Source organism: Shewanella profunda, from assembly GCF_023283765.1.
Taxonomy (GTDB): Bacteria; Pseudomonadota; Gammaproteobacteria; order Enterobacterales; family Shewanellaceae; genus Shewanella; species Shewanella profunda.
Map to the genome: position 1 here is coordinate 1 of NZ_JAKILG010000034.1, position 51,828 is coordinate 51,828.

45 protein-coding genes and 1 pseudogene are annotated in these 51,828 nt (G+C 45.6%); 22 read left to right on the forward strand and 24 right to left on the reverse strand.

From position 1 onward, the window contains the following. The 5 genes and pseudogenes from L2744_RS15015 to L2744_RS15035 all read right to left on the reverse strand — a co-directional run. The coding region (locus tag L2744_RS15015) for a hypothetical protein (RefSeq protein ID WP_248992680.1) at window positions 1-368 on the reverse strand (368 nt) is incomplete at its 3' end. Window positions 369-779: 411 nt separating this feature from the next. Next, a pseudogene (locus L2744_RS15020) lies at window positions 780-994 on the reverse strand (IS91 family transposase); the annotation flags it as partial. Window positions 995-1,330: 336 nt separating this feature from the next. Further along, window positions 1,331-1,618, reverse strand: a complete 288-nt coding sequence (locus L2744_RS15025) for a hypothetical protein (protein ID WP_248992681.1) — start codon at window positions 1,616-1,618, stop codon at window positions 1,331-1,333. Between the two features lie 69 nt (window positions 1,619-1,687). Then, window positions 1,688-2,161, reverse strand: coding sequence for a low molecular weight protein-tyrosine-phosphatase (locus tag L2744_RS15030; RefSeq protein ID WP_248992721.1), 474 nt, complete (start codon window positions 2,159-2,161; stop codon window positions 1,688-1,690). A 62-nt stretch (window positions 2,162-2,223) separates the two neighbouring features. Next, entirely contained in the window at window positions 2,224-3,153 is a 930-nt protein-coding gene (locus L2744_RS15035; protein ID WP_248992682.1) for a DNA ligase, read from the reverse strand. A 257-nt stretch (window positions 3,154-3,410) separates the two neighbouring features. Between L2744_RS15035 and L2744_RS15040 the strand changes: the two genes are divergently transcribed. Next, on the forward strand, window positions 3,411-3,782 hold the full coding sequence (locus L2744_RS15040; protein ID WP_248992683.1) for a diacylglycerol kinase: 372 nt from the start codon (window positions 3,411-3,413) through the stop codon (window positions 3,780-3,782). An 81-nt stretch (window positions 3,783-3,863) separates the two neighbouring features. On the opposite strand, the gene hdfR is transcribed toward L2744_RS15040, so the two are convergent. After that, entirely contained in the window at window positions 3,864-4,712 is an 849-nt protein-coding gene (gene hdfR / locus L2744_RS15045; protein WP_248992684.1) for an HTH-type transcriptional regulator HdfR, read from the reverse strand. Window positions 4,713-4,820: 108 nt separating this feature from the next. Between hdfR and L2744_RS15050 the strand changes: the two genes are divergently transcribed. The 3 genes from L2744_RS15050 to L2744_RS15060 all read left to right on the forward strand — a co-directional run bounded on the left by L2744_RS15050 (window position 4,821) and on the right by L2744_RS15060 (window position 7,480). Continuing rightward, window positions 4,821-5,267: a MaoP family protein gene (locus L2744_RS15050; RefSeq protein WP_248992685.1), complete on the forward strand. Its 447-nt coding sequence runs from the start codon at window positions 4,821-4,823 to the stop codon at window positions 5,265-5,267. 20 nt (window positions 5,268-5,287) lie between these two features. After that, window positions 5,288-6,283, forward strand: a complete 996-nt coding sequence (locus tag L2744_RS15055; RefSeq protein WP_248992686.1) for an ATP-grasp domain-containing protein — start codon at window positions 5,288-5,290, stop codon at window positions 6,281-6,283. Window positions 6,284-6,616: 333 nt separating this feature from the next. Next, window positions 6,617-7,480, forward strand: coding sequence for a hypothetical protein (locus tag L2744_RS15060; RefSeq protein WP_248992722.1), 864 nt, complete (start codon window positions 6,617-6,619; stop codon window positions 7,478-7,480). A gap of 144 nt (window positions 7,481-7,624) precedes the next feature. Here L2744_RS15060 and L2744_RS15065 read toward each other — a convergent pair whose 3' ends face one another. After that, complete coding sequence (locus L2744_RS15065) at window positions 7,625-9,247, reverse strand: M28 family metallopeptidase (protein ID WP_248992687.1); 1,623 nt, start codon at window positions 9,245-9,247, stop codon at window positions 7,625-7,627. Window positions 9,248-9,411: 164 nt separating this feature from the next. Here L2744_RS15065 and L2744_RS15070 point away from each other — a divergent pair, with 164 nt between their 5' ends. After that, window positions 9,412-10,437 (forward strand): GGDEF domain-containing protein, encoded by a 1,026-nt coding sequence (locus tag L2744_RS15070; protein ID WP_248992688.1) that lies wholly within the window; start codon window positions 9,412-9,414, stop codon window positions 10,435-10,437. 88 nt (window positions 10,438-10,525) lie between these two features. On the opposite strand, the gene L2744_RS15075 is transcribed toward L2744_RS15070, so the two are convergent. Continuing rightward, window positions 10,526-11,140 carry a class GN sortase gene (locus L2744_RS15075; RefSeq protein ID WP_248992689.1) on the reverse strand — a complete coding sequence of 205 codons (615 nt, stop codon included), beginning with the start codon at window positions 11,138-11,140 and terminating at the stop codon, window positions 10,526-10,528. A 12-nt stretch (window positions 11,141-11,152) separates the two neighbouring features. Beyond that, window positions 11,153-13,426: a marine proteobacterial sortase target protein gene (locus tag L2744_RS15080; RefSeq protein ID WP_248992690.1), complete on the reverse strand. Its 2,274-nt coding sequence runs from the start codon at window positions 13,424-13,426 to the stop codon at window positions 11,153-11,155. 274 nt (window positions 13,427-13,700) lie between these two features. On the opposite strand from L2744_RS15080, the gene pdsR reads away from it, so the two are divergent. From pdsR to L2744_RS15095, 3 genes are all read left to right on the forward strand, one after another. Further along, window positions 13,701-14,393 carry a proteobacterial dedicated sortase system response regulator gene (gene pdsR, locus L2744_RS15085; protein WP_248992691.1) on the forward strand — a complete coding sequence of 231 codons (693 nt, stop codon included), beginning with the start codon at window positions 13,701-13,703 and terminating at the stop codon, window positions 14,391-14,393. A gap of 32 nt (window positions 14,394-14,425) precedes the next feature. Further along, a complete protein-coding gene (gene pdsS, locus L2744_RS15090; RefSeq protein WP_248992692.1) occupies window positions 14,426-16,585 on the forward strand; it encodes a proteobacterial dedicated sortase system histidine kinase in 2,160 nt (719 codons plus the stop codon). 221 nt (window positions 16,586-16,806) lie between these two features. Then, the gene (locus tag L2744_RS15095; RefSeq protein WP_248992693.1) at window positions 16,807-18,006 is read left to right on the forward strand and encodes a cystathionine beta-lyase; all 1,200 of its coding nucleotides are present in this window, start codon (window positions 16,807-16,809) and stop codon (window positions 18,004-18,006) included. 114 nt (window positions 18,007-18,120) lie between these two features. Here the strand turns inward: L2744_RS15095 and L2744_RS15100 are convergent, their stop codons facing one another. After that, complete coding sequence (locus tag L2744_RS15100) at window positions 18,121-18,606, reverse strand: CreA family protein (protein WP_248992694.1); 486 nt, start codon at window positions 18,604-18,606, stop codon at window positions 18,121-18,123. 17 nt (window positions 18,607-18,623) lie between these two features. Beyond that, window positions 18,624-20,129 (reverse strand): molecular chaperone, encoded by a 1,506-nt coding sequence (yegD, locus tag L2744_RS15105; protein WP_248992695.1) that lies wholly within the window; start codon window positions 20,127-20,129, stop codon window positions 18,624-18,626. A 395-nt stretch (window positions 20,130-20,524) separates the two neighbouring features. Here yegD and ppk1 point away from each other — a divergent pair, with 395 nt between their 5' ends. Together ppk1 and ppx are read left to right on the forward strand one after the other, a co-directional pair. Next, window positions 20,525-22,687, forward strand: coding sequence for a polyphosphate kinase 1 (gene ppk1, locus L2744_RS15110; protein ID WP_248992696.1), 2,163 nt, complete (start codon window positions 20,525-20,527; stop codon window positions 22,685-22,687). A 43-nt stretch (window positions 22,688-22,730) separates the two neighbouring features. Further along, entirely contained in the window at window positions 22,731-24,287 is a 1,557-nt protein-coding gene (gene ppx, locus L2744_RS15115) for an exopolyphosphatase (RefSeq protein WP_248992697.1), read from the forward strand. A gap of 115 nt (window positions 24,288-24,402) precedes the next feature. Here the strand turns inward: ppx and L2744_RS15120 are convergent, their stop codons facing one another. Further along, window positions 24,403-25,653, reverse strand: a complete 1,251-nt coding sequence (locus L2744_RS15120) for an MFS transporter (protein ID WP_248992723.1) — start codon at window positions 25,651-25,653, stop codon at window positions 24,403-24,405. Window positions 25,654-25,794: 141 nt separating this feature from the next. Here L2744_RS15120 and L2744_RS15125 point away from each other — a divergent pair, with 141 nt between their 5' ends. Next, window positions 25,795-26,676 (forward strand): LysR family transcriptional regulator, encoded by an 882-nt coding sequence (locus L2744_RS15125; protein ID WP_248992698.1) that lies wholly within the window; start codon window positions 25,795-25,797, stop codon window positions 26,674-26,676. Window positions 26,677-26,730: 54 nt separating this feature from the next. Here the strand turns inward: L2744_RS15125 and L2744_RS15130 are convergent, their stop codons facing one another. The 3 genes from L2744_RS15130 to L2744_RS15140 form a co-directional block, all read right to left on the reverse strand. Continuing rightward, a complete protein-coding gene (locus tag L2744_RS15130; protein ID WP_248992699.1) occupies window positions 26,731-27,132 on the reverse strand; it encodes a YbaY family lipoprotein in 402 nt (133 codons plus the stop codon). 1 nt (window position 27,133) lies between these two features. After that, window positions 27,134-28,000 (reverse strand): acyl-CoA thioesterase II, encoded by an 867-nt coding sequence (gene tesB / locus L2744_RS15135; RefSeq protein WP_248992700.1) that lies wholly within the window; start codon window positions 27,998-28,000, stop codon window positions 27,134-27,136. Between the two features lie 126 nt (window positions 28,001-28,126). After that, on the reverse strand, window positions 28,127-29,068 hold the full coding sequence (locus L2744_RS15140; RefSeq protein ID WP_248992701.1) for an SDR family NAD(P)-dependent oxidoreductase: 942 nt from the start codon (window positions 29,066-29,068) through the stop codon (window positions 28,127-28,129). A gap of 365 nt (window positions 29,069-29,433) precedes the next feature. Between L2744_RS15140 and L2744_RS15145 the strand changes: the two genes are divergently transcribed. Next, window positions 29,434-30,309, forward strand: coding sequence for a 1,4-dihydroxy-2-naphthoate polyprenyltransferase (locus tag L2744_RS15145; RefSeq protein ID WP_248992702.1), 876 nt, complete (start codon window positions 29,434-29,436; stop codon window positions 30,307-30,309). A gap of 141 nt (window positions 30,310-30,450) precedes the next feature. On the opposite strand, the gene L2744_RS15150 is transcribed toward L2744_RS15145, so the two are convergent. The 3 genes from L2744_RS15150 to L2744_RS15160 all read right to left on the reverse strand — a co-directional run bounded on the left by L2744_RS15150 (window position 30,451) and on the right by L2744_RS15160 (window position 31,862). Then, window positions 30,451-31,266, reverse strand: a complete 816-nt coding sequence (locus tag L2744_RS15150; RefSeq protein ID WP_248992703.1) for a DODA-type extradiol aromatic ring-opening family dioxygenase — start codon at window positions 31,264-31,266, stop codon at window positions 30,451-30,453. 90 nt (window positions 31,267-31,356) lie between these two features. Beyond that, the gene (locus L2744_RS15155) at window positions 31,357-31,521 is read right to left on the reverse strand and encodes a hypothetical protein (RefSeq protein ID WP_248992704.1); all 165 of its coding nucleotides are present in this window, start codon (window positions 31,519-31,521) and stop codon (window positions 31,357-31,359) included. Between the two features lie 5 nt (window positions 31,522-31,526). Beyond that, a complete protein-coding gene (locus L2744_RS15160) occupies window positions 31,527-31,862 on the reverse strand; it encodes a DoxX family protein (RefSeq protein ID WP_248992705.1) in 336 nt (111 codons plus the stop codon). Window positions 31,863-32,024: 162 nt separating this feature from the next. On the opposite strand from L2744_RS15160, the gene L2744_RS15165 reads away from it, so the two are divergent. After that, window positions 32,025-32,939 carry a LysR family transcriptional regulator gene (locus L2744_RS15165; RefSeq protein ID WP_248992706.1) on the forward strand — a complete coding sequence of 305 codons (915 nt, stop codon included), beginning with the start codon at window positions 32,025-32,027 and terminating at the stop codon, window positions 32,937-32,939. Between the two features lie 44 nt (window positions 32,940-32,983). Here the strand turns inward: L2744_RS15165 and L2744_RS15170 are convergent, their stop codons facing one another. The 5 genes from L2744_RS15170 to L2744_RS15190 all read right to left on the reverse strand — a co-directional run bounded on the left by L2744_RS15170 (window position 32,984) and on the right by L2744_RS15190 (window position 40,606). Further along, window positions 32,984-33,448 (reverse strand): serine protease external chaperone, encoded by a 465-nt coding sequence (locus L2744_RS15170; RefSeq protein ID WP_248992707.1) that lies wholly within the window; start codon window positions 33,446-33,448, stop codon window positions 32,984-32,986. A 10-nt stretch (window positions 33,449-33,458) separates the two neighbouring features. Next, window positions 33,459-35,564 carry a S8 family serine peptidase gene (locus L2744_RS15175; RefSeq protein ID WP_248992708.1) on the reverse strand — a complete coding sequence of 702 codons (2,106 nt, stop codon included), beginning with the start codon at window positions 35,562-35,564 and terminating at the stop codon, window positions 33,459-33,461. 792 nt (window positions 35,565-36,356) lie between these two features. Continuing rightward, window positions 36,357-37,883 (reverse strand): NADP-dependent phosphogluconate dehydrogenase, encoded by a 1,527-nt coding sequence (gnd, locus tag L2744_RS15180; protein WP_248992709.1) that lies wholly within the window; start codon window positions 37,881-37,883, stop codon window positions 36,357-36,359. Between the two features lie 173 nt (window positions 37,884-38,056). Further along, a complete protein-coding gene (gene sugE, locus L2744_RS15185; RefSeq protein WP_248992710.1) occupies window positions 38,057-38,371 on the reverse strand; it encodes a quaternary ammonium compound efflux SMR transporter SugE in 315 nt (104 codons plus the stop codon). A gap of 282 nt (window positions 38,372-38,653) precedes the next feature. After that, entirely contained in the window at window positions 38,654-40,606 is a 1,953-nt protein-coding gene (locus L2744_RS15190; protein ID WP_248992711.1) for a propionyl-CoA synthetase, read from the reverse strand. 295 nt (window positions 40,607-40,901) lie between these two features. Here L2744_RS15190 and L2744_RS15195 point away from each other — a divergent pair, with 295 nt between their 5' ends. From L2744_RS15195 to L2744_RS15230, 8 genes are all read left to right on the forward strand, one after another. Further along, entirely contained in the window at window positions 40,902-41,306 is a 405-nt protein-coding gene (locus L2744_RS15195; RefSeq protein WP_248992712.1) for a MerR family transcriptional regulator, read from the forward strand. 72 nt (window positions 41,307-41,378) lie between these two features. Beyond that, window positions 41,379-42,548: an isovaleryl-CoA dehydrogenase gene (locus L2744_RS15200; RefSeq protein ID WP_248992713.1), complete on the forward strand. Its 1,170-nt coding sequence runs from the start codon at window positions 41,379-41,381 to the stop codon at window positions 42,546-42,548. A gap of 113 nt (window positions 42,549-42,661) precedes the next feature. Continuing rightward, window positions 42,662-44,269 carry a carboxyl transferase domain-containing protein gene (locus tag L2744_RS15205; RefSeq protein ID WP_248992714.1) on the forward strand — a complete coding sequence of 536 codons (1,608 nt, stop codon included), beginning with the start codon at window positions 42,662-42,664 and terminating at the stop codon, window positions 44,267-44,269. A 49-nt stretch (window positions 44,270-44,318) separates the two neighbouring features. Continuing rightward, window positions 44,319-45,200: an enoyl-CoA hydratase-related protein gene (locus L2744_RS15210; RefSeq protein ID WP_248992715.1), complete on the forward strand. Its 882-nt coding sequence runs from the start codon at window positions 44,319-44,321 to the stop codon at window positions 45,198-45,200. Further along, the gene (locus tag L2744_RS15215) at window positions 45,200-47,287 is read left to right on the forward strand and encodes an acetyl/propionyl/methylcrotonyl-CoA carboxylase subunit alpha (protein WP_248992716.1); all 2,088 of its coding nucleotides are present in this window, start codon (window positions 45,200-45,202) and stop codon (window positions 47,285-47,287) included. The genes L2744_RS15210 and L2744_RS15215 overlap by 1 nt, the downstream gene beginning before the upstream one ends. 1 nt (window position 47,288) lies before the next feature. Continuing rightward, window positions 47,289-48,212, forward strand: a complete 924-nt coding sequence (locus L2744_RS15220) for a hydroxymethylglutaryl-CoA lyase (protein WP_248992717.1) — start codon at window positions 47,289-47,291, stop codon at window positions 48,210-48,212. Between the two features lie 87 nt (window positions 48,213-48,299). Next, a complete protein-coding gene (locus L2744_RS15225) occupies window positions 48,300-49,004 on the forward strand; it encodes a CoA transferase subunit A (RefSeq protein ID WP_248992718.1) in 705 nt (234 codons plus the stop codon). 114 nt (window positions 49,005-49,118) lie between these two features. Next, window positions 49,119-49,775: a 3-oxoacid CoA-transferase subunit B gene (locus L2744_RS15230; protein ID WP_006082325.1), complete on the forward strand. Its 657-nt coding sequence runs from the start codon at window positions 49,119-49,121 to the stop codon at window positions 49,773-49,775. 660 nt (window positions 49,776-50,435) lie between these two features. Here L2744_RS15230 and cas6f read toward each other — a convergent pair. After that, complete coding sequence (gene cas6f, locus L2744_RS15235; protein WP_248992719.1) at window positions 50,436-50,852, reverse strand: type I-F CRISPR-associated endoribonuclease Cas6/Csy4; 417 nt, start codon at window positions 50,850-50,852, stop codon at window positions 50,436-50,438. A 264-nt stretch (window positions 50,853-51,116) separates the two neighbouring features. Between cas6f and L2744_RS15240 the strand changes: the two genes are divergently transcribed. Then, entirely contained in the window at window positions 51,117-51,446 is a 330-nt protein-coding gene (locus L2744_RS15240) for a cytoplasmic protein (RefSeq protein ID WP_248992720.1), read from the forward strand. Window positions 51,447-51,828 lie beyond the last annotated feature (382 nt).

Sequence of the window (51,828 nt, forward strand, 5' to 3'; positions counted from 1 at the left end):
CATCCAAAATTGGAATTTGACGCTATCACAGCTCTCAATCCATTTTGAGGGGCGCTTAGAAAACCATATCGATCTGTGAAATTAACCTGACACAGAATTATGAACAGCCTCATTTTTATTCCTAATATTTTAGATATTTCAACTTTTGACTCTTCGAATGAATTTTTATGAATGGAAGACAGTAAGGTTTCTTTGTTGGTACAGATAATCCCTTTCAAGCCTTGAATCTTGAAAAATAATGATGACCAGCCTTTTGCACCGAGCTTGTTATCAACTTTTTCTTCAAGGAATCTTTTTATTTCAAGGTATGAGCCAAGCCCTTTTAAGTCATCTATGCTTGACACTTTCAATATTTCGCTAGTTTTCATATGAGTTAGCATCTACATTAAAAACATTTTGCCTATTCTACATCTTTTTGGTCTTTGACGCAGGAGGCTAAAGTACGCATAACGTCTTAGTATTTATGCGCTGCGCTGTTTGCAGGGCATAAATCGCTTGTTGGACTTGGCCGCTGCCACATCCGTGTAAATGGGTATGAATAATGCTATAGGAATTTGCTTTTTTGCGGTAGCGGTTTTTTATACAGTTTGATGGGTAATCACTTGATATCGTTTTATCTTTCTCATTCTTTTACGCTCACTTTTGACTAACTAAGGCGCGTGGTCCACTGCATTCCAGCCCAGACTCAGGCTCACTCTCGCACCACATCCCCTCATCGGCTTGCGCCCATAAGGCTGGCTGCTTTTCGCTGCATTACGCTACGTCTTTAGGGCGTGGGGTTATCCTGACATGCGTACAGGCTGACCTTGGTTGTTTATCATCACTACCGACTGCGGCCTTATCAGCCCAATAAACTGTAAATGACCAAGCTGGCATTGCGGGCATGACCACCAACAGTCCCCTTAACCAAAGGACTCGCAAATGCCGCCTGCGGTTGGCGCAATTATTGCTGGATAAGCGCTAACTTTTTGCGGCGGCAAGCATTGGCGAGAAAGATCGGACAGGCATAACTTCTAGATTGAAAGTAGTCCACCACATTAGCTTTTCTATAGCTAAAGCTTTATTCGGACTGTTTGCTTTTTGAACTTCGAAACTGATTTTGGGGCAATAGCTTTTTAGCTGAACGAACAGCTAGAGGGTTAGTGAGGATTGGCATTGGTGTACCAGTGACCGTTGGCGACATGGATGTCGCCGTCGAGCCTATAGGGATGCTTATTTTGAAAGAAATAGACGGCGTGTCACTGGGGAAACAGTGGCAATGCATATAACACAATATACGATTCAGCTGTCTTGCTTTGGGGCATTTTAGAGTTAACCGATTTTAAACACGTCACGCTTTAATCGCTTCTGTTGCTAAACCAGCTAGCTGTTTTGAGACTTCACGACCTTTGTAAATTGACGATGTGTCTTTTGCAATTGGAACAGAATAGTGAATATCGTGAGCAAGATTATTTAAATACTCGCGGCCACCACCTTCATAATTTTGCAGTTCCTGATCATTGAGCTGGATCATATAGCTATAGCCAAATGCACTCATGTTGCAATTTGCATTCAAGTACAAGCGACCTTCATGCTCCAAAAGGAACCATACTCGGTTTTCTGAATCCATTACTTTCATCGTCATCTCGCATAAGGGGATTTACCCGAACTTATCATAAAACCCAAACCGTAAATGGCAATACGCATCTCAACGGAACTTTTCGGCCAATTGATCTAATAAAGCTTCCATACTCTGCTCGAGGAGATCGAGCACTAGTTCAAACCCCTGTGCGCCGCCATAGTAGGGATCGGGTACCTCTTTCACGCTGCTATCACCATATGACAACATCAACTTAAGTTTTTGCTGATGCTGGGCGGGACAACGCCGATGTAAATCCGCTAAGTTGCTGTTATCTGCTGCCAAAATAAGGTCGAAATGCTCAAAATCAGCATCGACGACTTCCCTTGCGCGCATACCATCGAAACTGAGCCGACGTTTTTTACCTGCCGCCATCGCACGGGCATCGGGTTTATCCCCTTGGTGATAACCAATAGTTCCCGCCGAGTCGACTTCGATATCAAGGCGACGCTCACGAATTTTAGCGCGGCAGACGGCCTCTGCTGTGGGCGAACGGCAAATATTGCCCATACATACCATCAAGATACGATAATTATGTTGCATTTTTAACACTCGTTTTCCTTTAAGACTCGCAGCCTAGTTCGTATGGGCAAGAGTATATAGGCTTATTGCCCAGAACGGTCAACACCGCCGTCCAATGGGGACTCGACTATATCGGTTCTTACCCGTAAAAAGCTAGCAAACCGCGGTAAACCGTTAACGGTAAGCCCAAGGTATTTATAGCTGATGATAGCGCCCACTGCGGGGGGATGTTGACGCTCCGCGAGACTAAAACCAGTACCGATACTGAAAATACGTCCATCGGGCGTTTGTACTTTTAAAGATCCCATCTGCCCCTCAAATTGACCTTTACCCGCAATATGTGCAATGACTTTAGCTTCTGCATCAAAGTAGGGTTTTAACTTCATCAAGTTTGGATTTCGGCCTGCTATATAGTATGCGCTGCGGCGATGGAGCATTAATCCTTCAGCACCTAAAGCAACTAGGCTATCGAGTTTTTGATATAAAGCCTCAATACTATCGAGCTGAAACTGCTCAATTACCTCAAGATAAGCTGATTTACCTGCAAACATCTTTATCGCCAATCGATAGCGCTGCTCAAAATTCCCCTCCGCTTTGGGTAAGTCAAATACCATAAAGCGTACATTACGCCATGCGTCCTCTTTGGGAGATGATTGGCGGATTAGACTTGAGATTGCTTCAAACTGCCCTCGCCCAAGCCATAACTCACCGTCAATGGGTATTGCCGGAAAATCAGCAATAAACCACGCTGGTGCATTAATGGGATATCCTTGACGGGTGACTAACCTATGCCCAGTCCAGTATCCACGAACACCATCTAACTTTTCACTGATTAAAAACTCGCGAATATCATGACTCGTCCTGTCGGTAGTCAATTCTGTGGCGAGTTGGATCTTAGGCGCACTGGGGTTGGCATTAAGTGATAAGCATACCAGCAGCAAGGAAACTGATAATAACCGCAACAGAATGAAAGGATTAGAGATTAAAAGAAATAATTGGCTTGTATGAGTCATTCCCATGTCCTTATGGTGAATTATGTTCCAATACCAAGCTTAGATTGAAGTCTCCAAGATGGCTAGCGGACGAGACCTAACACCTAAATGTATCAAGATAATTTGCGTAGTTAGCTATTTATGCGTTTTTCAACTCGGGCTATACTGCGGCCACTTTTACGCATTCGTTTGAATATAACCAAAGGCATAGGCCTATTTTCACTACCTTATTTGAACGGGCCCCTTAGCAACATATAGCTAAAGTTAATGGAAACACAATGAAACCTGCCAATAATCATGGTATTAAACGTATTTTTAGAGCGACCGGATTTTCGATGAAGGGTTTAAAGGCAGCTTGGGTTCACGAAGCCGCTTTTAGACAAGAATTAATATTGTGCGTAGTGATGTTACCTGTCGCATTGCTGGTCGATGTCGGTACCATTGAGCGTTTAATGCTGGTTTTCACCCTGTTTATAGTCCTCATTGTCGAGCTACTTAACTCAGCCATTGAGGCCGTGGTCGATCGTGTTGGCAGTGAAATTCATCCCTTAAGTGGTCAAGCTAAAGATATTGCATCGGCCGCGGTATTTATGAGCCTTGCTCTATGTGGCATCACTTGGTTGATTATTTTAGCGCCCTTATTTATCTAAAATATTGACCTGTTGCTCTGCTAATAAAAATGCCTTTAGCTGAAAAACTAAAGGCATTTTTATTTATAATCATTTTTTAATTTATAGCCCATCATCAATAAGAAACGTGATGGCCTGTTTTATCTGCTCTAACCTGTCATTTTCAGCCCAATAGGCTACATACACGCTACGGGAAATGGCATTGGCTCCATGCACAAGGTGTAGCTCCCCTTTATGCAGTAACTGCTGCACTAAATGTTCGGGTAAAAATGCGCAGCCACCATTATTTAAAATAAAATCTAAGGCTATGCGTGCAGAACTGGTATGCAATGTTGGTACGGGCAGCGCGGCATATTCCTGAGCATGGATAATATTAAAAGCCGTGCCCCAATCCACCTTTACATATTGCCCTGACGATACCCCATCGACAGCCATATCGGCTAAACTCGACACCAACAATAAATTAATCTGCCCTAATTGCACTAGCTCAAATTGATCAAGCTTGGGTGGGTCGAAGGAAATTGCAATATCTAGCGTTCTATCCATCAATTGCCGTGTCATTACCGTAGGGGGTAATACTTCCGTGCGCAGAGCCACACCGGGTAACCCGATATGCAAATGCTGTAAAGGTCCTTGAAGATACGCATCCCAAATATTAGGGCCTGCTCCAATCGCCAATTGGGTGGATTGTAACTGACTCAAGGAGACATCTTGTTTGGCACGCTCCCACGCAGTTAACACGGCCTCTGCATGGCCCAACATTCGCTCGCCCGCGGGCGTTGGCTGAATATTATTGCGTTGCCGTTCAAACAGCGCAACGCCGAGTATGCCTTCGAGCTGCTTAACGCGAAAACTCACCGCACTGCGGGTAAGATACAGATTTTCAGCCGCCTTGCCGAAATGGCGAGTGCGGGAAACTTCGAGAAATGTTTTGAGTAAATCGGTATCCATAAAAATTCTTGACCAACATTGGCAAATTTTTTTGATTTATAAATCAATAATACTAGCCAATACTCCAGTTGCAAATCTTTGTTTATCAAAAACTAGAAGGTAACTGCCATGTCTGAACAGTCTATTTCAAACGCTAACAGGGGTTCTGAGACGGTTAACGGCTCAGCTGCCAGTTTTGCATCGCACAAACGATTCTACGACGATGCAAACTTTCCCAAGGGCTTTAAACGCAGTGGTGACTTTACCAGTAAAGAAGCCGAACTCCTTGAATTGCATGGTCATGCAATGAAAAACCTCGCCGAAGGAAAGGCACTTCCTTGTACCGCCGACGAAGCACAATTTGTTGAAGTGGTTAAAGGAAATATCGCTCCCAGTAGCTTGTTGGAGCAGATCTGGTTAAAGTACCGCAAACTCGCCCAAGGTAAGCCTTTTTACGCTGTAGTTGGTACGGTGCATTTGCCAGCAACTAAGCCTGAAATCGAGCCCGAAGTGGTATTTGATGTCGATATTGAAGATGACGTTCAGGATGAGCCTGAACCCGAGGATAAAGCATGAAAATTAAGGTTTGCTACTAAATGCGTGGGTGGATTTTATACAAAGAAACCGCGACTCAGCTAAAACCTGAATGGTATGAAATTGAGCGTTTACTGGCTGCGGCTAAGGCTGACAACATAGAGCTAACCGTTTACGCCCCAGATGAATTTGATCTTACGGTCACAAGAGAAGATAACAAGAGTATTTTATTAAACGGGCAAGCGGTTGAGCTGCCTGATTTTATCATTCCGAGAATGGGTTCAGGGACGACCTATTTTGCCCTAGCCATTATTCGCCATTTAGAGCGTTTAGGGGTGTATTGCCTTAACCCCTCTAAGGCCATTGAAATTGTAAAGGACAAACTATTCTCCCAGCAGTTGCTGGCCGAGAAAAACTTGCCAACACCCAAAACCATGTTGGTTAAGTTTCCGGTCGATATCGATCTCGTGGAACGCCATTTGGGCTTTCCAGTGGTGATCAAAACACTGTCAGGCTCACAGGGCAGCGGCGTGTTTTTATCCCATAAGGCACGCGAATTTGACGATTTGATGCAATTGATTGAAGCGACAAATAAAAACGCTAACATCATTTTGCAAGAGTTTATTGCCAATAGCCATGGCCGCGATTTACGGGTCTTTACTATCGGTGGCAGAGTGGCAGGTTGTTATGAAAGGCGTGGTCAGGAAGATAGCTTTAAAGCCAATGTTAGTGCTGGTGGCTCGGCGCGCCCCTTTCAGATAACCCCTGAAATTGAATGGCTCGCCACGCAAACGGCGAATATTCTCGACCTTGATGTTGCTGGTATCGATCTCTTGTTTGATAACGGCCATTATAAGATTTGTGAGGCAAACTCATCTCCTGGATTTGAAGGGTTAGAATCCTGCTTGAATGTCGATATTGCCGCGCAGATTTTACACTTTATTCGCATCCGTCTAGGAATGTTCAATAAAGATGACTCGAACAGTACCGATGGCTCGATGAGCCAAACAGAATCAACTTCACCACAAGCAAAACTCGTATCACTCAAGACTAAATAGGATTATCTAATTAAGTTTTGTTCCAATAATCTGCGATGATTGACATCGTCATCATCGCAGGTTGCTATCAATACAGTTTAAAACCACCCCTGATTTCTATCCTTTGGCAAACCTAAGCCCCATTCCAATATTTGCTGTGATCTTAAACGCAACTTTACTGTTAACTGTTGCGCAAGCATGCGACCTTTGGCACTTATCACAAAAAACCGCAAACATAAAAACATTTTATTCACATTTGAAAAATTACTGATACACTCCAAATGTCTTTTTTATGGCATTAAAGTCTGATGTTATCGCCAAATATAATAAGAAAATGTTGGAGTAACGCTTGTGATGTTAATCCGCTCGTTTCCACTACTGATAGCTACACTTGTAAGTGCCCATGCACAGGCGAGTGATTTTACTGTCGAGTTAGGTGGTTTTTACTCACAATCTGACACCAGTATGGATGTGACCAATCCCATTTCTGGTAGTAATTACACCTTAGATTATGAGTCTGATCTGCAACTAGCAGAGAATGAGTTTTTACCATTTATCGAATTAAATTATCACTTTAATGAACGTCATAACGTCTACCTAGACTGGAAACAACTTAACCGCAGCGCAGAAACGCAAGCCCTAAGCAAACCCTTTCAGCTTGAAATTAACGATACCATTTACGATATCAAAATGGGCGGCAAGCTCAATTCTACCTTGAATATCGATATCCTACGTGTAGGTTATGGTTATGATATTTTTCAAGGCAGTCACTACGATATTGGCCTTTCTATCGGCCTACACACTATGTTTATCAAAACCGGATTTGAAGGCGTCATTGGTGTTTGCAACGCCTCAGAGCTGTTGAACAATGTCTGTGGGAGCCAAGCAATTCCCCGTATTGTGGACGAAAATGTTACTGCGCCATTACCCGATTTGGGTCTCTATGCAAACTATGAGTTTATCGCTGGTTGGAAATTAGCGAGCCATTTCCAATACTTCTCTATCACTCTGAATGATATAAAAGGAGAATTAATAGATATAAAGGTCGGTGTCGATGCACAAATCACCGCAAATTGGCGTATGAGTGTGGCCTACAACTATTATAAAGTGGATGTCGATATTGCCCAAAAATCGGACGATAAAGATACCCAAATTGCCGATTATAATATTGATTACAGTTTTATAGGTCCGATGCTCTCAGTCAGTTATACCTTTTAAATCGCAATGTAAAAAGAAGAGCGCCTATGGGCGCCCTTCTTTGTCTATCTCAAACCAAAAAATCAACTTTATATTCAATAGATTAAATCATTTAAAGATGATTATAATTGCCCTTATATAAGCCAATCTTTAATACAATAGCCATTACTTACGACCATCCTGCTCGCGTTTGGCTTTAAAATCCGACGACTCTATCCAACGGGGCCAATCGTTACTATTCGCTAAGGTTTTTAACATATTAGCCATTAGATCTAAATCTTGGCTTACGCCAGCTAATGACCAATTCGGATCATAATCGTCAGCACCTTGGTGGTATTTATGGGTAATATAATCGGGATCTGTATCCCCAAGGCTCATAAATAGCAGCCCAGGGATCCCTTGTTGCGCCAATGCAAAATGGTCTGATCTAAACATTAAACCGTTTTGTGGCCTAGGATCTGCTTTGACTGTGCGGCCTTGGGCCTTAGCCGTTTTATCCAAATATTGCTCCAGCTCAGAAACCCCTTCACCATAACGCAGAATATAATCGACGCTCTGACCCATATTCATTCCATCGATATTGAGGAATGCGACAATATTTTTAGCTGGCACACTAGGATGTTGCGCAAAATGCTGTGCACCAATCAAACCGGTTTCTTCCGCGGTAAAGGCACTGAAAATGATCGAGCGTTCTAAGGGGGCTATCTCGGCTTGTTTCTTAAAATATCGAGCAAGGGCCAAAACCCCCGCTACACCACTGGCATTATCGACTGCACCATTTAAGATTTCAGGCTTGCCATCTTCAATCACAGTTCCGAGATGATCCCAGTGTGCATGCATCATCACTACTTCATCGGGCCGAGTTTTTCCGGGCAGTAATGCAGCAACATTATGGGATTCAGCGCGCTCGATTGTATTATTTAAGGTTAATTGCGCCTGCAGTTTAAGTGGCAGCGCTTTAAAATTGGGTTTTGCCGCTTGCTGTTTTAAGTTATCAAAATCCATTCCCGCCTTGGCAAAGATTTTCTGGGCAACATCATGTTGCACCCAACCCATAACACCTACTTGCTCTTGGTTATTATTAGCGTCGACCAAGGTAAACTTAGTGCCCGTATTGGAGTTTTGTACAACACCCCAACCGTAAGCTGCTGGTGCGGTTTCGTGCACAATAAACACGGCCTCGGCCCCTTGGCGCGCCGCTTCTTCGTATTTATATGTCCAGCGACCGTAATAGGTCATTGCATTGCCTTTAAATACGTTTGGATCTTGGGTGGCGAAACCAGGATCATTGACTAATACGATCACTGTTTTGCCTTTTACATCTAGACCTTGATAATCGTTCCAACCGTATTCAGGGGCATTAATGCCATAACCCACAAACACCACATCACTATTCTTTAAGCTGACTTTTTCGGCGATCCTTTGGGTTCTGGCGGTAAATTCACTGCCATTTGTTAATTTAAGCCCACCGATGTCGAGCTGCATATTTTGATCGGCGCTAATTTGAGCTAAAGGCACCGCTTGTAAATAACTGTCACCGAAAGCGGGTTTAAGTCCCATCTCTTTAAAGGCTTTTTCGAGATAATCTAAGGTTAATTGCTCACCTTCAGATAAAGGTGCCCGACCACCAAAGGCATCACTGGCTAAGGTTTTCACATCATTGCGGTACTGGGTAAGATCTAGGCTATCCGTAAAGGATGTGGCTGCGTCAGCGGGTACAGTCAGCAGGGCGCTAAAAGCACTGACTAGGATGAAATTTTTCACGACTTTCTCCCAAGTTATTATCATTATTTAATTTTGAGGATAAACTTTATCATATACATCACAGCTTGTGACGGATCTCTTGGGATATGTTTTACATCGGTGGCATGCTGTTTAGCATCAACGATATAGCGCTAAACGGCCCAGTCCATTTATCTTATTGGTCGTTTTTTATTGATTAAGGTCACTGCATGCCACGAGAATTATTACAAACCGCCGCGTTGAATTTAAAAAAAGCAGTTCCACTAATGCTCAAACATAAAATTCCCACTACGCCAGTGAATTACGCACTCTGGTACACCTATGTCGGGGAACAAAACTCCGCTTTAAATGAGCAGCTTGATACTGTTATCGCTCAATACAATACCTGTCCACCCGTCAGCAGTGAATTGCTCTACCGCCAATACGTTGCCGATCCCGTCGAACTGGACGTACGGGAAATGCGCCAGAATTTAGATGCTATGGTGACTGAACTTTCGCAATCTCTCAAAGATACCAACCTCGACACACATGAGTTTCAATCCCGTATCGATAGCAATTTTGAGAAACTCAATCGTATTGAAGATGAAGGCTTTAGTGTCGAGCAAGTGCTCGATTTAGTGCGGAGTTTAGTAAAAGAATCTGACAATATTCGTTCAAGCACAGAGTTTTTCACCGGACAATTGCAAAAGGCACAAACCGAAATCGATTCCCTTAAAAAGAAACTCGAACAAACGGAAAAGGATGTTCTCTACGACGCTCTCACCGGTTGCCTTAACCGCCGCGCCTTTGATGCAGATTTCAGTGGCATGCTAGCCCAAGCCCCCGAAGGGACCTGCATCATTTTGGTCGATATCGATCACTTTAAAGTGTTTAACGATAGCTATGGCCACCAAATGGGTGATCAGGTATTACGCGCCGTAGCTAAACGCTTACAAGAATCCTGCCGTGATGGAATTAAACTGTACCGCTTTGGCGGTGAAGAATTTGCGATTCTCGTTCCCAAGAGCCAACTGCGCATTGCCCGTCAATTGGCCGAAGCCATGCGCCGAGGGCTTGAAAAACTCAGCTTAAAAGATAGACGCAGAGATGAACGCATCGATAATATCAACGCATCTTTTGGTGTTGCACAGTGGCAAGAGAAGCAGACAGGGCTTCAACTGATTGAAAAAGCAGACAAGTTACTCTATGAAGCAAAACGACTCGGCCGTAATCGTGTCATGCCGATAAGTAACTAGGCCGTGTTGATGCTTCAAGGTGATTCTGGCACTTGAAACGTCAACAGGCTTTGGCTGAGAGAACTTTGGCTGATAGAAATAGGGTGATTTACGATGCTAAAACAGGAACTGCCTGCACCACAAATCTCAGTTCTGCACCACCTTGGATCTCACCAAAAGGGTAACAGGTAATGAGGGTTAATCTTTCATCTTCAGAGGGCGCCATAAACTCAGTTTGCGACTCATGCACAACCTGTGTTGCTACCACTTGATAAAGAATGTCCTTTCCCGATGCAGTTTGCAGGGATATTTTCCGCCCAACGGCCATACCATTTAATATCGCAAAATGTGTGTCCCTATGCCCCGCAATGACCGTATTACCTATCTGGCCCGCTGACGCGCTGGATAACACTAAACTTGGTCCAAATGCGAGGTTACGTCCCGACGCTCCCGCAAGCACATACAAGCTATCGTTTGCGGCAATCTCATCAAAATGCGTAAACTTATTACTCTGATAAATAGACAATTTAGCAACGGGATAGGTATCTGCCCATGACCAAGGTTTGTGGGATTTTCCGTCGGCTAAAGTCTTAGTCCATGCCTGTTCTATCAAATATTGTGCGAAATGTGCTTTAGCTTGCATATAGAGTCCTTTTCCTAGCAATGTACCGCCGAGCAATAACAATCCCACTAGCAAAATTCGCCGTGTCTGCTGTCTACTCATAAGGTTAAATGCTCATAATGTTTGTTTGTAGGGAATAGCGAGAATGACAGCTCTCTCTTTGCGGCGTTGACGCAGCATTGAGCCTGCTAACAGCAATGCTAATATCAAAGTGACAGCACCAAGTAGCATATCGAAACGACTCGATGTGGCCGTTTGTGGTAATACACCAAAGGGTTTCCAACCTAAGGGTAAGTGTTGGCGTACAACGGCATCACGCGTCATGGCGCTGGAATCAATAGGCGTTAAATCTACCGCCACTAAACTGGTGTAAGGGCTGACTAAGTGGTAATTCATTGATAATGCAGTTACCTGCTGCTTTACTTTGTCATCGTTTGCGCCATTTTTACTGAGTTCCAGTGCGGCAATTTGCTTTCTGGCCCAGAGTAAATCTAAACCCGCATCTTGATTGGTGATTAATCCATCGCTGCCGTCCTTGAGGGAAAGCGACTGTTGCCAGTTTTTATGGCCCTGACGACCGGAGATCACTAACTCCTGCGGCTCACGCTCACTGCGTTTTAGGCTGACAACAACAGGCTCACCACGGTACAAATCTGGAATGGGTGATGGCCAGTAATCAGGCACCCCACCATCGTCAAAGCGCACGTTAATATCGGTTAATACTGGATACTGAATTTTATTCAGCAACAGGCTTATCTTCTGCTCAACCTCATCCACATTACCAATATAGGTAAAAGTACCTCGACCTAGTTCTGCAGCTCTCTGCATAAAATGCGAATTAGGTGCCGAGCCAATACCCACAGTAAACAAGCGACTCTCACCTATTTGATAACGGATCAGATCAAATAAGGCTTGCTCATTACCCACCGAACCGTCAGTCATAAAAATCACTTGGCGCAAGGGCTGAGATTGTACCGATAAATGGCCCATATCCTTAGGCAATGCAGCATTAAGTGCCAATGCCATCTCGGTACCACCGTCGGCCTGTAATCGATTGACAAACTGTCTCGCACGGGCAAGATGAGTTTGGCTTGCCCGCAGTGGCGTTGGCGACAGTTGAGTCAATTCAGAATTAAACTCAATAATATTAAAACTGTCCTCAACCTTTAATCCATTAAGAGCATAGTGGAGTGCACTTTTGGCCTGCACTATCGAATCCCCCGCCATAGAGCCAGAGGTGTCGATCACTAGAATTAATTCACGGGGTAATGTTGACAGCGTATGCTCGTCTGCCTTGGGTGGTAACACCATAACAAGACTGTAGTTATCATCTGATTTGCGACTCTCACTGATATTATCTTCAGAAGATCCATCGCCATGGGTTTTCCCCTGCTGATTAAAGACTAAAGCCATTGGGCTCATACCCTGTTTGGCACGCCATTGCAGCACAAAATCGCGATTTGCGACCGCGCTATTGGTAAGTGATACCTTGATTACGCCGTGATGGGGCTCATCCAGCGTGATCTCATGGTAAGGACTTTCAATTGCTGATTTATCCACGCCATCAGTAAAACGCACCTCAATATTGGCTTTAAGCACAGGATCTCGTTCGCTATTGGATCTTCTTAACGGTGCAATAATACGTTCAGCATCAAAAACTTGACTGCTAGTCACACGGGAGTTAACCCCATTTTCATTGGCAGAGGCGTTATCCTTGATGAAACCTGGAATATAGCGCGGCGCCACCACCAAAGGAAAACGCAGACTGAATAGGCCGTCCTCATATTTAATGTTTTCTTGGTAACTAATTTCGACAATTAATTGCTCATTTGGCGCAAGGTTTGCTACTTCGGTTGTAAACATATTGGGGCGCTCTTGGCTCACAAGACTGGCGCGTTTACCCTCGGCTTTTGCCTGTTGAAAGATCTGTTTAGCCTCAGCTTTGGGATGAATTTGCCCTTCTATCACCCGCTGACCTAAGTGCATACGTAGCGAATCGACTGCAGCCTCGTTTGGTAAAGGAAATAAATACTGGCCGTTTAATACAAATTCGGTGTTATTAGTGAAAATCTGCTTCACGCTAACGCGATTATTTAAGCCCGAGACTTGCATCGACACCTGTGTATCAAGCGGTAAAGAGGGCAATAAGGCACCATTTGGCATGAAATACAACAGCATACCCTGAGTAATATCATCATAATCAAGAGTTTGTTGCTGCTGCGAAATGTGTGCTTCCAGTGCAGGAGCTGTATCTTGTTGCCCTGACAAGGTTACTGCAGTATTTGGCGATGCCAATACTGCAAATGGTAACCCCAAAAAAATAGCAACACTAACGACGACCATAACGAATGCTTCAATGACTTCTTTTATCCTTTTCCCTGTGGCCATCACAAAGGCTTCCTTATTGTAAGTATGGATATTAGTTCAATTTAATGTTTAGTTGAGCTTGCACTCGCATCCATAACCACAGCTCAAATGCTGGGTGCAAAACTGAATGGGGCTATTAAACACAGTCGGAATGGCATGAGCAGGGATGGAAAATGGCAATGCTGCTATCAATTGTGGCAACAAAATGGCAATTGCAATTGGGCACTTTTTTCTCAGGTAAAATCCTGTATAGTCACGAAAACTTACTCCCCCAAGTCAATAGGAATATGGCCCAATGAAGCGTATCGCCATAGTGGAAGACGAAGCGGCCATTCGTGAGAATTACAAGGATGTGTTGCAACAACATGGTTATAGCGTACAAACCTACGCAGACAGGCCATCGGCTATGTTAGCCTTTAATACGCGATTACCGGATTTAGCCATTATCGACATTGGCTTAGGCAATGAGATTGATGGTGGCTTTATGTTGTGCCAATCCCTGCGCGCCATGTCGAGTACCTTGCCTATTATCTTTTTAACCGCCCGCGACAGTGATTTTGATACCGTGTGCGGCCTGCGCTTAGGCGCCGATGATTACTTAAGTAAAGAGGTGAGTTTTCCACATTTAACTGCACGCTTGGCGGCATTATTTCGCCGTTCAGAACTCGCAGCCAGTCAAACGCCGAAGGAAAGCCTGCTCGAACGCGGTCCACTGACGATTGATGCCAATCGCATGCAAGTCTATTGGAACCAGCATCCTATCGAACTTACCGTTACCGAGTTCTGGATGGTACATGCTTTAGCGAAACACCCAGGTCATGTCCGCAGCCGCCATGAATTGATGCAAGAGGCAAAAATTTTTGTCGATGACAGCACTATTACTTCCCATGTGAAACGGATCAGAAAGAAATTTATCGCCTCTGCCCCTGAATTTGATTGTATCGATACGGTTTATGGCATGGGCTACCGCTGGGACAGCCTAGCCTAAGTTATGATGGGATCACTTTTGATTTATAACCTATGACACGTTTCCCCTTCGGTTTACGCACTAAAGTGATTGGCCTGAGCCTATTTTTACTCTGCCTACCTTGGCTTGGGTATCAATATGTGTGGGAGATGGAAAAGTACTTACGCCATGGCCAAGAACGCACTTTAGAGGGGACAACTCAGGCTCTTGCGACCGCGCTACACGAACGCCCAAAGCTGTTTGATGGTCAAGCCAGCTTTTTAAAGCAAGTGGAAAAAAGCCGCGACCTCTACGCCTACCCACTTGCGGGGGCAATATTACTCGATGGAAAACTTAACGAGTGGCAGGAATATCAGCACAGATTTATCCAATACGGTGAGGCGAATAAAATCATGCGCGCCGATCCGACCACGCCATTAACCTTAAGTTTTACCCATATGGTCGGCCAATATGATGGTTACCTGTATGCCTTTTTCCAAGTAGTTGACCCTAATGTGGTTTTTCGCGGTAAGAATGCCCTCAGTGTCGATAGAAATGATCATTTATCCATCGCCACACTTTCACCCGACAATAAGTTCAAACGCTATATCGTCGCCACTACTCAGCCCGGTTGGATCAGTGCTTTCGAATTACCCGCTAATCCTAAGCAGACTGTGCCGGTAACACCCGAAGTCCGTATTCAAGGACAATGGGCAACAACCGATGTAGGCTACAATATTGAACTGCGTATTCCTCTTAATATGGTCGGTAGCAAACTCGGCTTTGCCATAGCTGATGTGACTGACAGTAAATACCGCGATATCACGGCAATTGTCGGTACATCCGCCTTGGATACAGTAGATAAACTCGGTACTGTGTTAGTCCCTTCCCCGGAAATTGAAAGTATTATCAAAGGGATGAGTCACTATAGTTCGAGGGTATGGGTGGTAGATAAACATGGGCGAGTGTTAGCTAAATCCGGAGATCTTCGCGCTAATAGCAGCGTCTGGACGCGAACCTTAGAAGATGAAACACCAGGCTCACTGTGGGGAACCTTTAAACGGGATTATCTGCATCCCCTGTATTACAAAATTCTGACCAAGCCACCAAAGGATTTTATTGATTCGTTGCAGGATTCCACCGAGCTTGATGGCAGCCATATCCAAAAAGCGCTATCGGGTCAGCAAAGCTCGACTTGGCGCTTAACCCCTGATAACAAAGCGGTAGTACTCGCAGCCGCAAGCCCTATCTGGATTGATAATAATGTTATGGGTGCCGTCGTTGCCGAAGAAACCACCCACGGTATTCGTTCCCTACGTAACCGTGCCTTGGAAAAACTCTTTAACGTGATCTTGACCATTATGAGCATGGGCACACTGGCGCTGTTCTTCTTTGCTTCGAGTATTTCAAACCGAATTCGCAAACTGCGCGATGAGGCAGAAAATGCCATCGACAGCCAAGGTCGAGTACGCAATAACCTTAAGCCCTCAAAGGCTCGAGATGAAATTGGCGATCTTTCGCGTAGTTTTTCGAGTATCGTCGGACGCCTAGGCCAATACACCCATTATTTGGAAAATATGTCGTCGCGCCTATCCCACGAACTACGCACCCCCGTCGCCGTAGTGCGATCGTCCCTTGAGCATTTAAACCTACAAACCTTAGATCAAGATGCGCAAAAATATGTCGACCGCGCGCAGGAAGGCGTGAGCCGCTTAAGCATGATGCTCAATAATATGAGCGAAGCGACGCGCCTAGAGCAAAGTTTATTGCAGGCTGATATTACTAAGTTTCCCCTGTCTGAAGTAATCAGCGGTTGTATGCAGGGGTATCAAATTACTTATCCTGAACAACGATTTAGCGTAAAAGTGCCAGAACAGCCGCTGATGATGCAAGGCGTACCGGAATATATCGCTCAGTTAATGGATAAGCTTATCGCCAACGCGATTGAGTTTTGTCACAAGGATAGCGCCATCGAAGTGACGCTCACCCAAGTAGGTAAACAAGCCACATTGCTGATCAGTAACTTAGGGCCAGAACTCCCTATTGATATGTCGGAGCAGATTTTCGATTCTATGGTGTCAGTGCGGATAAATCAGGCCCAAGATAAACCGCACCTAGGCTTAGGCTTATATATTGCGCGGCTAGTCGCTGAGTTTCATCAAGGCAAAATTCTCGCCCGTAACCGTAGCGAACACGATGGCGTGGATATCCTAGTCACACTGCCATTAAATTAACAAATTAGGTAGGTCCTTGGTCAAAGTGAGGTTTCCTTATAATGCAGAATCTGTCGACAAATGGCACAGGGGCGAAGAACATGAGCCAAACTCATCACTTCGTCTCTGCCATTTGCCAGAGTAAATGCTAAGATGACCGCCATAACAAGGGATTAGTAAAAATTTGCCCAACCTACTGATTCAGCCTACTGATCCAACCTACATGCCAAGGTAATGCTTCTATGACAGACAAACATCGTCAAGCCACCCAAATCGTCAGCTTAGGTCGAGACAAAAAATGGACCAAAGGTGTGATTAATCCACCCGTATTCCGCGCTTCGACTATCGTCTTCGATACCATGGAAGACATGCGCCACGCCGCAAAAAATAAAACCAATGGCGAGATGTTTTATGGTCGCCGTGGCACCCCAACCCATTTTGCCTTCCAAGCTGCGATTGCCGAATTAGAAGGCGGGGTCGGTACTGCGCTCTACCCTTCAGGTGCGGCGGCGATCAGTGCGGCGCTGCTGTCATTTTTAAAAACTGGCGATCACCTGTTGATGGTCGATAGCGTATATGAGCCAACGCGGGATCTTTGTACTCATATTCTGGCAGGCTTTGGTATCGAAACGACTTATTACGATCCCCTGATTGGCGCAGGCATTGGTGAACTTATTCGCCCCAATACTAAGGTGTTATTTTTAGAGTCTCCGGGCTCTATCACCATGGAAGTGCAGGATGTGCCGACCTTGTGCCGCATCGCCCACGAACATGGGCTGATAACGATACTAGACAACACTTGGGCCTCGCCCATCAACAGTAAACCTTTCGAAATGGGAGTCGATATTTCCATTCAAGCGGCAACTAAATATATTGTCGGTCACTCGGATGTGATGATAGGCACCGCCACCGCTAACGAAAAATACTGGCCGCAACTGCGTGAACACAGCTATTTGATGGGGCAAACCACCTCGCCCGATGATGTATACCTTGCCGCTCGAGGTCTGCGCACCTTAGGTGTGCGTATGGCGCAACATGAAAAAAATGCCCTGCTAGTCGCTAATTGGTTGAAAACTCGTCCAGAAGTGGATCACCTACGCCATCCCGCCTTTGAAACTTGCCCGGGCCACGAATTCTTTAAACGTGACTTTAGTGCTTCAAACGGTTTGTTTTCCTTTGTGCTAAAACAAGGCGATGCCGATGCAGTGACCGCACTGGTTGAAAATATGAATCACTTTAAAATGGGCTTTTCTTGGGGGGGCTACGAGAGTCTAATTTTAGGGATTTTCGGTATTGACAGGATCCGCTCGGCAACGAAATGGGATCCGAGTAAACCCTTAATCCGTTTGCATATTGGTTTAGAAGATCCCGCCGATTTAATCGCAGATCTTAGCGCTGGCTTTGAACGCTTTAACGCAGTTCTGACAGCTAAAGCGAAGTAACTATGTCGCTTAGGCGCTCGATGCTAGCGGAATAAAACAAAAGGGGCAGAATGAAAATTCCGCCCCTTTTTATGCTTATGCAACAGAAGATCTAAGCTATTCACTTTGCTGCAATTAATTAGCTTTAGTGCCTACATTTACAGGGTCAACCCAAGCTTGTGAACCATAAAGCGGAACTGTTGACAGTGCATGTTTATGGCTGCCATTAGTTTCTTTTGTCGAATAGGATAAATACAGCAGTGTCTGGTTTTGTGCATCATAAATTCTGCGCACTTTTAATGACTTAAATAAAATACTGAGGGATTCGGTGAAGATGACTTCCCCGTGTTTTCCCATATCGATTTTAGCCAGATCAGCGGTAGTAATCGGCCCGGTCTGGCGGCAACTAATGCCCATATCAGACGGATCGGCAAAATCTAAATTCGCTTCGATACGGCTAATATGACAGGTCACCCCCTGAATTTTAGGATCCTGCTTAGCATCGATAATCACATCCTTTGTGGTGAAAAGCCCAAGGCTCACCTTACCCACATCGTCACCACAACCTGCGAGCAATAAGCCCATAGTGGCCGAAAATACACATTTATATAGGGTTTTCATTCATACATCCTTTTACGTTATTGCTTAGCAAATAGCTTTTGTGCCCAGCGGGTTAGTCCGGCGGTCACAGAGCCAAAGTGGTCGCCGACCACGACGGGAATATCGGGATAAATCCCAGCGATTTTTGCGTAAATAGCAGGGCTTCTGGCTGTACCACCCGTCACGTAAATCACATCGGGTTTACACTCTGCTTCGGCGGTTTCAACTGGTAAATCTGCTGGAGTTAAGCGGCTCGCCACTATTTTTGTTGTAGCTATGTTTGTTGTCGCTATGTTTGTGACAACTAAGGTTTTTGCCGCTTGGGCAAGCGCTTGGTGCATCAGGGCTTCAACTTTAGTCAGCGATGGCTCGATGGCATTTTCAAACAATTCACGGCTCACGCCAGCATGCAGCGCGGCCTCAATAAAATCGAGATTAATATCAGTATGCTCGGTGTCCGACAGTGCAATTTTAGCGCGCTCTGCCTGACGTACTAACTGATAGCTTAACTGCTGTTGCTGCACTTTTAATAGGCGATGCAGCAATTGGGGCTGCTCGGCTTCCTTAATCAACTCGTCGATCAGTTTGCGACTACTTAAGGTACTAAACTCACGTTGGGCACTGATATCGTTTACCGCTACCGCATTCCAAAATGGGTTACTTGGCATAGGTTTACCGTTGAGCATTAATGAACCCAGTCCAAAATGCGGCATAAAGGCATTCATTGCAAGGGCGATATCAAGATCGTTACCACCGATACGTTGACCACTGTGACCAAGACAATCTGCTGCGCGGTCGCGACTCGCTTTATGGGAAGGTCCCATCTTCACCACAGAACAATCCGTTGTACCGCCGCCCACGTCAACCACCAGCACGGTTTGGTTGTCGATAAGACTCGCCTCATAATCCATGCCTGCAGCCAGCGGTTCAAATAGAAAGGCCACATCGATAAATCCCGCGCGTTTTGCCGCTAAGGTTAGAATCGCCTCCGCCTGTCTATTACTCTCCTCGCCGCCGATACCTTGAAAGTTTACCGGACGCCCAATCACCGCATGGGTAATTATCGACTTGTCGCCCTCTTGGGCTAAACCTTTTTCAACTAAAACAGATTCGGCACGCGTTTTAATATGCTGCATCATCAGGGTGACAATATCTTCAAATAGCGCGACTTGCTCGGGTCTTAGACCCGTTGCACCTAAAAATGATTTTGGCGAACGGACATAAAATCCTTCCTCCGGCATCTCTAAATAGGCACTCACCGCTTGCTCACCAACAAACACGGCTTGGGCATCAGCATCGAGATCTAATTCATGGCGCACTGAATGCGCTCGACTTAACTGGGCCGCACGCTTCTTAGCGTAATCGGCTTTAAATTCAATTGGAAGTCCACGATATACCGCCTCAGCGATAAGCTCTCTATCCATCGCATAGAGCGTGGAAGGTAAATACGCTGACTGTTCTGATAAAGGCAACAACTGTACATTCTCGCCTAGCATAATCCCTACGGCGCAGTTGGCACTACCATAATCAAATCCAACAAACATACCCTCACTCCCGCGATAATAAAAAGCCGAGAAAGGTAACATAGTTTGCCGCAATCCCAAAGAATTAGCGTATTTGATTATTGGTTTTACAGTGTAAAATCCTTAGGTTGCCGCTGGTTTAAACGGCAACCTAGGTTCAACCAACATAACCCAATCGATAAGACTAAAGCATATCAACCGACCTTCATATTAAGGTCATATTTCTGTCACACTCGTCATCAATCTGACACATTTCCCTCGTATCTTTAGCCCAGATAAATCCCAGACTGATTTTGGCGTGAACGCAATGTTTATCATTAAAATTCCTTCACTTGTCGACAGTAAATCTGATTGCACAACGGCGGATGAATGCTATTGTATATTGCGCCATGACGCTTGCTTAAAGGAGCTGTGCAGTGTCCCCGAATACCGATAAACTTTCGATAGATAAAGAACTCTCTTGGTTATCATTTAATGAACGGGTGTTGCAAGAAGCCTGCGATCCTAATGTGCCCCTTGTTGAGCGAGTACGTTTTCTGGGTATTTTTTCCAATAATATGGATGAGTTTTTCCGCGTGCGCGTTGCTGCTGTTAGGCGGTCTATTTTACTTTCCACATTGCAGGAAGGTCGTAGTAATAGTCGCCATTTAATGGCCAAGATCCAATCCAAGGTCATGGCACTGCAGGAACGATTCGATGGCATTTATACGGATTTAATGCGTGAACTCGTTCGCCGTAATATTCTGTTAATCAATGAGAAGCAACTAAGCGAGTTTCACAGTAACTGGCTTAAAAAACATTTTAGGGATCATTTTAAGCGCCATATTGCCCCGCTAATCGTCAGCAATAGCCGCGATCTGGTAAAACTAATCAACGATGATGCCACCTATTTATGTGTGTGCTTAGACACCAAAGCCCGTCGCCAATATGCCTTGGTAGAAGTGCCGACAAAGAATGTGCCACGGTTTCTTGAGCTTCCAGCGGAAAAAAGCAAAGCGAAAAAGCACCTCATTTTGCTCGATAACATTATCCGTCACTGCGTGGATGAACTCTTTGGTCCCTTCTTCCAATACGATGCCATCGAAGTATATTCAATGAAACTCACCCGTGACGCCGATTTCGATATCACCGATGAGTTAGAGCAAACTCAGCTTGAAAAAATGACTAAGGGCCTGAAACAACGTCTCACTGCCGAGCCCGTGCGCTTAGTGTATGACAAGGAAATGCCCGAACATATGCTGGTGATGCTCAAAGAACAATTAAATATCAGCTCGACTGAATGTTTGATCCCCGGTGGACGTTACCACAGCTTTAAAGACTTTATAGACTTCCCTAATCCCAGCCGTGATTACCTCGAAAACGAAAAACTGCCCGCGCTCAATAGTGCAGGATTTGGCCGCAGCGCCAACAGTTTCGATGCGATCAAAATGGGCGATATTATGCTCAACTATCCGTACCATAAATTTTCCCACTTTACCGAAATGGTGCGCCAAGCGGCTTACGACCCTGCGGTACGCTTTATTAGGATAAATTTATACCGCGTAGCCAAAAAATCCCATGTAATGCAATCACTGATTGACGCTGTCAAAAATGGTAAACAAGTCACTGCGGTCATAGAACTAAGGGCAAGGTTCGATGAGCAGTCCAATATTCAGTGGACTCGTATCTTGGCAGAGGCTGGCGTAAAAGTTCACCACGGCATCACCAGTTTAAAAGTACACTCTAAATTGTGCCTAATTGGCCGTGAAGAACAGGGTGAAATGAAGCTATACTGCCACGTGGGCTCGGGGAACTTTAACGAAGGCACAGCGCGGGTGTATACCGACTTATCTCTGTTTACCGCAAACCAAGAAATTGCCCGTGAAGTTGAGCAAGTATTTGACTTGATTGAGCATCCGTATCGCCGAGATAACTTCCAACATTTGATCGTTTCACCCTACGATTCCAGACAGAAGCTCAACTACTTAATCGATAAAGAAATCGTCAATGCACAGAGTCATATTAAGGCCGCCATTACCTTAAAATTAAATAACTTGCTCGACGACGCTTTAGTGCAAAAGCTTTATGAAGCCTCGGCTGCAGGCGTAAAAATTAAGTTACTGATCCGCGGTATGTGCTCACTGATCCCACAAGTTCCAGGCATTAGTGACAATATCGAGGTTTACAGTATTGTGGATAGATTCCTCGAGCATTCCCGCGTGATGCTGTTCCATGCGGGTGGCGAAAATAAACTTTTTATCTGCTCCGCCGATTGGATGAGCCGCAATATTGATAACCGTGTTGAAGTCAGTGTACCGATTTATGATCTACGCCTAAAACAGATGGTGATGGATATTTTATCTTTACAGTTTAATGACAACACTAAGGCTCGTATCATCAATAAGGAACAAAGTAATCCTTATCGAAATCGGGGTAATAAGCGTAAAGTGCGTTCTCAAATTGCCATTTATCAATATCTGATTAATTATGAGAAGCGACAACAACAGGAATTCAACGCCCTGATGGAAGCGTCACAAGCGGCTTCATCGGATGAGCTTGCCCTAGAGCAAAACCCAGAATTACAGGCCAAGGCCAGCTAGTCGCTGGCTTTATTATCGTCTCGACTGCCTAAGGATAATCCGATTGGTTGCCACACATTCACAACCGCGACACTTTGTCGCCATCGACATGGGTTCAAATAGCTTTCACCTTGTTATCGCCCGTGAGCAAGATGGCAGTTTGCAAATATTACACAAAGAAAAACAACAGGTTCAGCTAGCGACTGGATTAGATGCACAAAACGTGTTAAGTCAAGAAGCGATGGAACGAGGCCTAAATTGCCTTCGCGATTTTAATCAACGATTCTCCAACCTTGACCAAGCACAAGTGCGTTTAGTGGCAACACACACCCTTAGAGTTGCTAAAAATCGTGAACAATTTATCGAAGCGGCACTTGCCATTATGCCCTATCCCGTCGAAGTGATTTCTGGTCACGAGGAAGCCCGCTTGATTTATAACGGTATTGCCCAAAGCCAAGTATTGGGCAAACACAATCTTGTTATCGATATTGGTGGTGGTTCTACCGAGGTAGTGCTGGGGCAAAAAAATACTCCAACCCATTTATCCAGTCTGCGCTGCGGTTGCGTCAGCTTTAACGAACGCTTCTTCCCTGATGGGCAAATCACTCCGGCTTCCTTTCGTGAAGCACAAAGCGCTGCCGATAAACAGTTTGCCTCTTTATCAAAGGAATATTTCAGCGGTAATTGGGACTTAGTGCTCGGCAGTTCGGGGACAGTAAAAGCGATATGCGATGCCATTCAAGAAGATCACGGCGATGAAGTCATCACCTTAACACGGCTAAAACAACTCAAGCTAAAATTGATCAGATACGGGCATATTGACCATATCCAATTCGCCCACATGGATAATAAACGAACGCCCTTGGTGCCTGCAGGGCTTGCTATTTTAATTAGCTTTTTTAGGCGTTTACCTATTGAGCAGTTGGAGTTTAGCCCAGGCGCGCTGCGCGAAGGTGTGTTATATGAGCTGGCCAAAATTGGTCAATATCAAGATATACGCCACCGCACTGTAGACAGCATTGCCCAGCTTTACCACATCGATATGCCCCACGCTACCAAGGTACGTGATACCGCCATGGCATTGTTTGAACAGGTTGCCGATGAATGGCATTTAAGGCCCCACGCACGATTACTCGCCTATGCAGCGACCTTGCATGAGATAGGTTTACACATTAATTCAAGGGCATTGCATAAACACGGCGCCTATATCATCAGTAATAGCGATATGCCCGGATTTAGTGAAGCATTACAGCAAGATCTAACACGACTGATTGCCAACCACTGTAAAAAACCCTATGAGTTGATGCTTGCTGAATTAGAACCAAATCATAAACTGACGCTCATTCGCCTACTTTGCCTATTGCGTCTTGCGGTGCTACTCAATCTTGGTCGTATCGCCAAAGCACCGACCTTGGACCAAATTCAAGTTATTCCCGACGGTGTCATGTTAGTACTACCGAGCCATAAACGAAAAATAAGCCTTTTTATGAAAGACTTACAGCGAGAGCAAAAACAAATGGCCACCCTTGGGATGAACCTACGTTTAGTGTCGAGTCTTACCTCCCACAGCGATAAACCCCCACTCGAGCAAGAGGACACACAAGGAACGATTACAAGCTAGATGCTAGCCATCTCCAACCTATCTAGGCTTAACTAGGGCGTGTTGAGGTTTCGAGATTAAATTTTGTTCGCTCTGGCAAATCGCTGCAAAAATAACCCTGAAACATCAACATGTTCTAGACTAACACCCTGTTGATTTGTGTTTGGTGATAATGTAATCGAGTGATCGCTAAGGCAATCAAGGCGAGTAGTGTTAACGACCCCATCACGACCCCACGCCACAGTGCCTCATGCCAAAACATCATCAAATAAGGCCCACCGAGCGCAGCACCAAGATAATAACAACATAAATAGAGTGAAGTCGCCTTAGCACGATCGCGACTTGCACGCATCGCCACAAAGGAATTACAACAACTGTGAGTCAGAAAGAAGCCACAGGCTGTCATTAAAAAACCCGCACAAATAGTCAAAGTGGTATCGAACAACGTGAGCAAACTACCCAATAACATCAAACACCAAGACCACTGATACAGCTTGTGCTGACCAAATTTTGCCAGCCATTTTGCGGTAAAATATGACGCTATGGTACCACTGGAATAACACAGGAAAATCAGAGTCGCTTGGAAGCGACTCCATTCATAGGGCTGTGCCATTAAATGTAATTGAATAAAGCTAAACTGATTCACCATCATCATAAAAGTTAAACCACCAATAGCGTAGACTAAACGCATTTGTGGATCCGTTAAATGATGGCTAAAACCATAAAAGTCTTGAATTAAGCGAGCACGTTTCGAGAGGAGTTTAGGTTCAGACTGAGCTTGTGACATCGCCTGCGCATCGGCACCTGAGGGTAATAAATAACTTGTCAGCGCAACGCCTACTAAGGTCACTAAAAACAATAACCACATAGAGGCTTGCCAAGATAAAAACTGCGACATCATCCCGCCAAGTAAACGCCCCGCAATACCACCAATACTGTTAGCCATAATGTAAATACCCGCGGCTTTAAGCATAGTGTTGGGGGATAATTGCTCTTTAAAATAAGCCATTGCAATAGCAGGTACCGCCGCCAGTACTACGCCCTGCAGCAATCGCACCAGAAGCAAGCCATTAAAATCCGGCGTCCAAATTAGCAATATATTTGACAGGGCTAATAGCCATAAACTCACAACAATAGGGGTATGCCGACCAATACGGTCAGAAATAACCGCATAGATAAGTAACGAAAACGCTAAAGAAAAGCTAGTAACAGAGAGGATCAAGGTTGCCTTAGAACCTGATACAGCAAAGTGCTCAGCAATTAAGGGCAACATGCCTTGCATTAAATACAAATTGATATACACCACAACGGAGGCCACACACAGGGCCCACATCAATCGGGTATCACGCTGTTTACTGTCAATCATAGTGTCCAACACGGCTTGCACTCTGGCCTCGATAACGCAAAAATCACAGGATAGACAAAGGGTAGCACTGGGCATAACATAACAATAATAGATAATTTATATCGCAATTATTGATTTTTGTTATAGACAAGCATTATCAGTAACCGAGTATGAGCCCAATAAATGGATATCCGTCAACTTAAACATTTAGATGCCCTTGCTAATACAGGTAGCTTTACTGCCGCGGCTAAAAAACTCAATATGGCCCAACCCGCACTCAGTCAGAGTATTAAGCGTCTTGAGCAGTCCCTTGGTGTTACCTTAATTAATCGCACCAGCCATAAAAATGACAAACTGCTGGCCCTCACCGCTGAAGGTTTAGTGCTACATCAACATGCCATGCTGATCCTAAAGCAAGTCAAACAGGCCGAAGCACAAATCCATGCAATGGCGAATCTCACCTCAGGAGAAGTGCGTATCGCAGTACCTGGCATGCTGGGTTCCTTCTATTTACCATCGCGATTAATGGCCTTTCGCCATCAATATCCCGAGCTAAAACTGTCGCTGTTTGAAGGTGGCACCCGCGATGCATTACGCATGTTACAGCAAGAAGAAGTGGATATTGCGATTATTACCGCCCAAGATTTACAGAGTGATTTTGACAGCCAACTGTTGATCCGTGAGCAAATGGTCATCGCAATGGGAACTGAGCATCCATTAGCAGAACATAAAGCTGTTAGCTTGAGTGATTTTTTTGATCATGAATTAGTGATGTTTAAGACAGGTTATTTTCACCGAGAATGGATACTCTCTCAGGCAAAAGTATTAGGGAAAAAACCCAATATTGCCTTTGAGACCAATCTGATTAACTTAATAAAACAGATTGTGTCCCAAGGCTTTGGCATCACCAGTGTGCTTGAAATGGCGATCAGCCCTAAGGATGATATTTTGGCGAAACCCTTCGATCCCCCAGTCTTTTTAAATCTGCATATTGCCTGGAAAAAACAGCGCCCTGTCAGTCAAGCCGACCGGGCTTTTGTCGAATTTTTGATGAAGAATCGCTAATAAAAAAGCCCTTTCAAATCAAATCTGCAAGGGCTTTATCACTTCTGCGTTTAACTACTTAACCATGACGGCTTTCATCAACACTTCAGTGGTGTATTTATCATTGTTGATCACCGGAAAACGGTCATAGGTTTGGAATATGACCTGCTCTTGATATTTAATCATAGCGACCACACCGTACTTAATACGTTTATCAATCGACTTCGCGGGCAATGAAAATTTAAAGGGCACAGGTGCACGGGCGATATTAAATGTCTTTTGGGCGACCACAACCCCAGGCGTATTAAGATCAATAATCGCAATGGTGATTTCACAGCCTTGAGGCAGGAGAATTTTCTCTAAATAACCCGCAGCACCATTGACAATCACTGGGGGCTCAGGCTGCACAGTCACGCAGCCATTGAGTAAAATAGCCATCAGTGAAAATATTAATAACGACTTAATTTTCATAACCATATCAACTTCCCTTAACCGTACGTATAAGCCCTTCTTGAGTAGAAGAAGCCACTAACTCGCCCTGTTGATTGAAAAACTGTCCCCTTACATAACCCCTACCACCACTGGCATTAGGGCTATCGATACTGTAAAGCAACCATTCGCCCATATTGATTTGGCGATGGAACCAGATAGCATGATCTATCGTCGCCATTCGCACTCCTGGACTCAAAAATGAAACGCCATGGGGCTGTGCTGCCGTCACTAAAAAGTTAAAGTCGGAAGCGTAGGCAAGTAAATATTCATGGATATGCGCATCGGTTGGCATAGGGCCATTTGCCCTTAGCCAAACATAACGATAAGGCTCGGTTTCTTTTGGTGCAAATGGATGGAGAGGATTGACGAGCCGCATTTCAATTGGTGCATCGGCCATAAACTTTTCCAGCATTTTAGCGGGAACTTTATCCCGCATCGTCATTGCGAGTTCTTGCTGATTTAACAGACCTTCGGGGCCGGATACCTGCGGCATCACAGCTTGATGACTAAAACCCTCTTCAGGTTCTTGAAAAGAACAGGTCATATGGAAAATGGGCCGTCCCTTTTGGATAGCACTAACGCGCCTTGCACTAAAACTGCCACCATCGCGCATATTCTCCACTTCATAAACAATCGGCAGCTTTTCGTCACCCGCACGTAAAAAATAGGAATGCAAGGAATGCACTTTACGCTCAACGGGAACCGTTTGCTTAGCAGCACTTAAGGCCTGCCCCATCACTTGGCCGCCAAACACATGCCCAAACCCCAGATCTTGGCTTTGACCACGGAACAGTCCAATTTCAATTTGCTCGAGGGAAAGTAATGATAAAAGATCGTCTAATACCTGACTCATGGGATCCTACTGAATAGTTAGCCATTAATGCTAAAGGGTAACTCAGTTCTACTAGGGCTGACCAGCATTGAGTACACAATACCAAAACAGAAACCATGTTGAATCCGACAAAACACAGCCTTGAACTTAATCAATTTTAATATCGTGTTCGAGTGCACTGAGCTTTGACCAAGAAAGAACTTTATCTTCACCACTGGCATGTAGACTCACGGGAAACGCTTGATAAAGTTGGTGCCAACATTGCGCCAATTTATACGGTGTACATAATCCCTCACAAAAGTACGTCGGCAAAAACTCGACAAACATGCCATGACTGACACTCCCCGCTCCCGCCAGAATATGCTGCCCATTGGGTGCATGCTCGCTCACCAAAAAGGCGGTGGTAGCGGTAAGGGTATCAAGGGAAAATAAGGGTTGAATTGCTGGTGCCAAATGTTTCTCTGTCATGGCCGTCACCGCCTGCGGACACAGGCTATTAACCCGAATATTGTGTAGCGCCCCTTCGATGGACAAACTATTGACCATACCGACTAAGGCCATTTTTGCCGCACTAAATCCAACTTGATGTAAATCCCCAAATAGACCTGATGCCCCCGTGGTCATCATAATGCGGCCATAATCTTGCAATTTCATCAATGGCCATACCGCTTGGGTTAAATAAAAACTGCCATTTAAATCCACATCTAACTGTCGCTGCCACTGTTCAGTAGTGATCCTTTCAAAGGCACAAGCACCATAAACACCCGCGTTATTAATTAAAATATCAATTCGTTGCCAGTTTTTTGCAACTTCATCAACCATACGATCTACTGCCGCTTTGTCACTCACATCGAGGACAAAATAAAGGCAATCACCACCTAACTTATGAATACTGTCAAAGGTCTGCATCAAGTTGTCATTGGTGGAATGAGTAGCAGAGTGAGCATCACTGATTAACTCAGCACAGCGAGCGATAGGTTGATCGATAAGTACGACTTTAGCACCCCGCTCTGCCAGCATAATAGCGTAAGCTCGGCCTAGTCCTGAACCCGCTCCTGTGATCAGTGCTACTTTCTTATCGAAACGCATCTGAACGTATCCTTATTGATATAATGCAAACTCGCATTATCTGGAGTGTGTAAGTCACGTAAAATCAACATCAGTATATAAGTGGCATCTTTGATGTTTACAACCTAACGAGTGCGTTGAATAATTTACCTAAATTAATAAAATCTTAGGTAAAGGGTTAAATAACCCTTTACCTATAACAACACAGACTTTTATGATTTTCTTTGAGCTTGACGACAAATATCATTCCATAAGAGTGAACATATGTGCGCCAATTCAAACTCTGTTAAATGCGTTTATTAGATAGTGCTCACTTTCGGCTGAAATATTGTTATGCTACTGCCAATTGAATACCCTTTTCTTTTTCGAGATAACGACTGGACGCCATGAATCCTTGGATTTTAGCCATAAGGCCGCGCACACTTCCTGCAGCAATCGGCCCACTATTGATAGGTAATATTCTTGCCTTACACCTTAACAGTTTTAGTTGGTTAATCGCTGCAACCTCCACGCTCTGTGCCGTGTTGCTACAAGTTGCGGTTAACCTTGCTAACGACTACTTTGATTTTAAAAATGGCATAGATACCGCCGAACGGATCGGCCCCACTCGCGTTAGCCAAAGTGGGATGATCCCTGCAAATAAAGTGCGTAATGCAATGATATTGTGTCTTATCCTTGCCCTCGCCGTCGGTTCCTATTTGATTTGGCATGGCGGCTGGCCTATCGCCATCTTAGCAGCGGCTGCTATTTTAGGCGCTCTTGGTTATAGTGGTGGCCCCTATCCATTGGCCTCCCATGGACTCGGTGAAGTTGCTGCATTTGTCTTTTTTGGATTAGTCGCCGTGGTTGGCAGTTATTATCTGCAAGCGGGTGATACAACAATCAATGCTTGGCTGTTAGGCTGTGCCATTGGCTTATTTAATGCCGCGATTATGTTAGTCAACAATACGCGAGATATTCGTACCGATACTCAAGCAGGCAAGCACACCTTGGCAGTACGTATTGGCGAAGCACAGGCAAAAGTACTCTATCAAGCTTTGATTTATTTGCCCTTTGGCTTAGTGATTGCTGGCTTTTTATTCGGCATTTTACCCGGCTTACCTGTACTGCTTGCGGGATTATCGCTGCTTATCGCCCGTAAACTCAGTAGCGATTTTTATGCCGTATCCGGTGAGGCTTTAAACCCGCTGCTCGGCCGCACTGCTAAGTTAACCATGATTTTCAGTACCTTATTCAGTGTGGGTTTAGTTTTTACGGCGTAACGTAAAAGTGCTAAGTGAGTGCTACAAGGTTAATTCTGAAGATAAAAAAGGTTCGTATCCTTGGTAGATACAAACCTTTTTTATTGGTAAGCGCAACTTCAGTTTCACCTCAACAACCGACAAGGGAAATCCAACATCAGACTATTGCCAGATATAACCCGAGATCAGTGTGTTTAACAAAATACCGTTAAAATTACGTTGGGCTTGGGATGAGTCATTGTGACCTGCGCCAAAACACACATGCAGTGGCAGTAAATGCTCTTCCCGCGGATGACTAAAACGCGCTTCAGGCGCCGCTTGCCAGTGTGTTAACGCTGTTTTTGCCTCGGCAGTGCTCGCACTTGCCGTTAATGTTTGCATGAGCCAATGATCAAATTCTGCACTGCGGCTTTGCACTGTAAGCTCGCTAGAAAAAAACGCCCGCATATTATGAAACGACATGCCAGAGCCCACTATTAATACCCCTTGTTCCCGCAGCGGCGCTAAAGCCTCACCAATTGCAATATGAGTCTTAGAAGCGAGACTGTCGACTAACGACATCTGCACCACGGGAATATTAGCCTCTGGATACATCAGCTTAAGTGGCACAAAGGTGCCGTGATCGAATGCGCGCTCGGCATCTAAGCGGGCAGTGATCCCCTTATCTGCTAACATCTTAGCAATCTGTCCGGCTAATTCTGGCTCACCAGGAGCAGGATACGTCAACTGATAAGCCTCAGGTGGAAATCCATAGTAGTCATACAAAATACTTGGTTTAGGGCTACTCGACAAAGTCACTACCGATTCTTCCCAATGGGCGGTGATCAGTATAATCGCCTTAGGGGTTGGAATTGGTGCCGTAACCGACGATAAAAATGCCGTTAACTCCGAATGATTAGCATCATTGAGCAAAGGCATAGGGCCACCACCGTGGGGGACAAACAGCACAGGCATTCGACTGACTTTAGCTTGTCTCATTATGTTCTCGTGTTGATTAACTTATATCTGAACTAACTATTGTTTACCGTTAACGTACAGCATTTATCGCTAAATGACTTTTCAATAAACTCAAAATGCTGAACGACTCTGCGATAGCTGTCTCTGAAGGTGCACTAAACGCTCCACAATTTCATCGAGCTTGATAATAAGAAATAGCCCTATCGATAAACTCAATGCTGGCAGCGCATTCATTGCCGCTTCATAGTTAAAGTGGAAATAAATCGCCCCCATCATAATGGCTAGTAGACCACTCGCATAATGGCTAGTAGACCACTCGCCGAGAGCACTCGGTAGTCACGCAAAAACAATCCAAGGGCGCCAATGACTTCCATTAACCCAACCAAATAGCCAAAACCAGTGGGGAGATTCATCAAGGTGAAGGGGACATGGAACATAGGCACCCCAAACAATTTGGCAAATCCAGAGATAAAAAATACTATGCTCATCGCCAATGTTACGGTTGCGGCGGCGCGATTGAGTGTATTAGCACAAAGGTATAATTTCTGTGTATCTGCCTCAGCAACTAAGTCAGTAGTAACAGAGCCCTTATCGCCACATAAGTTTGAAAGTCCCATAGAACACCCCATTTAACTGAATATTGGCCGTCAGTCTTGGGCATCAATGTGCAGACGACGAGCGAGATATGGCGTAGATTATGAGCCGATAAAAGATAAATAAATATGGAATAAAATCTAACATCTCTTAAACTAATAATTTAGATCTTGCGAGTAACGCCAATGACCTTAGATCAACTGTTGATGTTTAAAACCGTAGCTGAGGCGGGCTCGCTTAAAGCCGCTAGCGACAAGCTGCATAAAACCCAACCCGCCATTAGTCAAAGTATTAAACAGTTAGAATCCCAACTCGATCTTATCCTGTTTAATCGCGAAGGTTATCGACTCGCCCTGACAGAGCAAGGTCGAAAACTGCTGCAACATACTCAGCGAGTGCTGAATGAAGCGCAGGAAATGAAACAAGTCGCGAAGCATTTGGCAAAAGGCAACGAAGCGAGCATCACCTTAGCCTTCGAGGCCTCGTTCAATCTCGCTCAGATCCTACCCATTCTAGAGCGGACTCAAAATGAATTTCCCTATACTCAAATCATCCTCAAGCAAGAGTTTTTAACTGGCGCGCTTGAAGCGCTAAATCAAGATAAAGCCGAAATTGCTATTTCAGCTGGCGGGATTGAGCCGCTGCATTCAACTCATTTACAGGTAGCCTATTTATTTTCCGGTAACCTTCTCGATGTAGCTTCCCCACGTTTACTAGAACGTCATCCGACCCTCACCTGCGCGAAGGAACTCGTCAATGAATATCAAATAGTGATCCAAGATACGGGCTCAGGCACTGCGAATATTGAATTTGGGGTACAAGCGGGTCAACGACGTTGGTATGTTAATGATTTTTATACTAAGAAAATGCTAATTCAAAGCGGTATGGGTTGGGGAAAACTGCCCTACTATATGATTGAACAAGCACTAAAACAAAAGGAACTGGTTCCACTCAATCTACGCGAAAGGCAAAACAGCATTCAGCTCGACTACTATGTCATGCGCAAACCTCACTCACCACTAGGACCTGTTGCCCAAACCCTTTGGCAAAATCTAGTGATCTTTGCGACATCCCCAGAGGATAGGCTTAACGGCCAGTGAAAAAAATAAAGGGCCAAAAGGCCCTTTTAGTCAAGCTTTTGATCCTACTGTATTTCTTGTTTTGCAACCGCCCGATCTAACTTAGCGCGCTCAACTTCGGGTGAGGCTTTAATCGCATTAACTAAGGCGATTAAATCCGCACCATCTTGAGCGGCTAATAGCACTAAGTTACTGTTATTTTTCCAATCCACTCTCAACCCATAAAGTTTAGCGAAATCCTCGGCTGAGGTTTCTGGTTTAAGCTTAACCACCAGTTTGCCCGTCATTTCAGCAAATGGCTTACCCGACTGAGTCACCACTTGTTGCCCTTTCATCAACTGCTTAGCTTGCTTAACACCGGAGTCGGTCTTGATATAGTATTGTGTATCCGCTCCCAAAAACTCAGCACGGCTTAGAGTTACCCCTTTTGTTTCACCCTGAGGTGGAACCAAATCAACTTTGTCATGTGCCATAGCTTGTGCAGACAGTGATAGAGCGACTGCGACTAATGATAAATTTAATATTTTCATTTGGTACTCCTTAAGATGCAGACTTGGCAGCATGGCCGTGGAAACGAATTGACCAACCTTTCAATTTACCGTCAGCCTCGTTAGGAATTGAGATATAGCCTTGGTCATACTTAATAAATCTGTAACTACCGCTATTCACATCGATAAGCTTGATAGTCCATTCCCCCTTTGATGACTCACCGTAAAACGCATTTGACAGCATAGGTGTCGCATCATAGCCCGTGACAATATCATTAGGATTGGTTTTATCCATCACGCCTTGATAAACCTGACCGTTATAAGGTGTCATCAGCACGCTTTTAGTGCCAGCAGGAGAAATAAGCTCTACAGCCAGATCCGGCAGGCGCAGGTGATCTGCCGTTAGCTCAATCTGTACCGCTTCGATAACTAAATCCTCAGTAACGACTTGAGTGTCACTGACACCATTTACATTGGCATCGGGGATAGATTTAGCTAACACTTCGCTTGCTTGCCACTCTGAAACAACATATTCACCTAAATCTTCTGCATAAGACTTAGCCAGTTTGACTGCTTCACTCACATTGACTCGACCAAAACCATATAAATTATGGAATGAAAATCCTGCGGCGTTTTGTTGCCATGCGGGAATAGCCGCATATTCTGCCGCACCTTCACCCACTCCGACAGTGACCGTTTTTGCAGCGATCTGTGCATCAACTTTTGTCGCTGTTTTTGCCAGAACATGGCGTACATCACGCCAAGTTAACTCAGGATTAGCACTCATAATTACCGCAACAGCACCAGACGTATTAGGTGCTGCAGATGAAGTCCCATTCATGGTAGAAGTGTAATCACAATTGGAATTTAAAGGATGTAATCCACCATGGAATGGCGTACTTGGACGATCTTCGGCAATGACAGAACCCTTATCACAACCCATACGATCCGTTGTGACAATAGCAGGCGCATCATCACCATATTCACCGCCTGGCGCCGTTAAAAATACATTAGAGCCGACAGAGGAATAACTTGATAATTGACCATTCGCGTTAATGGCACTCACCACTAAGTTGTAAACGTTAGCATTATCGCTAGACATATTTGAGTTGTGGAAAGGTAAACCATGGTTGGCTGGATTTTCTGGCGTAGCATCAAAGTAATCACCCGGTAACCAGAAGGTGCGGAAACGATAGTAATCATAACCATTACCCGCAGATTTCACGAAGATACTGCCTTTCCCATCAAAGCTTTGAGTCGCCACATCCCGATATACTTCAGTTTCATCTTCATCAAAAGTATCAGGAAATGGAACGCTATAACCATAACTTTGGTTAAACACACGAGCACTGTCACTATAGGCACTCGCCCCATGGGATTTGACAAAGTTTTCAAATGTTTGCACATTTGCGACTTGGCCAGTTGGATCTGAGTCTAAGAAGTTAAAGCCAATCAGTTGTGCCTTTGGCGCAACACCACGCCCACCAATACCGTTCCAACCTTCTGCGGCAATAATACCCCCTACAGCAGTACCATGACCCGCAGAACCAGCAAATGGCGTAGGATCAACGGTACCTGTGATGAGGTTGTAAGAACCCCCATTCACTATATTGTTAACCAGATCAGCGTGAGCAATTTCTAACCCATCATCCACCACAGCAACCGTGATACCTTGACCCATGATCTGCTGTGACATAGCGCCACTCACATTCATGTCTTCACCCACAACACCGCGACTAGCGGCAAACGCATTTTGTCCCGTGTTTTTTAAATGCCATTGGTATGCATATAAAGGATCGCCATTTTTAATATTAATAATTAAATTAGCTTCGGCAGTATACTGACCATCAGATACTTTGAATTTAATAACTTCGGTACCTTCAGTCACATCCGTGGAATAAGTGAACTCACCTGTACTTTTATTAACCAGAGTTAACGTTCCTAATTTTATGTCACTAGGATCAACCAATGAATAAGTTAAACCACCTTCCGCATCTGTTGCATCTAACTTACCGGAGAATAATAAAGACTGGGACACGTCAATAGTGATATCAGCAGTAAGTGGTGCTGTGTTGACGGGTTCGGGAGACTTTTTATCACTACCACAACCTGCCAATAAGGCAGCTGTGATACTTAATGCAACAATGGACATACGCATGATAGACATTCCTTCTTGTCATTACATCTTATAATTTAATGTGGATAATGAGTATTAATTCACCATTTCCGCATTAAATACTGTTATTTTAATTATTTTTATCACCACCAAAACAATTAACAAATGAATCAATGGCGACACACCTTTTAACATATGCGTAAAGGGTGTGAAAACATGTATAAACAGTATGACAGATTGAATATGACGATCTGACGTATAAAACCTGCAGGCTAAATAAACTCAAAAACATTCTCACCCATCAAAGATGAATAAAAATACACATTAAATAACAAATAGTTACAATGTAAAACCAAAATTTTCTATGGTGATTTTAAATGATTTAGATTAATAATAAATTGTTACAATTTTATAAAAATGGGCAGTTTACCGTATTCAAACCTCATAAATAAAATGCCTTTTACCGTACTTATGACAATATAAGTTCTATTGAACGTTGCTTTAAACAGACAATAGTTAATTTAACTTATAGCATGCACTGTTATTTAAATTGATAGTTACGGTTAAACACAAACAAACCTTGAATAAAAAAAGTCCTTATTTCAATCAATATTAACTGTTAACACAACCCATAAATAAGTCACTCAAAAAACCATATAAACAACCAAGTATCAATGACATTTATCAAACATGATGGATATAGAAAACACACTTAAAAATTAAAAACACAGTGGTAACTGCATATTGAATCGAGCTATATTCACATAAAAAAACGCCTCAATTTTGAGGCGTCTTTTGATTATTATGATTATTTACACTCGATAGTTAACAGTATTAAAGCTTAGTTAAAGTACGCACCTTCGCGCTCCAATCTAAGTGGTACTTCTCGCCTGCAGGGGTATCGATACGTTCAAATGTATGAGCACCAAAAAAGTCACGCTGACCTTGGAGTAAATTCGCCGGTAATGTTTCGCAACGGTAACTGTCGTAATACGCCAGAGCCGAGCTAATACACGGCGCTGGGATGCCTTGCATTATCGCAGTAGCCACCGCTGTGCGCCATAGGCCTTGTTTTTCAGACAAGGCAGACGCAAAACTGTCCGCCATCATCAGATTGCTAAGCTCAGGATTATCTTTATAAGCTTGGGTAATTGATTGCAGGAAAGTCGCACGAATAATGCAGCCCGCACGCCAAATTTTTGCAATTTCAGCAAAATCTAACTGCCATTTTTGCTCATGGGCCGTCATCGCCATTAACTGGAAACCTTGGGCATAACAACAAACTTTTGCGCAATATAACGCGCTTTCAAGGGCTTCAATCAATTGCGCTTTTTGCGCATTATCAATAATTGTTGGATTTGGCCCCGCTAATTTCTGGCTAAGTTGCAAGCGTAAGGATTTTTGGGTACTCACGGCGCGAGCATACACAGCCTCAGCAATCGTCGGCGCCGGACAGCCAATTTGTAAACTGCTCACGGCAGTCCACAAACCTGTGCCTTTCTGGCCCGCTTTATCTAAGATCATTTCCACCAGCGGTTTACCCGTTAATGGATCGGCCTGTTTTAATACCTCGCTGCTGATTTCCATCAAATAGCTGTTCAAGCTGCCTTTATTCCAGCGTTCGAACACATCGCCAACTTCCGATGCACTCATACCTAAGCCATCATGCAACATTTGATACGCTTCGCAAATCAACTGCATATCAGCGTATTCGATACCGTTGTGTACCATTTTCACATAATGGCCAGAACCCGCAGGACCAATATAAGTCGTGCATGGCTCGCCTTCGGTCACAGGATTTCCCGGCTCGAAGCGTTCGATAGGTAACCCGGTTTTTGCATCAACCTTAGCGGCAATCGCTTTCCAAATAGGTTCGACGTGATGCCATGCATCTATATCGCCGCTGGGCATAAGGGATGGACCGAAACGCGCTCCGACTTCACCGCCCGAAACTGCAGAGCTGAAAAATACAAACTGGCCTTTATAACGAGCTTCACGCTCGACGGTATCTGTCCATAGGCTGTTACCCGTATCAATAACGATATCGTCGGACTCAATTCCGGCAGAAATCAAGGCTCTACACACACCGTCGACGGGGGCTCCGGCAGGAACAGAAAGTACAAGAATGCGGGGTTTTGTGAGGCTGGCTAACATTTCGGTAAGATTAGCACAGCCAAGAATGCGAGGTTTGAGTCCAGCGCGCTCCTGTTTTTCTTGCTGTATAACACCACTAACTTTAACAGGATCGAGGTCAAATGCGCTGACCTGATATTGGTTATCCGCGATGTTTAGCGCGAGGTTTTTACCCATCACGCCAAGGCCAATTACACCGATATCATTAAGATTGCTGTGGTTTTTCATTATATTATTCCCACGGGTCACAGAGGTTAAAACTAACCAATTTTGAGGCGTAATTATAGCGATTTTTGTAACTTAATTACCAGAGACATACCATTGGCAATTTCGATTGCACTGTTCGATTGTATAGAGAGTACCAATCGTTTAGGTCTCATCTCATCCTCCATAAGCGTCAACTAATGGGCGAGTTTAAGCCCTAAAACACCCAGTAATATCAATAACAAACTGGCAATTTTAAGTAAGCTAACGCCTTCTCCTAACAGGAAAATACCTGCAATCGCCGTACCCATAGCACCTATGCCGACCCACACGCCGTAAGCCGTACCAATCGGTAATTGCTTAACAGCAAGCCCTAGCAACAATACACTGATCGCCATAGATGCCACTGTAAAGACACTTGGCCACAAACGCGTAAAACCTTCGGTATATTTCAGCCCTATGGCCCAACCAATTTCGAATAAACCCGCAAGGACTAATAACAACCAGCTCATAGTGAACTCCCATAAAGGGGTCGTCCCCATGTTAGATTAGGCGTATTTAGGGTCGTCCCTAAGCCATTTGATTATCGTGATAACTGTACGTGACGATTGTACGTGATAGCTGTACATGATGAGCCTGCAAGCCTAGCAAATTTGAGACGAAAACTTCAATCTTTGATTTTTCCAAAATGAGAAATGCAGATAACAAAAAGGCGATAGCAAGCTTTGTAAGTTAACTATCGCCTTGATATTTCCACTCTTTATAAGGCCATTACACTCTTTCTATTAAGGCATTTACACTAAGGCATCGGCATAACCCATGCGAGTGAGCGCGGTTCGCACTAGCTCTAAGGTCTGTGGATCTTCTATGGTCGCTGGCGCGGTATATTGCTGATTATCGGCAATTTTTCGCATAGTCCCGCGTAAAATTTTACCAGAGCGCGTTTTAGGTAGTTTTTGAATCGCACTCACTAACCTAAAGGAAGCAACAGGACCAATCTCTTGACGCACTAAGGTAATTAACTGTTTATGCAGTTCTTCATCACTAATAGTTACGCCCTTTTTCAATACCACTAACCCCAATGGCACCTGACCTTTAAGCTGATCATCAACCCCAATCACAGCCGCTTCGGCCACATCTGGGTGTTGACATAGAACTTCTTCAAAACGCCCCGTCGATAACCTATGCCCCGCCACATTAATGATGTCATCGATACGACTCATAATGTAGAGATAACCGTCTTCATCGGTATAGCCCGCGTCACCGGTTAAGTAATACCCCGGATACATGGACAAGTAACTATCTTGATAACGTTGATCATTTTGCCACAGTGTCGTCAAAGTACCCGGCGGCAAAGGTAGCTTAATCACCACATTACCCGAGGTATTGGGCGCAACTTGCTCACCCAATTCGTCCAGCACTTCAACCGCATAACCTGGCACGGGTAAAGCAGGCGATCCAGGTTTAATGGTAACCGGTGCTGTACCCATCAAGTTTGCCGCTACAGGCCAACCCGTTTCAGTTTGCCACCAGTGATCGATAACAGGTTTAGCGAGTTTAGTGTGTGCCCAAACTAAGGTATCGGGATCGCAACGCTCACCCGCCAAGAACACATTTTTAAGACATCTTAAATCAACACCTTGTAGATATTCACCGTCAGGATCTTCACGCTTAATTGCCCGAATAGCCGTCGGTGCGGTGAAGAAGCTTTTGACCTTATATTTGGCAATCGTGCGCCAAAATGCGCCGGGATCGGGCGTCCCCACAGGTTTGCCCTCGTACATTAAGGTGGTTGCGCCCACCAATAGAGGTCCATACACAATGTAAGAATGACCGACAACCCAGCCCACATCGGACGCCGCCCAAAAGACATCGCCCGCTTGAATATCGTAAATATGCTGCATCGACCAAGCCAGAGCCACGGCATGGCCACCATTATCCCGCACCACACCTTTAGGCTGACCCGTGGTGCCTGAGGTATAAAGCACATACAAGGGATCTGTGGCCTTAAGGGCGACACAATCGACCTTAGGCGCAGTTGCTAATGCGGCTTGCCAATCTAAGTCACGGCCTTCGAGTAAGTCAGCATGATATTGGCTACGATTTAAAATTAGACAATGCTCAACCTGATGAACAGCTTGTGCCAGTGCTTTATCTAACAGAGGTTTATAAGGGATCACGCCCGAAGGTTCAATACCGCAGGATGCCGACAATACCAATTTGGGTTTAGCATCATTGATCCGAGTCGCGAGTTCATTGGCGGCAAAGCCACCAAAAACCACCGAATGAATCGCGCCTATGCGGGCGCAAGCCAACATAGCGAAGGCGGTTTCGGGCACCATGGGCATATAAATCACCACACGGTCACCCTTACCGATACCAATGGATTGCATAAAGCCCGCGAGTCGGCTCACTTGAGCCAGTAACTCCGCATAGCTAATACCGTATTCAGTGTCAGTCACTGGGCTCACATATTGGATCGCCACTTGCTCACCGCGCCCAGCTAACACATGGCGGTCGACGGCGTTATAACAAGTATTCATCTCACCATCAGCAAACCAATGGTAAAATGGTGCCTGCGACTCATCGAGTACAGTTTGCGCTGGTTTTATCCAATCGAGCGTCTTGGCCGCTTCTCCCCAGAAATCGGCTTTATTAAGCAAGGATGCTTGATGCAACGCTTGATGTTTTTGTTGATTTTGCTTTCCAGTTTGCGCTACAGATGCATTTTGCTGTTCGATCAACATATGCCCTCCAATCAGGACTGCGACTTTAATTAGCAGCCGCAATAACTACCCCTTCCTTCCTGCTTCTATTATTAGCAGGGCCGCATCACCCCCACTATTAGACGTTAGCCTATAACCAGAGAGTATTTGTGGTTTTATGTGAGAACACTAATTTAAAGCACACGTTTTAATCTCGCTGCACAGGCTTATGGCAATAGGGATTGACAGCATTTTGTGAAGAGAATAAAAGTTCAAATCTTTACCTTTACGTAAACTTCATATATCTTGCTTAAAACTGATTATTTAGGGTGCATGAATGAGCACAACGAACACAATACAAACGACATACTCGATTAGTGATCTCTCAAAAGAGTTTGATATCACCACGCGGAGCATTCGTTTTTACGAAGACCAAGGTTTGCTTAAGCCTAAACGCCGCGGCCAGACCCGCATTTATAGCCTAAAAGACAGAGTCCGTCTCAAACTTATTCTGCGTGGCAAGCGCTTAGGCTTCTCTTTGGCTGAAACCCGTCGGTTATTCGAACTATACGATGCAGATAAAAGCAGCACTTCTCAGCTCAACACTATGCTAGCCCTTGTGGAAGAAAAGAAATCCGCCCTACAGCAGCAAATGGATGACATTAAAGTGGTGCTGATGGAGCTCAATTCCGCCGAGCAGCAATGCCGTATAGCCCTAGAAGAAAGCAAGACCAAAGCTTAAAAAGACTCAAGCACCTAAAAATCATAAAAACTATAACTATCTGAAATTAGAACATTTGAAAGGACACAAGCAATGAACTCACTCTACACCAGTCTCAATTTTGGCCTTGGCGAAGATGTCGATATGCTGCGCGATGCAGTGCAGGATTTTGCCGCGAATGAAATCGCCCCGATTGCCGCAAGAGTGGATCACGACAACGCTTTCCCCAATGAACTTTGGCCTGTGCTTGGAGGAATGGGACTGCTCGGCGTAACCGTACCCGAAGAGTTCGGCGGTGCAAACATGGGCTACCTTGCCCACGTCGTGGCGATGGAAGAAATCTCCCGCGCATCAGCCTCAATCGGCCTAAGTTACGGCGCCCATTCCAACTTGTGTGTCAATCAAATTAACCGTAACGGCAGTGCAGCGCAAAAAGCCAAATATCTGCCAAAGCTTGTGAGTGGTGAGCATATCGGCGCGCTGGCCATGAGTGAGCCAAACGCGGGTTCTGACGTGGTTTCAATGAAGCTGCATGCCCGTAAAGAAGGCGACCGTTATATCTTAAACGGCAACAAGATGTGGATCACCAACGGTCCAGATGCGCACACCTATGTGATTTACGCTAAAACCGACCTCACCAAAGGCGCACACGGTATTACCGCTTTTATTGTTGAGCGTGATTCTAAAGGCTTTAGCCAAGCGCAGAAACTCGACAAACTGGGTATGCGCGGCTCTAACACTTGTGAACTAGTATTCCAAGATGTTGAAGTACCAGAAGAAAACATTTTAGGCGGCCTCAATAACGGCGTAAAAGTGCTGATGAGCGGCCTAGATTATGAGCGCGTCGTACTGTCTGGCGGCCCACTGGGGATCATGAACGCCTGTATGGACATCGTTGTGCCTTACATCCACGAGCGTGAGCAATTTGGCAAATCCATCGGTGAATTCCAACTAGTACAAGGCAAGTTAGCCGACATGTACACAGGCATGAATGCCGCAAAATCCTATGTTTATAACGTGGCAAAATCCTGCGACCGCGGTGAAACCACCCGTAAAGATGCCGCGGGCGCCATTCTTTATAGCGCAGAACTCGCCACCAAAATGGCACTGGATGCTATTCAACTGCTGGGCGGCAATGGCTATGTGAACGAATATGCCGCGGGCCGTTTGCTGCGTGATGCCAAACTGTATGAAATCGGCGCCGGCACCTCAGAAATTCGCCGCATGCTGATTGGCCGCGAACTGTTCAATGAGTCGAAATAACGCGAGTTGACATAATCTCTCACCAGTGAATGGGTAGCACCTCACTGTAACTTACAGTTTGCGCCCATTCGAGCAAGGTGATACCGAGTTTCCGCTTTATAAGGACAATCAAAGTGACGCAAATAAGCAGTCGTATCAACGCCCGTAGCGATGAATTTAAAGCCAAATCCGACGATATGGCCACGCTCGTGGCCGATCTTAAAACTAAACTCAATAAAATCGAACTCGGCGGCGGCCCTGTGGCGCTGGAGCGTCATTTATCCCGCGGTAAATTGCTGCCACGTCAACGGGTTGAAAAGCTGCTCGATGCGGGCTCGCCCTTTTTAGAGCTATCGCAATTTGCGGCGTTTGAAGTTTATGACGAAGAAGTGCCCGCAGCGGGCATTATCGCTGGTATCGGCCGAGTGAGTGGTGTCGAGTGCATGATCATCGCCAACGACGCTACAGTTAAAGGCGGCACTTACTACCCGATTACCGTTAAAAAACATCTACGCGCCCAAGATATTGCGAGCCGTTGTCACTTGCCTTGTATCTATTTAGTCGACTCGGGCGGCGCTAACCTGCCCCGCCAAGATGAAGTCTTCCCCGACCGCGACCATTTCGGCCGCATCTTTTACAATCAAGCGCAAATGTCCGCTAAGGGCATACCCCAAATTGCTGTAGTGATGGGCTTATGTACCGCAGGCGGCGCCTATGTGCCTGCCATGGCGGATGAATCGATTATCGTAAAAGATCAAGGCACTATCTTCTTAGCCGGCCCGCCATTAGTCAAAGCGGCCACAGGTGAAGAAGTCAGCGCCGAAGAGTTAGGCGGCGCCGAAGTGCACACCAAAATTTCCGGCGTCGCGGATCATTTAGCCCAAAACGATGAGCACGCGTTAGAGCTTGCCCGCCGCGCGGTATCACGCCTAAATCATCAAAAAGAAATCAAATCACTCTTAAGTCCTGTCAAACCGCCAAAATTCGATATCAGCGAACTGTACGGCATTGTCGGCACCGACTTGAAAAAGCCCTTTGATGTCAAAGAAGTGATCGCCCGTATCGTCGATGATTCTGATTTTGATGAGTTTAAAGCCAACTATGGCGCGACCTTAGTGTGCGGTTTTGCCCGTATTCACGGCTATCCTGTCGGTATCGTCGCTAACAACGGCATTCTGTTCTCAGAGTCGGCGCAAAAAGGCGCGCACTTTATTGAACTGTGTTGCCAACGCAAAATTCCGCTGCTGTTCCTACAAAATATCACCGGCTTTATGGTGGGTAAAAAGTACGAACACGAAGGCATAGCCAAACACGGCGCCAAAATGGTGACCGCGGTTTCTTGTGCCAATGTGCCTAAATTTACTGTGATTATCGGCGGCAGCTACGGCGCGGGTAACTACGGCATGTGTGGCCGCGCGTTCGAACCGACCATGATGTGGATGTGGCCTAATGCCCGTATTTCTGTGATGGGCGGCGAGCAAGCCGCTGGCGTTCTCGCCACAGTGCGCCGCGACGGTTTAGCCCGTAAGGGTGAAGAATGGTCACTTGAGGATGAAAAAGCCTTTAAAGCGCCGATTATCGCCCAGTACGATAAAGAAGGTCATCCCTACCATGCCAGTGCCCGTTTATGGGATGACGGCATTATCGACCCAGCGCAAACCCGTGATGTGGTCGGCCTTGCCCTATCGGCAGCATTAAATGCTCCTATCGAAGACACCCGCTTTGGTGTGTTCCGTATGTAAAAGGCACATGTGAAAAACATATGTCACACAAGAAGATAGGGAAAGAATAATGACAGACACATTAAACAGCGCTAGCGGCACAAAGGATTTAAGCAACTTACAGCACGTGAGCTATGCGCTTAATAACGGCGTTGCCGAGCTTATTTTAGATCGCAGCGATGTGCACAACGCCTTCGATGAAGTGATGATTAGCGAGATGATTAGCGTCCTTAGCTATTTTGCTGAGCACAAGGATTGCCAAGTACTGGTACTCAAAGCGAACGGCAAAAACTTCAGCGCCGGCGCCGATCTCAATTGGATGCGCAAGCAAGCCAAAATGGACTTTGAGCAAAACCTAAATGATGCCAAAGCCTTAGCAAAACTGATGCAGGATCTTGATACCTTTCCTAAGCCCACTATTGCACTAGTGCAAGGTGCTGCCTTTGGCGGCGCACTGGGGCTGATTTGCGCCTGCGATATCGCTATCGCCACGACGCGCGCCAGCTTTTGCTTAAGCGAAGTGAAACTCGGATTAATTCCAGCAGTGATAAGCCCTTATGTTGCCCGTGCTATGGGTAACCGCGCATCGCGCCGCTACATGCTGACCGCCGAGCGTTTTAGTGCAGAAACCGCATTAAAGCTTAACGTCATTCATGAGATCAGCGATGACTTAGACGCCGCCGCAAAGCCGATGATTGAAGCGTTGCTAGCCAATAGCCCGCAGGGCATGGCATGGGTAAAAACACTGCTGTCGCATCTTGAAGACGGCGTGATAGACCAAAACACCATTGATTACACTAGCGAGCGTATCGCCCGCATTCGGGTATCGACCGAGGGCCAAGAGGGCTTAAATGCCTTTTTTGAGAAACGTCAGCCTAACTGGCAACAAGCGCACTCCACTCCCCTTCCTACGCCCATGCAAAAGCCAAGTGATACCCAAGGAGCCCTTTGATGTTGACCAAGCACATGTTTACCAAGTTATTGATTGCTAACCGCGGTGAAATCGCCTGTCGCATCATCAAAACTGCCCATGCCATGGGCGTTCGCACCGTTGCCTTGTATTCCGATGCCGATAAAGAAGCGCGCCATGTCGCCATGGCCGACGAATCCTTCTACTTAGGTGGCAGTGCGCCAGCGGACTCCTATTTAAAGGGCGATTTGATTATCGACATCGCTAAAAAAGCTGGCGCCCAAGCCATTCATCCAGGTTATGGTTTCTTATCTGAAAACGCCGACTTTGCCCGTAAATGTGAAGCCGCAGGCATCGCCTTTGTTGGCCCAGGCAGTGATGCTATCGATGCCATGGGCAGCAAAAGTGCCGCCAAATCCATTATGACGGCGGCAAACGTGCCGTTAGTGCCGGGTTACCACGGCGATGACCAAACCGATGCCACCTTAAAAGCTGAGGCACTGAAAATCGGCTTCCCTATGCTGATTAAAGCGGCTTATGGCGGCGGCGGTAAAGGCATGCGTATCGTTGAGAACGAAGGCGAAATCATGGAAGCCGTTAACTCGGCGCGCCGTGAAGCGGCCTCTTCTTTTGGTAACGATAAGTTATTGATGGAGCGTTATTTACGCCAGCCGCGCCACGTCGAAGTGCAAGTGTTTGCCGACACCTTTGGCAATGCGATTTACTTATCGGATCGCGACTGCTCGATTCAACGTCGCCACCAAAAAGTGGTCGAAGAGGCACCAGCGCCCGGTTTAAGCGATGCACTGCGTGCTCAAATGGGTGAAGCGGCCGTCGCGGCAGCCAAAGCCATCGACTATGTTGGCGCGGGCACTGTGGAGTTTCTGCTCGACACAGACAATAGCTTCTATTTCATGGAGATGAACACCCGTCTGCAGGTTGAGCATCCCGTCACCGAAATGGTCACTGGCCAAGACTTAGTGAAATGGCAATTGATGGTCGCCAGTGGTCAGCCACTGCCCCTTAAGCAAGATGAAGTGCGGATCCACGGCCATTCCTTTGAAGTGCGTATTTACGCCGAAGATCCACAAAATGAGTTTTTACCCGCCAGTGGTAAGCTCAACTTTTTGCGCGAACCCGAACAAAGCAAATACGTGCGTATCGATTCGGGCATTCGTGAAAATGATGTGATCAGTAACTTCTACGATCCTATGATTGCCAAGCTTATCGTCTGGGATGAATCGCGCCCGCGCGCCCTGCAGCGTTTAGTGCATGCCTTAGAGTCGTATCAAATCAGCGGTCTTAAGCACAACATTGAGTTTTTGGCGAACATTGCCGAGCACCCAGCGTTTGCCAAGGCCGACTTTAGCACTGACTTTATTGGCCGTTATGGCGACACCTTAATTGGCACTGCTTCAAGCGAAGCCGATACCGCCATTGCCTTTGCCGCGCTGTATCAAGTGCTTGCCCGTAAAGAAGCCGCTAAAGCACAGGCCGTCAACAGCGCCGATCCTTACTCGCCTTGGGGTCAAGTGAGCGGCTTTAGACTCAACAGCTGCAGCCAACACAATATTGCCCTGCTCGATGATGCCCATGAATTGCAGCAGTTAGTGATGCTCGATTTAGGCGATCGCTATCAATTACTCCAGCACGGTCAAGATTGCCTCTCGAGCAAAGAGTTAAATGGCGAGCTGAAACAAGATTTACTGCTCGCCGAAATCAACGGCCATAAGAGTAAAGTGCCCGTTAGTGCCCAAGGTGATGACTTTACGCTGTTTTTATCCTCTGGCAGTTACCACTTTAAAGCGGTGCAAACACTCGTGGTCGAAGAACAAGCCAGCAATGCCGACAAGTTAAAAGCGCCCATGAACGGCACGGTAGTGACCCATTTAGTCGAGGTCGGCACACAAGTTAAAGCGGGCCAAGGTTTGCTGGTGATGGAAGCCATGAAGATGGAATACACCATAGAAGCACCCTTCGATGGCATAGTCAGTGAGTTCTACTTTAAGGCGGGCGAGCTGGTCACCGATGGCGCAACCTTGCTCAACGTTGAGCCGTTAAACCTAGTGCCGTTAAATGAGGCGTCCCTAGTATCTGAAGCTGAGCCCACTGCGACCAAGGAAGCCTAAGATGTCGTTAGTCAATCTGAGCCAAGCAGCGAAAGCCAAAGACAGGGTTAGCATTTTCGAGATGGGTGCGCGCGACGGACTTCAAAACGAAGTCGCAGTGCCGACGGCAGCTAAAATCGCCTTGATTGAATCGCTGGCAGGTGCAGGGCTTAAGCGTATCGAAGCCGGCAGCTTTGTGTCACCTAAATGGGTGCCACAAATGGCCGATTCTGCCGATGTGCTCAAGCAAATACAGCGTCAAAGCGGCGTGGTGTATAGCGCGCTCACACCCAACGTTAAAGGCTTTGAACTGGCACTGGATGCAAACGCGAGTGAGGTGGCAATATTTGGCGCCGCCTCACAAAGCTTTAGTCAGCGCAATATCAACTGCTCGATAGAAGAGTCGATTGAACGCTTTATCCCTTTGATGGAATTAGCAAAAAAATACAATATTCCGGTGCGTGGCTATGTGTCCTGTGTGCTCGGCTGCCCCTACGAAGGTGAGATAGCGGTCAGTGAAGTGGCCCGTGTGTCTGAAATCCTTTACAAAATGGGTTGCTACGAAATATCACTCGGCGACACTATCGGTGTAGGCACGCCGCAAAAAGCCCATAGAATGCTGCAAACTGTGGCTGAACGCGTACCTGTCGAAAAACTGGCGCTACACTTTCACGATACCTATGGCCAAGCATTAGCCAACATTTTGGCCTGCTTAGACTTAGGTGTGCGGGTGTTTGACGCTTCGGTTGCGGGTCTTGGCGGATGTCCCTATGCCAAAGGCGCATCGGGCAACCTTGCCACCGAAGACTTAGTGTATATGCTGCACGGCATGGGATTAGAAACGGGTATCGATTTACAAAAACTCGCGTTAGCGGGCCAAGCCATCAGCACACAGTTGAATCGCAACAACGGTTCAAAAGTGGCCACGGCCCTGTTAGCAAAATAGAACAAAAATAATTAACGACACCAACAACCGTTATTAAAAACGCGCGTCATTCGCAGCGCGTTTTATAAAGCATAAAAGGACATCACAATGGCAGGACTCAATAAAGTCGTCGGCAGCTATGAAGAAGCGTTAGCAGGCTTATCGAACGACATGACCATTATGGTCGGCGGCTTTGGCCTCTGCGGCATTCCAGAAGGCTTAATCAATCAAATGGTTAAGATGGGCGTTAACGGCTTAACCGCCATTTCAAACAACGCGGGCGTTGACGATTTCGGTCTCGGATTACTGTTAAAACATCGCCAAATCGCCACTATGATCGCCTCTTACGTGGGCGAGAATGCCACCTTTGAACAGCAAATGCTCTCAGGCGAACTGAACGTGATTTTGACGCCCCAAGGCACGCTGGCGGAAAAAATCCGCGCAGGCGGCGCAGGTATTCCGGCATTTTTCACCGCTACTGGCTACGGCACGCCAGTCGCTGATGGCAAAGAAACCCGCGAAATCAAAGGTCGCCATTACGTGTTAGAAGAGTCGCTGACCGCAGATTTTGCCTTAGTGCGTGCATGGAAAGCCGATACCATGGGTAATTTGGTGTTCCGTAAAACCGCCGCCAACTTTAACCCTATGATGGCGACTGCGGGTAAAATCACTGTGGTTGAAGCCGAGTTTATTGTTGAGCCGGGCGAGCTAGACCCAGATCATATCCACACGCCGGGCATCTATGTTGACCGCGTTATTCAAGGCACGTTCGAGAAACGTATCGAGCAGCGCACGGTAAAAGCCGCGAAATAAAAGGCGCTGGCAAAACCTTGAAACACAGTTAACGCAATTGGCACTTAGCTCCCTAAAGTAAAAAACTAAGGGTAAAGACCAAAGCGTCAAAGCCAAATAGAAAGGATAGATATCATGGCATTATCAAGAGAACAACTGGCTCAGCGCGTCGCCAAAGAATTAAAAGATGGCTACTACGTCAACCTCGGTATTGGCATTCCAACACTGGTCGCTAACTATATTCCAAGCGGTATGGAAGTCATGTTGCAATCGGAAAACGGTCTACTCGGCATGGGTGAATTCCCTACCGAAGACACCATAGATCCCGATTTAATCAACGCGGGCAAACAAACCGTTACCGCAGTCAAAGGCGCTTCATTTTTCTCATCGGCGGAAAGCTTTGCCATGATCCGTGGCGGCCATGTGGACTTAACCGTACTCGGCGCCTTTGAAGTCGATGTGAACGGCTCTATCGCCTCATGGATGATCCCCGGCAAACTCATCAAAGGCATGGGCGGCGCGATGGATTTAGTCGCCGGTGCCGAAAACATTATCGTGACTATGATGCACGCCGATAAATACGGTAATTCCAAACTGCTGCCCGTGTGTGAATTACCGCTAACAGGTTACGGCTGCATTAAACGCGTCGTCACAGATTTAGCCTTTATCGAGATTAAAGACGGCGCCTTCCATCTGTTAGAGCGCGCCCCAGGCGTGAGCGTAGAAGAAATCGTCAGCAAAACCGCCGGCAAGTTAATCGTGCCTGAGCATGTGCCTGAGATGGTGTTTTAAGCGTTCTCTAAAGTGCGCAAGTAACGTATAGCGGCTAAGGTTGAAACTCAAGTTAGTTTGAAGCTTTAGCCTAAAGAGTTTTGAGCGTTAACCGACGTTTTACGATACCAACAAGGCCCAGAAAATGATTCTGGGCCTCGTTGCTTTTGTCATCCCCGCGAAAGCGGGGAACCATGAGTAAAATTCACCACCAGCTTGTTCACTACAAACCTTGTTTTCTGTGAGCTTTTGCAGTCTAGGTACTTTTTGAGAGCTTATCGCCATAAACAGCACTAATGCTCTGGCGACACGCCGTAAATCCATCCTTGGGGACTCAACGAAAAAGTCCCTTTTCCCGATGGTCGCCAACGCAAAAGTGCGGTTTGCTGTTATACCCCGCGTATTCGGCGGTGAACCTGACTGCACAACACTTCTCTCCAGATAACATTTTCTAAACCGCGTATTCAGCGGTAAACGCCAGCTCAGCAGACTTTTTGTTTACTCAATCTATCTGCTTATTGACTTAAACAGCACTCTTGCTCTGGCGACACGCCGTAAACCCATCCTTGGGGGCTCAACGAAAAAGTCCCTTTTTCCGATGGTTGCCAACGCAAGGGTGCTGTTTACAACTATACCCTGCGTATACCAATACTACTTCTATGAGCCAGCCTAATTCATTTTCTAAGCCGCGTATTCGGCGGTGAACGGCATTCTCAGTAGACAGGCTTCTTCATAACTGATTGAGCGTCGTTTCATCGCTCGGCGACGTAAACTGTCAATATTGCTTTGAGCATGCAAGCGTGAGACTAAGCAATGTTGATTAGTGATTGGAACAACTGAAATATCAGATACCTGCGTGTAATCACTTAATCCTTTTCGCCAGGGCAATTGTTCAAGTCGCGTCAAAGCCTCGTAACAACCGTGGATGCGTAACTGCTTTCCAAGGTTTTTTCCAGACAATGTAGGGAAACTAATGGCGATATCCCCTTGGGAAACCTCAACCAAGGCTCGGTGCAATTTGCTAAACAACGCATTCATCAATATGGGGGCCGAAAACTCGGGATCCTCCACGAGTTTGATATCCAAATAATGATCCATAACACTCCCTAGCTTTTTAGACTAAACATCCTTTAGAACAACATATTTGTTTAAGTAAAACTTATATAAACACCTACCAAACAAGCGCCTAGCACTAACACGATCCACACCATTACATATTATTGCTCAATGAGCGAACTCCAAATACATGCCTTTATCACAAATTGTCTAGGTTCAGCTGCAAGCCATAAAATGCCGATCCAATCATCTATTGCTGCCGTAATTTGTTAGAATCAAGTTCACAGCAAGATGCAAGGGATAGTTATGATTAAGTTGAAAAATCTTATCGAGACAATAAAGGTTGAACATCAAATAACAACCCAGAGCGAACTGGCGGCTTTGTTAGCTCAAGATGATTTACTCATTCAGCAAATCCAAACTGCTGATGCGCAGTATTGGGTCAATTTTGCTAAGAATACCTTCGATGGTTGGTATTGCATTCGAACACCTATGCTCAGTACCTTTCATGTTTACTACCAAGAACGGGGGCAAAACTGTTGGGGAGAAGATGTCTTTACCGAGCAGAGTGAAGCCATAGCAGCGGTTATTTTTATATCTGGCATTTGGGATACTGAGCTAAACCCAAAGCCTTAATACGAAGTCATGCCAGTGCTAACGTACTGATATATTGCATGGTACTGTATTTGAATTGCGGTAAACCCAACAAGTTCAAGCCTTTCTGCTAGTCCTGTGACCATAAGATTCACGAATAGCTATACCTGACTTTCAATAAAAAAATCATCCTGTTAGGGTTATACACTCAAATTGACAGATGATGACTGATGAGTGTTAACTTACAGATTGCACCGAAGGAGTAGTGTTAATGGACTGGCTTATTATTGCACTCACAGGCTTTTTAGGTGGCATTGACCCGTCCTAAATAGCGTTGACACTTTTCAAACTCATTTTGGAGAGTGTAATGACTTCAACAATTAAACGAACTCAACGTGATTATTCCCTCGCTTTTAAATTGGCC

Coding starts and splice junctions, on each gene's coding strand:
- L2744_RS15025 (WP_248992681.1), bottom strand. CDS start 1,618: ATGAAAGTAATGGATTCAGAAAACCGAGTATGGTTCCTTTTGGAGCAT.
- L2744_RS15030 (WP_248992721.1), bottom strand. CDS start 2,161: ATGCAACATAATTATCGTATCTTGATGGTATGTATGGGCAATATTTGC.
- L2744_RS15035 (WP_248992682.1), bottom strand. CDS start 3,153: ATGACTCATACAAGCCAATTATTTCTTTTAATCTCTAATCCTTTCATT.
- L2744_RS15040 (WP_248992683.1), top strand. CDS start 3,411: ATGAAACCTGCCAATAATCATGGTATTAAACGTATTTTTAGAGCGACC.
- hdfR (WP_248992684.1), bottom strand. CDS start 4,712: ATGGATACCGATTTACTCAAAACATTTCTCGAAGTTTCCCGCACTCGC.
- L2744_RS15050 (WP_248992685.1), top strand. CDS start 4,821: ATGTCTGAACAGTCTATTTCAAACGCTAACAGGGGTTCTGAGACGGTT.
- L2744_RS15055 (WP_248992686.1), top strand. CDS start 5,288: ATGCGTGGGTGGATTTTATACAAAGAAACCGCGACTCAGCTAAAACCT.
- L2744_RS15060 (WP_248992722.1), top strand. CDS start 6,617: ATGTTAATCCGCTCGTTTCCACTACTGATAGCTACACTTGTAAGTGCC.
- L2744_RS15065 (WP_248992687.1), bottom strand. CDS start 9,247: ATGATAATAACTTGGGAGAAAGTCGTGAAAAATTTCATCCTAGTCAGT.
- L2744_RS15070 (WP_248992688.1), top strand. CDS start 9,412: ATGCCACGAGAATTATTACAAACCGCCGCGTTGAATTTAAAAAAAGCA.
- L2744_RS15075 (WP_248992689.1), bottom strand. CDS start 11,140: ATGAGTAGACAGCAGACACGGCGAATTTTGCTAGTGGGATTGTTATTG.
- L2744_RS15080 (WP_248992690.1), bottom strand. CDS start 13,426: ATGGCCACAGGGAAAAGGATAAAAGAAGTCATTGAAGCATTCGTTATG.
- pdsR (WP_248992691.1), top strand. CDS start 13,701: ATGAAGCGTATCGCCATAGTGGAAGACGAAGCGGCCATTCGTGAGAAT.
- pdsS (WP_248992692.1), top strand. CDS start 14,426: ATGACACGTTTCCCCTTCGGTTTACGCACTAAAGTGATTGGCCTGAGC.
- L2744_RS15095 (WP_248992693.1), top strand. CDS start 16,807: ATGACAGACAAACATCGTCAAGCCACCCAAATCGTCAGCTTAGGTCGA.
- L2744_RS15100 (WP_248992694.1), bottom strand. CDS start 18,606: ATGAAAACCCTATATAAATGTGTATTTTCGGCCACTATGGGCTTATTG.
- yegD (WP_248992695.1), bottom strand. CDS start 20,129: ATGTTTGTTGGATTTGATTATGGTAGTGCCAACTGCGCCGTAGGGATT.
- L2744_RS15125 (WP_248992698.1), top strand. CDS start 25,795: ATGGATATCCGTCAACTTAAACATTTAGATGCCCTTGCTAATACAGGT.
- L2744_RS15130 (WP_248992699.1), bottom strand. CDS start 27,132: ATGGTTATGAAAATTAAGTCGTTATTAATATTTTCACTGATGGCTATT.
- tesB (WP_248992700.1), bottom strand. CDS start 28,000: ATGAGTCAGGTATTAGACGATCTTTTATCATTACTTTCCCTCGAGCAA.
- L2744_RS15140 (WP_248992701.1), bottom strand. CDS start 29,068: ATGCGTTTCGATAAGAAAGTAGCACTGATCACAGGAGCGGGTTCAGGA.
- L2744_RS15145 (WP_248992702.1), top strand. CDS start 29,434: ATGAATCCTTGGATTTTAGCCATAAGGCCGCGCACACTTCCTGCAGCA.
- L2744_RS15150 (WP_248992703.1), bottom strand. CDS start 31,266: ATGAGACAAGCTAAAGTCAGTCGAATGCCTGTGCTGTTTGTCCCCCAC.
- L2744_RS15155 (WP_248992704.1), bottom strand. CDS start 31,521: ATGATGGGGGCGATTTATTTCCACTTTAACTATGAAGCGGCAATGAAT.
- L2744_RS15160 (WP_248992705.1), bottom strand. CDS start 31,862: ATGGGACTTTCAAACTTATGTGGCGATAAGGGCTCTGTTACTACTGAC.
- L2744_RS15165 (WP_248992706.1), top strand. CDS start 32,025: ATGACCTTAGATCAACTGTTGATGTTTAAAACCGTAGCTGAGGCGGGC.
- L2744_RS15170 (WP_248992707.1), bottom strand. CDS start 33,448: ATGAAAATATTAAATTTATCATTAGTCGCAGTCGCTCTATCACTGTCT.
- L2744_RS15175 (WP_248992708.1), bottom strand. CDS start 35,564: ATGCGTATGTCCATTGTTGCATTAAGTATCACAGCTGCCTTATTGGCA.
- gnd (WP_248992709.1), bottom strand. CDS start 37,883: ATGAAAAACCACAGCAATCTTAATGATATCGGTGTAATTGGCCTTGGC.
- sugE (WP_248992710.1), bottom strand. CDS start 38,371: ATGAGCTGGTTGTTATTAGTCCTTGCGGGTTTATTCGAAATTGGTTGG.
- L2744_RS15190 (WP_248992711.1), bottom strand. CDS start 40,606: ATGTTGATCGAACAGCAAAATGCATCTGTAGCGCAAACTGGAAAGCAA.
- L2744_RS15195 (WP_248992712.1), top strand. CDS start 40,902: ATGAGCACAACGAACACAATACAAACGACATACTCGATTAGTGATCTC.
- L2744_RS15200 (WP_248992713.1), top strand. CDS start 41,379: ATGAACTCACTCTACACCAGTCTCAATTTTGGCCTTGGCGAAGATGTC.
- L2744_RS15210 (WP_248992715.1), top strand. CDS start 44,319: ATGACAGACACATTAAACAGCGCTAGCGGCACAAAGGATTTAAGCAAC.
- L2744_RS15215 (WP_248992716.1), top strand. CDS start 45,200: ATGTTGACCAAGCACATGTTTACCAAGTTATTGATTGCTAACCGCGGT.
- L2744_RS15220 (WP_248992717.1), top strand. CDS start 47,289: ATGTCGTTAGTCAATCTGAGCCAAGCAGCGAAAGCCAAAGACAGGGTT.
- L2744_RS15225 (WP_248992718.1), top strand. CDS start 48,300: ATGGCAGGACTCAATAAAGTCGTCGGCAGCTATGAAGAAGCGTTAGCA.
- L2744_RS15230 (WP_006082325.1), top strand. CDS start 49,119: ATGGCATTATCAAGAGAACAACTGGCTCAGCGCGTCGCCAAAGAATTA.
- cas6f (WP_248992719.1), bottom strand. CDS start 50,852: ATGGATCATTATTTGGATATCAAACTCGTGGAGGATCCCGAGTTTTCG.
- L2744_RS15240 (WP_248992720.1), top strand. CDS start 51,117: ATGATTAAGTTGAAAAATCTTATCGAGACAATAAAGGTTGAACATCAA.